General features: G+C 70.0%; 53 protein-coding genes and 5 tRNA genes (1 of these 58 cut by a window edge). 36 read left to right on the top strand and 22 right to left on the bottom strand.

Annotated features, from left to right (window positions below):
* Positions 1–163 (bottom strand): DUF397 domain-containing protein (locus ACIRB1_RS38880; protein WP_403468876.1); only part of this gene is annotated, 163 nt, incomplete at its 3' end.
* A complete protein-coding gene (locus ACIRB1_RS38885; protein WP_403468850.1) occupies positions 163–981 on the bottom strand; it encodes a helix-turn-helix domain-containing protein in 819 nt (272 codons plus the stop codon). The genes ACIRB1_RS38880 and ACIRB1_RS38885, both read right to left, overlap by 1 nt.
* Positions 982–1,093: 112 nt before the next feature.
* On the opposite strand from ACIRB1_RS38885, the gene ACIRB1_RS38890 reads away from it, so the two are divergent.
* Positions 1,094–1,516: an ATP-binding protein gene (locus tag ACIRB1_RS38890; protein ID WP_403468851.1), complete on the top strand. Its 423-nt coding sequence runs from the start codon at positions 1,094–1,096 to the stop codon at positions 1,514–1,516.
* On the opposite strand, the gene ACIRB1_RS38895 is transcribed toward ACIRB1_RS38890, so the two are convergent.
* A complete protein-coding gene (locus tag ACIRB1_RS38895; protein WP_403468852.1) occupies positions 1,507–3,621 on the bottom strand; it encodes a tetratricopeptide repeat protein in 2,115 nt (704 codons plus the stop codon). The two genes, ACIRB1_RS38890 and ACIRB1_RS38895, sit on opposite strands and share 10 nt — an antisense overlap.
* A gap of 158 nt (positions 3,622–3,779) precedes the next feature.
* Here ACIRB1_RS38895 and ACIRB1_RS38900 point away from each other — a divergent pair, with 158 nt between their 5' ends.
* On the top strand, positions 3,780–4,580 hold the full coding sequence (locus ACIRB1_RS38900; protein WP_352182308.1) for a DUF6461 domain-containing protein: 801 nt from the start codon (positions 3,780–3,782) through the stop codon (positions 4,578–4,580).
* Positions 4,573–5,643: a DNA glycosylase AlkZ-like family protein gene (locus ACIRB1_RS38905; RefSeq protein WP_352182307.1), complete on the top strand. Its 1,071-nt coding sequence runs from the start codon at positions 4,573–4,575 to the stop codon at positions 5,641–5,643. The genes ACIRB1_RS38900 and ACIRB1_RS38905 overlap by 8 nt, the downstream gene beginning before the upstream one ends.
* On the opposite strand, the gene ACIRB1_RS38910 is transcribed toward ACIRB1_RS38905, so the two are convergent.
* The gene (locus ACIRB1_RS38910) at positions 5,630–6,238 is read right to left on the bottom strand and encodes a YceI family protein (RefSeq protein WP_352182306.1); all 609 of its coding nucleotides are present in this window, start codon (positions 6,236–6,238) and stop codon (positions 5,630–5,632) included. The two genes, ACIRB1_RS38905 and ACIRB1_RS38910, sit on opposite strands and share 14 nt — an antisense overlap.
* A 390-nt stretch (positions 6,239–6,628) precedes the next feature.
* On the opposite strand from ACIRB1_RS38910, the gene ACIRB1_RS38915 reads away from it, so the two are divergent.
* The gene (locus ACIRB1_RS38915; RefSeq protein ID WP_352182305.1) at positions 6,629–8,212 is read left to right on the top strand and encodes an acyl-CoA carboxylase subunit beta; all 1,584 of its coding nucleotides are present in this window, start codon (positions 6,629–6,631) and stop codon (positions 8,210–8,212) included.
* A 57-nt stretch (positions 8,213–8,269) separates the two neighbouring features.
* Positions 8,270–8,461, top strand: a complete 192-nt coding sequence (locus ACIRB1_RS38920) for an acyl-CoA carboxylase subunit epsilon (protein WP_078652542.1) — start codon at positions 8,270–8,272, stop codon at positions 8,459–8,461.
* 400 nt (positions 8,462–8,861) lie between these two features.
* Here the strand turns inward: ACIRB1_RS38920 and ACIRB1_RS38925 are convergent, their stop codons facing one another.
* From ACIRB1_RS38925 to ACIRB1_RS38960, 8 genes are all read right to left on the bottom strand, one after another.
* A complete protein-coding gene (locus ACIRB1_RS38925) occupies positions 8,862–9,443 on the bottom strand; it encodes an ATP/GTP-binding protein (RefSeq protein ID WP_009314218.1) in 582 nt (193 codons plus the stop codon).
* On the bottom strand, positions 9,424–9,996 hold the full coding sequence (locus tag ACIRB1_RS38930; protein ID WP_266772906.1) for a DUF742 domain-containing protein: 573 nt from the start codon (positions 9,994–9,996) through the stop codon (positions 9,424–9,426). Before ACIRB1_RS38930 ends, ACIRB1_RS38925 begins: the two co-directional genes overlap by 20 nt.
* 94 nt (positions 9,997–10,090) lie before the next feature.
* Positions 10,091–10,504: a roadblock/LC7 domain-containing protein gene (locus ACIRB1_RS38935; protein WP_005479603.1), complete on the bottom strand. Its 414-nt coding sequence runs from the start codon at positions 10,502–10,504 to the stop codon at positions 10,091–10,093.
* A gap of 10 nt (positions 10,505–10,514) precedes the next feature.
* Positions 10,515–13,784, bottom strand: a complete 3,270-nt coding sequence (locus ACIRB1_RS38940) for a nitrate- and nitrite sensing domain-containing protein (protein ID WP_352182303.1) — start codon at positions 13,782–13,784, stop codon at positions 10,515–10,517.
* A gap of 398 nt (positions 13,785–14,182) precedes the next feature.
* Complete coding sequence (locus ACIRB1_RS38945; protein WP_266772908.1) at positions 14,183–14,758, bottom strand: ATP/GTP-binding protein; 576 nt, start codon at positions 14,756–14,758, stop codon at positions 14,183–14,185.
* Positions 14,739–15,137, bottom strand: a complete 399-nt coding sequence (locus ACIRB1_RS38950; protein ID WP_019058642.1) for a DUF742 domain-containing protein — start codon at positions 15,135–15,137, stop codon at positions 14,739–14,741. Before ACIRB1_RS38950 ends, ACIRB1_RS38945 begins: the two co-directional genes overlap by 20 nt.
* Before the next feature lie 111 nt (positions 15,138–15,248).
* Complete coding sequence (locus ACIRB1_RS38955; protein WP_005479910.1) at positions 15,249–15,662, bottom strand: roadblock/LC7 domain-containing protein; 414 nt, start codon at positions 15,660–15,662, stop codon at positions 15,249–15,251.
* A 9-nt stretch (positions 15,663–15,671) separates the two neighbouring features.
* Positions 15,672–19,517, bottom strand: coding sequence for a nitrate- and nitrite sensing domain-containing protein (locus ACIRB1_RS38960; protein ID WP_403468853.1), 3,846 nt, complete (start codon positions 19,515–19,517; stop codon positions 15,672–15,674).
* A 570-nt stretch (positions 19,518–20,087) separates the two neighbouring features.
* Here ACIRB1_RS38960 and ACIRB1_RS38965 point away from each other — a divergent pair.
* The 10 genes from ACIRB1_RS38965 (at position 20,088) to ACIRB1_RS39010 (ending at position 24,755) form a co-directional block, all read left to right on the top strand.
* Positions 20,088–20,273 carry a hypothetical protein gene (locus ACIRB1_RS38965; protein WP_329258262.1) on the top strand — a complete coding sequence of 62 codons (186 nt, stop codon included), beginning with the start codon at positions 20,088–20,090 and terminating at the stop codon, positions 20,271–20,273.
* Positions 20,274–20,350: 77 nt separating this feature from the next.
* Positions 20,351–21,127 (top strand): fumarylacetoacetate hydrolase family protein, encoded by a 777-nt coding sequence (locus ACIRB1_RS38970; protein ID WP_266772911.1) that lies wholly within the window; start codon positions 20,351–20,353, stop codon positions 21,125–21,127.
* A complete protein-coding gene (gene gltX / locus ACIRB1_RS38975) occupies positions 21,120–22,595 on the top strand; it encodes a glutamate--tRNA ligase (protein WP_403468854.1) in 1,476 nt (491 codons plus the stop codon). The genes ACIRB1_RS38970 and gltX overlap by 8 nt, the downstream gene beginning before the upstream one ends.
* A gap of 114 nt (positions 22,596–22,709) precedes the next feature.
* Positions 22,710–23,369: a DUF4241 domain-containing protein gene (locus ACIRB1_RS38980; protein WP_403468855.1), complete on the top strand. Its 660-nt coding sequence runs from the start codon at positions 22,710–22,712 to the stop codon at positions 23,367–23,369.
* Positions 23,370–23,419: 50 nt separating this feature from the next.
* The gene (locus ACIRB1_RS38985) at positions 23,420–24,151 is read left to right on the top strand and encodes an HAD family hydrolase (RefSeq protein ID WP_403468856.1); all 732 of its coding nucleotides are present in this window, start codon (positions 23,420–23,422) and stop codon (positions 24,149–24,151) included.
* Positions 24,152–24,241: 90 nt separating this feature from the next.
* Positions 24,242–24,313, top strand: a tRNA-Gln gene (locus tag ACIRB1_RS38990).
* 43 nt (positions 24,314–24,356) lie between these two features.
* Positions 24,357–24,429, top strand: a tRNA-Glu gene (locus ACIRB1_RS38995).
* 61 nt (positions 24,430–24,490) lie between these two features.
* A tRNA-Glu gene (locus tag ACIRB1_RS39000) sits at positions 24,491–24,563 on the top strand.
* 20 nt (positions 24,564–24,583) lie between these two features.
* Positions 24,584–24,655, top strand: a tRNA-Gln gene (locus ACIRB1_RS39005).
* Positions 24,656–24,682: 27 nt separating this feature from the next.
* A tRNA-Glu gene (locus ACIRB1_RS39010) sits at positions 24,683–24,755 on the top strand.
* A 155-nt stretch (positions 24,756–24,910) separates the two neighbouring features.
* Here ACIRB1_RS39010 and ndgR read toward each other — a convergent pair.
* Entirely contained in the window at positions 24,911–25,627 is a 717-nt protein-coding gene (gene ndgR / locus ACIRB1_RS39015) for an IclR family transcriptional regulator NdgR (protein WP_019068721.1), read from the bottom strand.
* A gap of 189 nt (positions 25,628–25,816) precedes the next feature.
* Between ndgR and leuC the strand changes: the two genes are divergently transcribed.
* From leuC to ACIRB1_RS39035, 4 genes are all read left to right on the top strand, one after another.
* On the top strand, positions 25,817–27,241 hold the full coding sequence (gene leuC, locus ACIRB1_RS39020; RefSeq protein ID WP_328828560.1) for a 3-isopropylmalate dehydratase large subunit: 1,425 nt from the start codon (positions 25,817–25,819) through the stop codon (positions 27,239–27,241).
* A gap of 5 nt (positions 27,242–27,246) precedes the next feature.
* Positions 27,247–27,840 carry a 3-isopropylmalate dehydratase small subunit gene (gene leuD, locus ACIRB1_RS39025; protein ID WP_352182298.1) on the top strand — a complete coding sequence of 198 codons (594 nt, stop codon included), beginning with the start codon at positions 27,247–27,249 and terminating at the stop codon, positions 27,838–27,840.
* A 264-nt stretch (positions 27,841–28,104) separates the two neighbouring features.
* The gene (locus ACIRB1_RS39030; protein WP_019068724.1) at positions 28,105–28,335 is read left to right on the top strand and encodes a hypothetical protein; all 231 of its coding nucleotides are present in this window, start codon (positions 28,105–28,107) and stop codon (positions 28,333–28,335) included.
* Positions 28,336–28,473: 138 nt separating this feature from the next.
* Positions 28,474–29,097 carry an HU family DNA-binding protein gene (locus tag ACIRB1_RS39035; RefSeq protein WP_352182297.1) on the top strand — a complete coding sequence of 208 codons (624 nt, stop codon included), beginning with the start codon at positions 28,474–28,476 and terminating at the stop codon, positions 29,095–29,097.
* A 119-nt stretch (positions 29,098–29,216) separates the two neighbouring features.
* Here ACIRB1_RS39035 and ACIRB1_RS39040 read toward each other — a convergent pair whose 3' ends face one another.
* Entirely contained in the window at positions 29,217–29,420 is a 204-nt protein-coding gene (locus ACIRB1_RS39040; RefSeq protein WP_403468857.1) for a hypothetical protein, read from the bottom strand.
* Between the two features lie 9 nt (positions 29,421–29,429).
* Positions 29,430–30,089 carry a 2-phospho-L-lactate guanylyltransferase gene (gene cofC / locus ACIRB1_RS39045; protein WP_403468858.1) on the bottom strand — a complete coding sequence of 220 codons (660 nt, stop codon included), beginning with the start codon at positions 30,087–30,089 and terminating at the stop codon, positions 29,430–29,432.
* A gap of 145 nt (positions 30,090–30,234) precedes the next feature.
* On the opposite strand from cofC, the gene ACIRB1_RS39050 reads away from it, so the two are divergent.
* The 3 genes from ACIRB1_RS39050 (at position 30,235) to ACIRB1_RS39060 (ending at position 33,366) form a co-directional block, all read left to right on the top strand.
* Positions 30,235–31,044, top strand: coding sequence for a lysophospholipid acyltransferase family protein (locus tag ACIRB1_RS39050; protein WP_352182294.1), 810 nt, complete (start codon positions 30,235–30,237; stop codon positions 31,042–31,044).
* Complete coding sequence (locus ACIRB1_RS39055) at positions 31,041–32,051, top strand: NAD(P)H-dependent glycerol-3-phosphate dehydrogenase (RefSeq protein ID WP_403468859.1); 1,011 nt, start codon at positions 31,041–31,043, stop codon at positions 32,049–32,051. Before ACIRB1_RS39050 ends, ACIRB1_RS39055 begins: the two co-directional genes overlap by 4 nt.
* Before the next feature lie 157 nt (positions 32,052–32,208).
* A complete protein-coding gene (locus ACIRB1_RS39060) occupies positions 32,209–33,366 on the top strand; it encodes a D-alanine--D-alanine ligase family protein (protein WP_352182292.1) in 1,158 nt (385 codons plus the stop codon).
* Positions 33,367–33,386: 20 nt separating this feature from the next.
* On the opposite strand, the gene ACIRB1_RS39065 is transcribed toward ACIRB1_RS39060, so the two are convergent.
* Positions 33,387–33,878: a DUF3515 domain-containing protein gene (locus tag ACIRB1_RS39065; protein ID WP_403468860.1), complete on the bottom strand. Its 492-nt coding sequence runs from the start codon at positions 33,876–33,878 to the stop codon at positions 33,387–33,389.
* Between the two features lie 20 nt (positions 33,879–33,898).
* Complete coding sequence (locus tag ACIRB1_RS39070) at positions 33,899–34,132, bottom strand: Lrp/AsnC family transcriptional regulator (RefSeq protein WP_003997603.1); 234 nt, start codon at positions 34,130–34,132, stop codon at positions 33,899–33,901.
* 257 nt (positions 34,133–34,389) lie between these two features.
* Between ACIRB1_RS39070 and ACIRB1_RS39075 the strand changes: the two genes are divergently transcribed.
* Both ACIRB1_RS39075 and thiD read left to right on the top strand, forming a co-directional pair.
* Complete coding sequence (locus ACIRB1_RS39075; RefSeq protein ID WP_352182290.1) at positions 34,390–35,355, top strand: thiamine-phosphate kinase; 966 nt, start codon at positions 34,390–34,392, stop codon at positions 35,353–35,355.
* Positions 35,352–36,146 (top strand): bifunctional hydroxymethylpyrimidine kinase/phosphomethylpyrimidine kinase, encoded by a 795-nt coding sequence (thiD, locus tag ACIRB1_RS39080; protein ID WP_403468861.1) that lies wholly within the window; start codon positions 35,352–35,354, stop codon positions 36,144–36,146. Before ACIRB1_RS39075 ends, thiD begins: the two co-directional genes overlap by 4 nt.
* Before the next feature lie 131 nt (positions 36,147–36,277).
* Here thiD and rpmB read toward each other — a convergent pair whose 3' ends face one another.
* Positions 36,278–36,463: a 50S ribosomal protein L28 gene (gene rpmB / locus ACIRB1_RS39085; RefSeq protein ID WP_003973430.1), complete on the bottom strand. Its 186-nt coding sequence runs from the start codon at positions 36,461–36,463 to the stop codon at positions 36,278–36,280.
* Positions 36,464–36,722: 259 nt separating this feature from the next.
* Between rpmB and ACIRB1_RS39090 the strand changes: the two genes are divergently transcribed.
* Entirely contained in the window at positions 36,723–38,459 is a 1,737-nt protein-coding gene (locus ACIRB1_RS39090; protein WP_403468877.1) for a DAK2 domain-containing protein, read from the top strand.
* A 13-nt stretch (positions 38,460–38,472) separates the two neighbouring features.
* Here the strand turns inward: ACIRB1_RS39090 and ACIRB1_RS39095 are convergent, their stop codons facing one another.
* Positions 38,473–41,403: a tetratricopeptide repeat protein gene (locus tag ACIRB1_RS39095; protein WP_403468862.1), complete on the bottom strand. Its 2,931-nt coding sequence runs from the start codon at positions 41,401–41,403 to the stop codon at positions 38,473–38,475.
* Positions 41,403–43,229: an HSP90 family protein gene (locus tag ACIRB1_RS39100; protein WP_403468863.1), complete on the bottom strand. Its 1,827-nt coding sequence runs from the start codon at positions 43,227–43,229 to the stop codon at positions 41,403–41,405. Before ACIRB1_RS39100 ends, ACIRB1_RS39095 begins: the two co-directional genes overlap by 1 nt.
* A gap of 166 nt (positions 43,230–43,395) precedes the next feature.
* Here ACIRB1_RS39100 and recG point away from each other — a divergent pair, with 166 nt between their 5' ends.
* The 8 genes from recG to mutM all read left to right on the top strand — a co-directional run bounded on the left by recG (position 43,396) and on the right by mutM (position 50,761).
* Positions 43,396–45,609 (top strand): ATP-dependent DNA helicase RecG, encoded by a 2,214-nt coding sequence (gene recG, locus ACIRB1_RS39105; RefSeq protein ID WP_403468864.1) that lies wholly within the window; start codon positions 43,396–43,398, stop codon positions 45,607–45,609.
* Positions 45,610–45,683: 74 nt separating this feature from the next.
* Positions 45,684–46,304: a 16S rRNA (guanine(966)-N(2))-methyltransferase RsmD gene (rsmD, locus tag ACIRB1_RS39110; RefSeq protein ID WP_403468878.1), complete on the top strand. Its 621-nt coding sequence runs from the start codon at positions 45,684–45,686 to the stop codon at positions 46,302–46,304.
* Positions 46,301–46,810 (top strand): pantetheine-phosphate adenylyltransferase, encoded by a 510-nt coding sequence (coaD, locus tag ACIRB1_RS39115; protein WP_352182285.1) that lies wholly within the window; start codon positions 46,301–46,303, stop codon positions 46,808–46,810. The genes rsmD and coaD overlap by 4 nt, the downstream gene beginning before the upstream one ends.
* A 99-nt stretch (positions 46,811–46,909) precedes the next feature.
* Positions 46,910–47,986: an ATP synthase F0 subunit B gene (locus tag ACIRB1_RS39120; RefSeq protein WP_403468865.1), complete on the top strand. Its 1,077-nt coding sequence runs from the start codon at positions 46,910–46,912 to the stop codon at positions 47,984–47,986.
* 155 nt (positions 47,987–48,141) lie between these two features.
* Complete coding sequence (locus tag ACIRB1_RS39125; protein ID WP_352182283.1) at positions 48,142–48,786, top strand: DUF177 domain-containing protein; 645 nt, start codon at positions 48,142–48,144, stop codon at positions 48,784–48,786.
* A gap of 2 nt (positions 48,787–48,788) precedes the next feature.
* A complete protein-coding gene (gene rpmF / locus ACIRB1_RS39130) occupies positions 48,789–48,962 on the top strand; it encodes a 50S ribosomal protein L32 (protein WP_015657589.1) in 174 nt (57 codons plus the stop codon).
* 19 nt (positions 48,963–48,981) lie between these two features.
* The gene (gene rnc, locus ACIRB1_RS39135; protein ID WP_403468866.1) at positions 48,982–49,827 is read left to right on the top strand and encodes a ribonuclease III; all 846 of its coding nucleotides are present in this window, start codon (positions 48,982–48,984) and stop codon (positions 49,825–49,827) included.
* Positions 49,828–49,906: 79 nt separating this feature from the next.
* Positions 49,907–50,761 (top strand): bifunctional DNA-formamidopyrimidine glycosylase/DNA-(apurinic or apyrimidinic site) lyase, encoded by an 855-nt coding sequence (gene mutM, locus ACIRB1_RS39140; protein ID WP_403468867.1) that lies wholly within the window; start codon positions 49,907–49,909, stop codon positions 50,759–50,761.
* A gap of 10 nt (positions 50,762–50,771) precedes the next feature.
* Here mutM and ACIRB1_RS39145 read toward each other — a convergent pair whose 3' ends face one another.
* Together ACIRB1_RS39145 and ACIRB1_RS39150 are read right to left on the bottom strand one after the other, a co-directional pair.
* Positions 50,772–51,173 (bottom strand): helix-turn-helix domain-containing protein, encoded by a 402-nt coding sequence (locus ACIRB1_RS39145; protein WP_352182280.1) that lies wholly within the window; start codon positions 51,171–51,173, stop codon positions 50,772–50,774.
* Positions 51,174–51,253: 80 nt separating this feature from the next.
* The gene (locus ACIRB1_RS39150) at positions 51,254–52,486 is read right to left on the bottom strand and encodes a CAP domain-containing protein (RefSeq protein ID WP_403468869.1); all 1,233 of its coding nucleotides are present in this window, start codon (positions 52,484–52,486) and stop codon (positions 51,254–51,256) included.
* Between the two features lie 155 nt (positions 52,487–52,641).
* Here ACIRB1_RS39150 and ACIRB1_RS39155 point away from each other — a divergent pair, with 155 nt between their 5' ends.
* The 3 genes from ACIRB1_RS39155 to smc all read left to right on the top strand — a co-directional run.
* Positions 52,642–52,923 carry an acylphosphatase gene (locus tag ACIRB1_RS39155; protein ID WP_352182278.1) on the top strand — a complete coding sequence of 94 codons (282 nt, stop codon included), beginning with the start codon at positions 52,642–52,644 and terminating at the stop codon, positions 52,921–52,923.
* A 392-nt stretch (positions 52,924–53,315) separates the two neighbouring features.
* A complete protein-coding gene (locus tag ACIRB1_RS39160) occupies positions 53,316–53,516 on the top strand; it encodes a hypothetical protein (protein ID WP_093629369.1) in 201 nt (66 codons plus the stop codon).
* 218 nt (positions 53,517–53,734) lie between these two features.
* A protein-coding gene (smc, locus tag ACIRB1_RS39165) for a chromosome segregation protein SMC (RefSeq protein WP_403468870.1) crosses the window boundary here: on the top strand, positions 53,735–56,744 show its 5' portion. It continues 596 nt past the right edge of the window; 3,010 of the gene's 3,606 nt are visible here — the first part of the coding sequence; its start codon is at positions 53,735–53,737; the stop codon falls past the right edge of the window.

Here is a 56,744-nt window from a genome sequence, read left to right on the forward strand (position 1 = left end):
AGACGGTGAGCATGGGACCGGCCGGGACCTTGGAGTCACGGACGTGGACGGCGGAGGGGTGAGCGGCAACCTCGACGCAATCGCCGCCCTCGCTGCCGCTGTAGCTGGACTTGAACCACGCCAGCTCGTCCGATCGGTTCTGCCCCCGCGCTGCGGTGTTCATCAGTCTCCTAGCAGTCCGTTCAGGAGGCGCGCACTCTCGGAGGGAGTGAGAGCCTGAGACCGCAGCATTCCATACTTGTGGTGATAGTCGCTGACCTCATCGGGATCATCGACGAGGAAGCTCGCGCGCTGTACCTCCAGCCACACCAGGCGCTCGTGGGCAGGTGTCTCCAGCAGGACCATCGGGCCGTCGAGACAGGCGTGCGGTGTCCGGTCCGTCGGCATGATCTGCATGCTCATGTGCACGGGCTCGGTGAAGTCCAGGATCTGCTGGATCTGCGCGCGCGTGATCTCCGGACTGCCGACCTGCCTCCGCAGGACGCTCTCCTCGATGATGAAGTGCCCGACCGGCGGCCGTTCGCGCTGCCAGATCAGCTGCCGCTGCATCCGGTTGTCCACCCACTGCTCAGCGGTCTCGTCCCCGAGCGCCGGATACCGGTATTCGAAGACGGCCCGGCAATAGTCCCTGGTCTGAAGGAGCCCAGGCACCACGAGGCTCTGATACGACAGGATGCTGAGCGCCTCCTGCTCGTTCTCGACGAGGTCCTGCGCGAATGACGGCATCCGCTCGCGGACGGGCAACTTGTCCACCAACGCGAACAACGCCTCACCCGTACCCAGCAGTTCATCGAACTCGATGGCCCGATTGTCCTGGAGCGCGAGCCTCCCCTGCTCGATGGACCTGATGGTGTCGATGTGCAGGTTCGCCACCTCCGCGAACCGCTCCTGTGTGAGCCCCGCCTTCTTCCGGAAGTGGGCGACCAGCCCGCCGACCGCCTGCCACGTACCGACCTTCTTGGGCCGCTTCGCCGATTGCATGCGTGTCCCTTTCCCCCGCGCACACCCGAAGTCGTCGTAGTGAGGTCGTAGAGAAAACACATACGACCTCACTCACTGACCCACGATAGTGACTGCCTGTGACAGTGGCCTCATGAATGAACAACCTCAACGCAGCCACACCCGCGAGGCGTTCTACCGAAGGGACCGCAGATCGGTCGCCCTGGCCCGCACCTTCACCCGCACCGCCCTGGCGGACTGGGAGATCACCGCCCGCACCGACGATGTGCTGCTCTGCGTAAGCGAGTTGACGACCAACGCGATCCTCCACGGCGCACCCCCGGGCCGCGGCCTCGCCCTCCGTCTCCGCATCCACCTCGACGGCGTCCTCCGCGTGGAGGTCCACGACAGCGGCACGGTCGTCGAACTCCGCGGAATCCGCACCCCGTACCGCTCACTGGACGCGGAGAACGGCCGCGGCCTGATGCTCGTCGCCGCGGTGGCGGACAAGTGGGGGGTGGGGGAGCGGGTGCCGGGGAAGGTGGTGTGGTGCGAGTTCGCGGTGGACTACGGGTGAGCGTTCCGCCGGGTCACCTCACGCAGCTCGGTGATCCTGCGCTCCTCGGAGGCGACGCGTCGACCGTCGTCGAGGGATACCCACCAGTCCCGGGCACGGGTGTGCGCCGCGAGGGCCTTGCCGTACAGCCCGAGTTCCGTCCAGGTCACCCCCAGGTCGCTCCAGGCCCCGGCCCTGCCGTACCAGTTGCCGAGTTCGGCGTTCAGTCCCAGACACCGGGTGAGGGCGGTGACGGACTCGTCGTGGCGGCCGAGTTCGCGGTAGGTGATGCCGAGCGTGTGCCGTACCGACGACTCGCCCGGCTTCTCGCCGAGTTCCAGGAACGTGGCGAGTGCCGCTTCCAGGGCGTCGCACGCCTCGTCGCGGCGACCCGACCGGGACAGAACGCGGCCGAGATTCTGGTGCGCGACGGCCACCTCGTACCGCAGGCCCAACGTGGTGTTGATACGCATGCTCCGCGTGTAGGCGTCGATCGCGTCGCCGTGCCGCTCCAGCGCCTCCAGGGCGAACCCGAGGTTGTTCCACGCCATGGCCTGTCCATCGCGGTTGCCGAGCTGCTCGAAGAGGTCCAGTGCTCGCCGCTGGACGGCCGCGGCCTCGGTGAATCGCTTCAGGCAGTGGAGAGCGCTGCCGAGAGAGAGCCGTGCCATGGCCTCACCGGTGACGTGGCGGGCTCGGAGGGCGGCGTCGCACGCGGCCGTCGCCACGGTGGCCCAGTCGTCGAAGGCCCGTAGCCGCTCAAGGTAACTGTCCAGGCAGAGGGCGAGCCACATGACGGTGTGGAGCTGTTCCGTGTCCTCGGTGTCGGTCCACCCGGCGGCGGCCAGCAGTCCGGTGCGCTCGGAATCGAGCCATTGCAGGGCGTGCTCCCGGTCCTCGAAGTAGGCCCCCTCGGACGGGCGCAGCTGGACATGTGCCTTGGCCGCCAGGGCCAGTTGGGAGTAGTAGCCCAGCAGTCGCTTCCGGCCCTCGGCCGCGTTCTCGCGCAATCCGGGACCGTCGGCGACGGAGCGGGCGTAGAGCCGTACGAGGTCATGCATCCGCCAGCGGTCGTCACCCGGGATCGCGGTGAGGAGGGAGACAGCGGTCAGCTCGTCGAGGAGCGGCATCAGGTGCTCCGGGTCCAGACCGGTCAGGTTGGCCGCCGGCCCGATCCCGATACTGTCCCCGGGGGCCTGCCCCAACAGCGCGAAGACGCGGGCGAGTTCAGGCTCCATCCGCGCGTACATCACGTCGAACACGGGCCGCAGACTCAGTTCCTTGCCGTACTGGTCGACTCCCTTGGCCCGCAGTGCCCGTACGCGATCCCCGGCCGCCCGCAACTCACCCACCAGCGTGGAGACCGGCCGCTGCCGACGCCGCCGCAGCAACGCCGAGACGATCAGCAGGGCAAGGGGCAAGTGGCCGCACAGCTCGATGAGTTGACGTACGGCCTCGGGCTCCTCCGCAACCCGACCGTCCCCGGGGTCGAAGCGCCGTAGTGACCGGTCCACCAGCTCCCGTGACGCGTCCAGCGACAGCCCGTCGACCCTGAACTGCCGTACCGGAAGGGAGTCCTGGACCTCCCGGGACGTCACCAGGACCCGATGGCCACCCCCTTCTCCCGGCAGCAGGGGAGCGATCTGTGCCGGGTCGGAGGCGTTGTCGAGGACGATCAGCACCGGGTCACGGGAACCCAACTCGCCCCGATAGCGCGCGTACTGCTCATCAGCGGTAGGCGGCAGATCCGCGTCCTCCACCCCCAGCGCCCGCAGCAGCGCCGGCACCGCCTGATCCGCGGTCACCGGAACGTCGTCGTACCCCCGCAGATCGACGAAGAGCGCACCCCCGGAGAACCAGCCCCGCCCCCGCGCCCGATGCGCGACGGACAACGCCAGCGCGGTCTTTCCGACGCCGCCGAGCCCCGAGACGGCGGAGATGACGACGGACTCGGACCCTTCACCCGCACCGGGATCGAGGGCACCCAACAGCTCGGCCACCTCGCCCTCACGGCCGGTGAAGACGGCCGGCGCGGCAGGCAACGCGGAGAGCGCGGTGGGCGACGGCGCCGCGCGCGGTGACTCGGACTTGCCGGTGACGGGGCCGTAGAACGTACTGCCCCGCATGTCGATGTGATCCCCGTCGCCCACTCGCCCCGCCCGCCGTCCGTGCCCGCGCGGCACCAGCCACTGCCGTACCCCCATAGTGCCCGGGTTGTCAGTGGTGCGTCCTAGGGTCGAGAGACACAGGCAGGGTGTCTGTGCGCAGCGGAAGGGGGCGGCACGTGGGCGACGGCCTTCAGTGGATGGTGGGTGCCACGACGAGTTCCGGGTGGATGCTGGACGTCCACTTCGCCCGCGGCATCGGCGCCGAGGAGCTCGCACGCCGCATGGGCGCCCCGCGCGGTGCGAGGGCGGAACCCATGACCGACGTCGAGGTGGCCCACCTCGACGTCGACGCCTACCCCGAGCGAGGGCCGGGCAGCGCCGTGATCCGCGTCGGCGAGGACGCGGGATGGACGTTCGCCATCACCTACGGGCCTTACCTCGACCGACTGGCGGACATCTCACGGGACGGCGTTGAAGCGGTCCACTACCACTACAACTCGGAGCACCCGCCCACCGTCGTCCTGTACGCGCGCGACGGCCGCACCATCTGCGGATACGGGCTCTGCGAGGAGAGCAACCGCTTCGGGGACGAACCGGATCTGCTCCTGCCCGACCTCGTCGCCGCCGGAATCCTGCGCCCCGGCGGAAAGACCTACCGCGCGTCCCGCATCGACGACTACCCCGACCGCAAGCGCCTCGGCCTGGCCGTCTTCGAGGACCGCTTCGGCCTGTCCCTGCCCCGCTCCGCACTCGCCGAGGACCCCCTCCCGGTGTACGCGATCATGGGTTCACCGGCCCCCGACTTCGACGAGATCTCCGTGTGGGCCGCGGCCAACGAGAAACCGTCGCCCGACCCACACCTGCGGCTGATCCCGGCCGGCCTGCGGAAGGACTACGAGCGGGCCACCGACCCCGAGTGGTGGCAGCGGAGGACACACCACCTCCCGGCACGCGTCGAGTGGAGCCCCCGTGCATGAGCTCACCCGCTCCCAGGCCCGCAGAATCGCCGTCCAGGCCCAACTCCTCGACGCCGACCGGCCCACGGAACTCCATGCCGTCGTACGACAGTTGACGCTTCTCCAGATCGACCCCACCGCCGTGATCGCCCCGAACGCCGACTTGGTCGCGTGGAGTCGCCTCGGCTCGGCGTACGCCCGGGAAGACCTCACCACCGCGCTCGCGAACCGGACCCTCCTCGAACTGCGCGCGATGATCCGTCCGAGCGAGGACCTGGCGCTGTACCGCGCCGACATGGCCGTGTGGGAGAGGGAGTCGAAGCACTACCGCGAGTGGGTCGCCGCGAACGACGCGTGCAGACGGGACATTCTGGACCGGCTCGGAAGTCAAGGGCCGCTCACCTCACGGGAGTTGCCCGACACGTGCGCGGTGCCGTGGAAGTCGTCGGGGTGGACGCACCACCGCAACGTCAGCCAGTTGCTGGAGCTGATGGTGCTGCGGGTAGAGGTCGCCGTCGCGGGGCGGGCGGGGCGGGAGCGGCTGTGGGACCTGGCCGCACGCGTCTACCCGGACGAACCCGCCGTACCGGTCGACGAAGCCCGCCGACGGCGGAACGAACGGCGGCTGCGCGCCCTCGGGATCGCCCGGGCCACCGGCACCGCACTCCCGGTCGAACCCGCTGTCGTCGGCGACGCCGGTGAAGCCGCCGTCGTAGCAGGGGTGAAGGGGGAGTGGCGGGTCGATCCGGCCTACCTCGACCGGCCGTTCAGCGGGCGGGCCGCACTGCTGTCGCCCTTCGACCGGCTGCTCCACGACCGGAAGCGCACCACCGAACTCTTCGGCTACGACTACCAGTTGGAGATGTACAAGCCGGCCGAGAAGCGCCGCTGGGGATACTTCGCACTGCCGATCCTCTACGGCGACCGGCTCGTCGGGAAGCTCGACGCCACCGCCGACCGCAAGGCCGGCGTGCTCCTGGTGAACGCCGTCCATCAGGACGTGGAGTTCAGCAGGAGCATCGCCGATGCCGTGGACGCCGAGATCGAGGATCTGGCGGTGTGGCTGGACCTCAGGCGTTCTTGATCGCCGAGATGTCGAAGTTCAGCTTGATCTTCTCGGAGACGAGGACGCCACCGGTCTCCAGCGTCGCGTTCCACGTGAGGCCGAAGTCGGAGCGCAGGATCTCGGCCTTGCCCTCGAAGCCGACGCGCTCGTTGCCGAACGGGTCCTTGGCCGCGCCGTTGAACTCCAGGTCGATGGTGAGCGGCTTGGTGGTGCCGAGGATCTCCAGGTCACCGGTGATGCGGTAGTCGTCGCCACCGAGGGACTCGGCGGAGGTGGAGCGGAAGGTCATCGACGGGAACTCGTCCGTCTTGAAGAAGTCCGAGCTCTTGAGGTGACCGTCGCGGTCCGGCGAGCCGGTGTCGATGCTGTCCATCTTGACGTCCAGCGACGCGGTGGACTTGCTCGGGTCTGAACCGTCCAGGTGCAGCGTGCCGGAGAAGTCGAGGAACTTGCCCTTGACGTTGGTGACCATCGCGTGCCGGGCGGTGAAGCCGAGCGTGGTGTGCGCCGGGTCGATCGTGTAGTCGCCGGTCAGCGCGGCCAGGTCGGGGTTGGCGACGGCGGGTGCCGAGGTGGCGTCGGTGTCGTCGCTCTTGCGGCCGAAGATGCCCATGACGTGCTCCTAAGGGGGACGGGAAGCGTGCTGGATCGAATCTGTTGAACGTTCAACGAAGTGAACAAGAAGGACCGTAGACCTATTCCATTCAATTTTCAACATCATCCGCAGGGTGTTGAGCCAACTACTACGGGCCACTTCTACGAGTACGCTCTCCCGGCGCTCCCGGCAACGCGAGAATCACTCCGGTGATGGCATCCGCCCGAGGTGAATGTGAGGTGGCTCTCAGCTGTCAGCTTTGTGTAACCCCTACAACCAGCATGCCCCGTGAGCAGTCGGAACGGCTGCATACCGGTGAGGTTCTGTTCAGGGGTGCCAGGAAAACGGGCCGGAGACTGTGCAGAGTCGACGGCGCCCTTTCGTTGGTGTCCTTCGTAGGGTCGGTACATGACCGTTTTGGATGAGGCGCCGGGTGAGCCGACGGACGCGCGAGGGCGAGTGGCCGAGCTGCACGAGATCCGTGCGCGGGCACTGGCCGGCCCGAGCGAGAAGGCGACCGAGGCGCAGCACGCCAAGGGGAAGCTGACCGGTCGGGAGCGCATCGACCTGCTCCTCGACCCCGGGTCCTTCCGTGAGGTCGAGCAGCTGCGCCGGCACCGCGCCGTGGGCTTCGGTCTGGAGGCCAAGAAGCCGTACACCGACGGTGTCATCACCGGCTGGGGCACGGTCGAGGGCCGCACGGTCTTCGTCTACGCGCACGACTTCCGTATCTTCGGCGGCGCCCTGGGCGAGGCCCACGCCACGAAGATCCACAAGATCATGGACATGGCCATCGCGGCCGGCGCGCCCCTGGTCTCCCTGAACGACGGCGCCGGCGCCCGTATCCAGGAGGGCGTCTCCGCCCTCGCCGGCTACGGCGGCATCTTCCAGCGCAACACCAAGGCCTCCGGCGTCATCCCGCAGATCAGCGTGATGCTCGGCCCGTGCGCGGGCGGCGCGGCCTACAGTCCCGCCCTCACCGACTTCGTCTTCATGGTCCGCGAGACCTCGCAGATGTTCATCACCGGCCCGGACGTCGTCAAGGCGGTCACCGGCGAGGAGATCACGCAGAACGGCCTCGGCGGTGCCGACGTGCACGCCGAGACCTCCGGCGTCTGCCACTTCGCCTACGACGACGAGGAGACCTGCCTCGCCGAGGTGCGCTACCTCCTGTCGATGCTCCCGCAGAACAACCGGGAGAACCCGCCGCGCGCCGAGTCGAGCGACGAGGCCGACCGCCGCTCGGACATCCTGCTGGACCTGGTCCCGGCCGACGGCAACCGGCCGTACGACATGGCCAAGGTCATCGAGGAGATCGTCGACGACGGCGACTACCTGGAGGTCCACGAGCGCTGGGCCCGCAACATCATCTGCGCGCTGGCCCGCCTCGACGGCCAGGTCGTCGGCATCGTCGCCAACCAGCCGCAGAGCCTCGCGGGGGTCCTGGACATCGAGGCCAGCGAAAAAGCTGCGCGCTTTGTCCAGATGTGTGACGCTTTTAACATTCCGATCGTTACGTTCCTGGACGTTCCGGGATTCCTTCCCGGCGTCGACCAGGAACACGGCGGAATCATCCGGCACGGAGCGAAGCTGCTCTACGCGTACTGCAACGCCACCGTGCCGAGGATTTCGCTCATCCTGCGCAAGGCGTACGGAGGTGCCTACATCGTCATGGACAGCCAGTCCATCGGCGCCGACCTCACCTACGCCTGGCCCACCAACGAGATCGCCGTGATGGGCGCCGAAGGCGCCGCCAACGTCATCTTCCGCCGCCAGATCGCCGACGCCGAGGACCCCGAGGCGATGCGGACGCGCATGGTCAAGGAGTACAAGTCCGAGCTGATGCACCCGTACTACGCGGCCGAGCGCGGACTCGTCGACGACGTCATCGACCCCGCCGAGACCCGCGAAGTACTCATCAGGTCGCTCGCGATGCTGCACACCAAGCACGCGGACCTGCCCTCCCGCAAGCACGGCAACCCCCCGCAGTAACCCAGCGGATCCTTCGCGGTCCTTCCGCGGAAACCTCTCTCACGGAGACTGAGACCTATGAGCACCCCTGACATTCGTGTCGAGAAGGGCCACGCCGAGCCCGAGGAAGTCGCCGCCATCACGGCCATCCTCCTGGCCCGCGCCGCGGCCGCCCCTGCCGAGGCCCCGGCCCACCGCCCGCTCCCCAAGGCCGGCTGGCGCCGGTTGGAGCGCGAGGGCGGATTCCGGGCCCCGCACAGCTGGCACTGAGGCGTTCAGCGCGTTCACGGCGACCCCGCTCTCCCTTGGGAGGGCGGGGTCGCTGGTGTTTGCGGGTGAGCCGATGAGGAGGCTCTTGCGCAGAGGTGTGGTCGTGCCGGAGTCCGCCTCGCCCCGCAGCAGGGCCCTGGACGCCCCGCCCGGTGCCGATTCCACCCGCATCCCGGGCCGGCGCCCCGGACTCCTCCCAGCCGCTCAGATCCGGCCTGAGCGGCAGCGCGCGGGCCGGCAGGGCACGGCGAAGGGTCCCTCTCGACAACAAGAGGGACCCTTCGGGAAGCGTCAGCGAAAGCGCCCCACAGGGGCGCGGGGAACTGCGCGAGGAGCCAGCCACGAACTACCCGACAGACGGTCAACTACCGTTACAGGCAACCCAGTAGCCGTCCGCGCCCTACCGCAGGCGTGCCATCAGCGCGTGCTCGACCAACGTGATCAGAGCCGACTTGGCGTCCGCGCGGTGGCGGGCATCGGTGGTGATGATCGGGGTGTCCGGGCCGATCTGAAGGGCCTCGCGGACCTCGTCCGGGTTGTACGGCTGCTGGCCGTCGAAGCCGTTGAGGGCGATGACGAAGGGCAGACCCGAGTTCTCGAAGTAGTCGACCGCGGGGAAGCAGTCGGCGAGACGACGGGTGTCCACGAGCACGATCGCGCCGATCGCGCCGCGCACCAGGTCGTCCCACATGAACCAGAAGCGGTCCTGACCGGGCGTGCCGAACAGGTACAGGATCAGGTCCTGGTCCAGGGTGATGCGTCCGAAGTCCATGGCGACCGTCGTGGTCGTCTTGTCTCCGGTGTGGGTGAGGTCGTCGATGCCCGCCGACGCGGACGTCATCACGGCCTCGGTACGCAGCGGGTTGATCTCCGAGACGGCCCCGACGAACGTGGTCTTGCCCACGCCGAAGCCACCCGCCACCACGATCTTCGCCGAGGTGGTGGAGCGGGAAGGACCGCCGCTAGAGCTTGCGAAGTCCACTGAGCACCCTTTCGAGCAGTGTCACGTCTGGCTGGCCGCCGGCGTTCTCGTCGCCGCCGGGCTGATGAATGGCGACCAGGCCCGCCTCCGCCAAGTCGGCGACGAGGATCCTGGCCACACCGAGAGGGATCGTCAGGAGGGCCGAGATCTCGGCCACCGACTTGATCTCCCGGCAGAGGTTGCAGATCCGCTGATGCTCGGGCAACTGGCCCTGCATCTGGTGCGGCTGCGCGGTGGTGTGCACCAGCGCCTCGATGGCGAGCTGGTAGCGGGGGCGCGTCCGGCCGCCGGTCATGGCGTAGGGACGCACCAGGGGATTGCTCGTCGACCCCGCGGGCGCCGACTCGGGGGAGCGTCGATGGGGCTGCACCGGCTGGATCCGCGGCGCCGGCGGCTGGTCGTACGGCGAAGGACCGGGGCCCTGCGGGTACGGCTGGCGGCGCGGGGAAGGGGAAGAGGGGAAGTTGTACCGGTTCTGGGAACCGTCGCCCTGTCCCTGGCCGGGACCGTACGACCAGTTGCCCGAAGACGAACCGCCTGGGGGTGTTGCCACTTTCTCCTCCTCCGACTGTGCCGGGCACCCATCAATGTGGAGCCGCGTCCCGAAACCTTATGGCCTCGGGACGCCAAAACGCACCGTCCGTCTGTTAGTTGAGAAGGCTCCCCTGGAGCTCAGCTCGAAGGTCTGGGGTCAGAACAGTGCCGGCGCGGTCCACCAGAAGGGCCATCTCGTACCCAATGAGGCCGATGTCCGCCTCGGGGTGCGCGAGAACCGCGAGCGAGGAACCATCGGATACGGACATGATGAACAGGAATCCCCGCTCCATCTCCACAACCGTCTGATTCACGCTGCCGCCCTCGAAGATGCGCGAGGCACCGGCGGTCAGCGAGGTAAGACCCGACGCTACGGCCGCCAACTGGTCGGCACGGTCGCGCGGGAACCCTTCGGACATCGCCAGAAGGAGTCCGTCGGCGGAGACCACCACCGTGTGGGACACCCCCGGGGTGTTGTCCACGAAGTTGGTGATCAACCAGTTCAGGTTCTGCGCCGCCTGGCTCATCGGGCTCACACTAACGCTCCTGGTTGTAGGTGCTGTCAGAGCCGAAGCCCTGACCGTTCGTTTCGCTGCCTTCGCTGCGTCCCCGCTGGACCCCGCGGCGCAGGTTGCTCAGCCTGCCCCGGATGTCCTCGGGAGCGCGGGAGACCTGGGGGCCGCCCTGGGGAGTGCTCTCGGCGGTGCCCTCGACCAGGTTGGCCTTGGGTACCCGCCGCGGCAGGCCGGAGGAGGTGACCCCGCCCGCCTTCGGCTTCTTCAGCGCCGAGGCCTGCTGCCAGCGCTCGTCGTTCGCCGACCGCCAGTCCACGGTGCCGGTGCCGCCGTTCGCGGTGCCGAAGACGTCGACCTTGCTCTCCGGCGCGGCCGACGGCCCCTGCTGCGCGGGCCCCGAGCCGTTCGTGCCGCTCGCGGCCGAACCGCGGCGCGGCAGTCCGGCGTCGGTCAGCGCGTGCACGGCGGAGGGCGCCGGTCCCGGACGCTCGAAGCCTACGTGGTCCCGCTCACTGACGTCAGCGGCCTGCGTCGACTCCGCTTCCGGAGCGTACTGGTCCGGATACCCGTTGCGGTAGCCGTCCTGCTGCGGCCAGTCGTCCTGGTAGGACGGCTCTTCGAAGCCCGGATACGTCTCCGGGGCCGCGGGGTGCGCGGACGCGTGCTCCTCCCGCGCCGGCTCCGCGTAACCCGGCTCCGGGTAACCGCCGTTCGACGGGAAGGAGTCGGGGAAGGCGTCGCCCTGCGGCAGCCCGCCGTTCGGCGCGAAGTACTGCTCGTCGTACGTGGGCTGCTGCGGCTCGTCGTACGACGTCTGCTGCTGCTCCTCGTACGCCGGCCGGCCGGTGAAGCCCGTCGGCTGGTCCTGGTAGCCCTGCTGGCCGTTGCCGTACGGCTGCTGCTGGGGCTCGTCGAACTCGGTGAACTCCGGGTAGTCGCCGGCCTCGGACTCCTGGCCCGGCTTCTGGGTCTCCAGGGCCGCGCGGCGCTCCTCGCGCATCAGCGAGCGGCCCACCGGGTCCAGCTCGCGGATGTCGTCCGGCACCTCGGAGTAGCGGGTGTCGTCGAAGCCGAGTTCGGCCGCCGTGCGCATCGGGGCGTGGTTGAAGTCCTCGCCCTGGAACTGCTGCTGCGACTGCTCCGGCATGATCTGCGAGACGGTGAACTCGTCGCGCTGGAGCTGGGATTCGCCACCGCCACCATGGGTGATCGCGTCCGGCAGCATGACCAGCGAGGTGGTGCCGGCCTGCTCGCCCGAGGGGCGGAGCTGGACGCGGATGCCGTGCCGGTCGGAGAGGCGGCCGACCACGAACAGGCCCATGCGCTGGGAGATCGCGACGTCCACGGTCGGCGGGTTGGCCAGCTTGTGGTTGATGTCCGCGAAGTCCTCGGCGGTGAGGCCGATGCCCTTGTCGTGGATCTCGATCATGACGCGGCCGTCCGGGAGCCGGGTGGCCGTCACACGAACCTTGGTCTGCGGGGAGGAGAACGTCGTCGCGTTCTCCAGCAGCTCGGCGAGCAGGTGCACGAGGTCGGTCACGGCGCGGCCGTGGATCTCGGCCTCCGGGACGCCCGACAGCTCGATGCGCTCGTACTGCTCCACCTCGGAGGAGGCGGCGCGCAGCACGTCCACCAGCGGGACCGGCTGGTCCCAGCGGCGGCCGGGCTCCTCGCCCGCGAGGACCAGGAGGTTCTCGCCGTTGCGGCGCATACGGGTCGCGAGGTGGTCCAGCCGGAAGAGGTTCTCCAGCTGGTCCGGGTCGGCCTCGTTGTTCTCCAGGTCGGTGATCAGGGTCAGCTGGCCCTCGATCAACGACTGGTTGCGGCGCGACAGGTTGGTGAAGATCGCGTTGATGTTGCCGCGCAGGAGGGCCTGCTCGGCGGCCAGTCGTACGGCCTCGCGGTGGACCTGGTCGAAGGCGCGGGCGACTTCGCCGATCTCGTCCGTGGTGGTGATGGGGATCGGCTGGACGCGGGTGTCCACGCGGCCGGGGTCGGTGCGCGAGAGCTGGTCGACCAGCATCGGCAGGCGCTGCTCGGCGATCCCGAAGGCGGCGTTGCGCAGCTGGCGCATCGCGCGGCTCATCTGGCGGGCGACCATGCCGGCCAGGATGAACGCGGCGAGCAGCGCGACCACGACGGCGGCACCGGTGATGATCGCCGACTGCTTGGCATCGTCCGCGATGTTGGCGGCCTCGCTCACCGCGGTGTCGGCGAGGTCGGACTCGATCTTGTGATACGCGTTGTACTGGAGGGTCGTGACCGCCCACCAGTTCTGCGCGGTGATGCCCTTCGTGGCGAGCGCCTCGCGGTAGGAGGCGTCGGTGCCGCCGAGGGTCGCGAGCGCGGTGACCATCGTGGTCGGATCGGCGGGCGGGGCCACGTAGTTCGGGTCCTTGGCCTTGGCCTGCTGGACCATGGCCGCGCCGTCGGTCGTCATCTTCTTCTGGGCCGCCGCGAGCTTGTCGGCGTCGGCCTGGGTGCCACCACCGGTGTACTCCTCGATGGCGATGCGCTCGAGATAGGCGTACGACGAGAGGGCGACCCGCTGGCTGGCCAGGTTCCCGGCGTCGGGACCCGGCTTGACCAGCATGTGCATGCCGATCGAGCGGTCCAGCGACAGCGCGGCCTTGGTGAGCGAGATCGCGTAGACGGTACGGCCGTAGCTGGTGATGTTGCCGGTGCCCAGACCGAGTTCGTTGGCGAACTCCATCAGGGGGTGGGCGATCTCCGTGTAGCCCTCTTCGGTCTGCACACCGGTGAGCTTGGTGGTGTACGCGGCCGCGCGCAGCGACTGGAGGGTGGGCTCCTCGGCGCGGAAGAGTTTCAGACGGCGCTTCAGACCGGCGGTCTGGGGCATGTTCTGGGCGGCGGCGTCGAAGGCGTCGGCGGCCTGGTCGGTGTTCTTGCGGACCGCGGTGACCGTCGCCTTGTCGTTGCCCAGGAGCAGGGGGGCGGCGCTGCTGTCGCGCTCGACGTACAGCGCGTCGCCGTAGTTGAGGGCGGCCTGCACCAGGCGGGCGGTCTTCTCCGCGTCCTCGGCGTTCTGCCAGGTGTCGATCGAGCTCCGCACCTGGAAGCCGCCCATGACGAGGCCGACCACCACGGGTATGAGCAGGATCGCGTTCAGCCGGGTCGGTACCCGCCAGTTCCGCGGGGAGAGCCGGCTGCCGCTCGGAGGGGGCGGTGCCGAGGGCTCCGAGCCTGGCACAGGGGCGGGCGCCGCTCCGCGCGGCGGCGGGGTGAAGTTGCCCCGGGCCGACGGCTCGGGACCGTTCTTGCTTCGCCTCACTCGACCAACAACCTTCCGGCGGTCGGCACCTATCCTCGTGCCGCAGTGTCTCAAGCCCGTCAACGACCTCTGCCTATCAGTACGTCGTTGACTATTGGGCAGTTCACGCATTCCAGCACGTCGGCATCCGCGATTCCAAACAGTCGGAACCGCGGATTCCGAGTGATGTAAGCCCCAGATAAAACGGTCATAAAGAGCGAGCCCCGTCAAAAGACGGGGCTTTGTTAGCGCAGCGACACCGGATGACCGCGACGCGTTGCGATACCACCCGATTCCTCTGCCGAAACGTTATGAACACCGGGGCCGACCGTGTCAAAGGCCACAGTCGGCTCCGGAGTGTCTACGACAACTGCCGTACATCGCTATCGACTTGAGCAGTGCGTCAGGGTCGGCCGAAGCTAGCGCAGCCGGGCCATGAGTGCGTGCTCGACCAGCGTGATCAGCGCACTCTTCGCGTCCGAGCGGTGCCGGGCGTCCGTCGTGATGATCGGCGCGTCCGGACCGATCTGTAGCGCCTCGCGCACCTCCTCCGGAGAGTACGGCTGGTGCCCGTCGAAGCCGTTGAGGGCGATGACGAAGGGCAGACCCGAGTTCTCGAAGTAGTCGACCGCGGGGAAGCAGTCGGCGAGACGACGGGTGTCGACCAGGACCACGGCGCCGATCGCGCCGCGCACCAGGTCGTCCCACATGAACCAGAAGCGGTCCTGACCCGGCGTACCGAAGAGGTACAGGATCAGGTCCTGGTCCAGGGTGATGCGTCCGAAGTCCATGGCCACCGTGGTGGTGGTCTTGTCCCCGGTGTGGGTGAGGTCGTCGATGCCCGCGCTGGCGGACGTCATGACGGCCTCCGTGCGCAGCGGGTTGATCTCCGAGACGGCACCCACGAACGTGGTCTTGCCGACGCCGAAGCCACCCGCCACCACGATCTTCGCGGAGGTGGTCGCCCGCCCTCCGTCAGAGCTTGCGAAGTCCACTGAGCACCCTTTCGAGCAGCGTCACGTCCGGTGCGCCGCCGTTGTTCTCGTCGCCGCCCGGCTGGTGGATGGCCACCAGTCCGGCCTCGGCGAGGTCCGCGACGAGGATCCTGGCCACACCGAGGGGCATGGCGAGGAGTGCCGACACCTCCGCGACCGACTTGACCTCGCGGCACAGGTGGCAGATGCGCTGGTGCTCAGGGAGCAGTCCCATCAGCGCTGCCGGATCGGCCGTGGTGCTGATCAGGGCCTCTATGGCGAGCTGGTAGCGCGGCCGGGTCCGGCCGCCGGTCATCGCATACGGACGTACCAGCGGCTGGTCGCCCTCGTCCCCGTACGGCTCGGCGTACGGATCATGAGAGGCGGTGGGCGGGGTCATGAATCCTCCGGGCGGGACAGCAAGTCGGTCGGGCTAGCCGTCTGACAGGGCCGGTGGGGGGATTGTGGCGGCCGGACGGTGATTTGGTGAGACGGGTGGTACCGGGGCCGGTCAGTGAAGCAGACTGCCCTGGAGTTCGGCGCGCAGATCCGGTGTGAGGACCGCCCCTGCACGGTCGACGAGGAGTGCCATCTCGTAGCCCACGAGGCCGATGTCGCACTCGGGGTGTGCGAGCACGGCCAGGGACGAGCCGTCCGAGACGGACATGAGGAAGAGGAATCCCCGCTCCATCTCTACGACCGTCTGTGCCACGTCGCCGCCCTCGAAGATCCGGGACGCCCCGGCCGTCAGCGAGGTGAGCCCGGAGGCCACGGCCGCGAGCTGGTCTGCGCGGTCGCGCGGGAACCCTTCCGACATGGCCAGAAGGAGTCCGTCGGCCGACACGACGACGGTGTGGGACACACCCGGGGTGTTGTCCACGAAGTTGGTTATCAACCAGTTGAGGTTCTGTGCCGCCTGGCTCATCTGGCTCAACTAACGCTCCTGCTGGTGAGTGGGGCTGGGGAAGCTGCCGGTCTGGCCGGTACCCGTACCGGCCTGTCGACCCTGTGCGATGCCCCGACGGAGATTGGTCAGCCGGCCGCGTACGTCATCAGGCGCACGGGAGACCTGCGGACCGGTTTGGTGCTGTTGCTGCTGAGCCGTACCCGGGACGAGGTTCGCCCTGGGCACCCGGCGCGGCAGGCCGGAGGTGGTGACGCCGCCCGCGGCCGGTTGCCGTACGCGCTCCGCCTGCCGAACGAGATCGTCGTTCGGCGAGCTGCGCCAGGTACCGCCCGTGGGACGTTGAGGGGGTGTCGCCGGAGCCTGGTGTGCCTGCGGCTGCGGGGCGGGCGCGGAGCCGTTGCTGCTCTGGCTCTGCTGCTGTTCCGCCTGCTGGCCGTGGAACCAGTTGGTCTCCAGCGTGTCGTACAGCGGCGTCCTGCCGTCGCCGGGACCCGTGGCAGGCGGCAACGCCTCGGGCTCCTGGCGGGTGGGACGCTGCGGGGCGGGCGGTCGCTGGGCGCCGTAGTCGGCACCGTTGCGGTTCCCGTTGACCTGCGGACGCTCGAACTGCCCGGTGTTCGCGGGGTTCTGACGGTTCGGCAGATTGTGCTGACCGGTGGACCCGTTGTCAAAGCCGGGGTTCGCGAACTGCCCGTTGGAGCCGGTGTCGTAGGCCTGCGGGACGGCGAACTGTCCCGTGTTGGCCGGGTTCGACGGGTTGTTGGCCGGGCTGTTCGGGGCGCCGAAGACGTCCGAGCGGACGAACTGGCCGCCGTTCTGCGGGGAGTTCACGCCGGGACGCGGGGCGTCGAAGTCCGGCCGCGGGAACGAGCCCGTGTCCTGGGGGCCGTTCGCACCCTGCTGGGGGAACTGCCCGGGGTTGTGCTGGCCGTTGGCGCCGGGACGCGGGAACTGGCCGCTGTCCTGTGCGTCGAAGCGGGGTATCGCCGGCATCTCCGTCGTGGCCGCGGGGCCCTGGCGGTCGTCGATGCGCGGCATCCGGGAGGTCTGCTCGGCCTCGCGCTCGTCGTGACCACGCGGGGCGTCGAGATTGCCGCGGCCCAGCGGGGGCTGCGCGTTCTCGTCGCTCCAACTCGGGCGCTGCTGGCCGTTGTTGCCACCCGGCAGCTCGGCGCGGGCACCACCGCGGGGCGGCAGCTGAGGCTGTCGTCCACGGCGTCGGCCACCACCGCGGGGCGGCTCGGGCTCGTCGTTGCCCGTGCGCTGCGGCGGAACCGGGTTGCTGTTCTGCGGCGGGGGACCGCCGAAGGCGTCCTGGCGTCCGTCACCGAAGCCCTGGCCGCCGCCCGCACCCGTGGCCTGGAGGCCCTGCGGGGCAGCGGGCGCCTGGCCGAAGAGACCGCCGCCGGTGTTCTGCCGGCCCTGCGGCGCCGAGGGACCCTGCGGTCCACGCGCACCGCCCGGGCCACCGGGACCGCCGGGACCACCCGGACGTCCACCGCCCGCACCGGGCAGCGCGGCCCGCGGGCCCTGACCGGCACCGACCTGGCCGCGCGGAGCGGCCCCGGCACCGAGAAGTCCTCCGTTGCCACCGCCCGGCGCACCGGCGCCGAGGGCGGAGCCGCCCTGGCCGTTGCCCCGGCGGGCCGCACCGGCACCGGCCGTGGCGGCCGCGGCGGCGGCGCCGACGGCGGCCTGACCGGGCTTGCCCGGAGCGGGCTTCTTGCCGCCCTGGGCGACATCGACGGGGAGCATGACCAGCGCGGTCGTACCACCGGAGTCGGAGGGGCGCAGCTGGATGCGGATGCCGTGGCGCTGCGACAGGCGGCCGACCACGAACAGACCCATGCGGCGGGAGACCGAGACGTCCACGGTGGGCGGCGACGCCAGCCGCTCGTTGATCGCGGCGAGGTCCTCGGGGGAGAGGCCGATGCCGGTGTCGTGAATCTCGATCAGCACCCGGCCGTCGGGCAGCGCGTGACCGGTGACCTTGACCTTCGTCTGCGGGGAGGAGAACGAGGTCGCGTTCTCCAGCAGCTCGGCGAGGAGGTGCACGAGGTCGTTGACCACGCGGCCGGCGACCTCGGTGGTCGGCACGGAGGCCAGCTCGATGCGCTCGTACTGCTCCACCTCGGAGGCGGCGGCGCGGAGCACGTCGACCAGCGGGACCGGACGGGTCCAGCGGCGGCCGGGCTCTTCACCGGCGAGGACCAGGAGGTTCTCACCGTTACGGCGCATGCGGGTCGCGAGGTGGTCGAGCTTGAAGAGCGAGGACAGCTGGTCCGGGTCGGCCTCGCGGGACTCCAGCTCGGAGATGAGCGAGAGCTGACGCTGGATGAGGCCCTGGGAACGGCGCGAGAGGTTGGTGAACATCGCGTTGACGTTGCCTCGCAGGAGGGCCTGCTCGGCGGCGAGGCGGACGGCCTCGCGGTGCACGTCGTCGAAGGCCGCGGCCACCTGGCCGATCTCGTCCCGGGAGTGCACACCGACCGACTCCACGGACGTGTCGACGTCCTGCGGGTCGGACTCGGAGAGCTGCTTGACCAGCTCGGGCAGCCGGTCCTGGGCGACCTTGTTGGCGGTCTCCTGGAGGCGGCGCAGCGAGCGGATCATGGACCGGGCGATGACGAAGGCGCCGACGAGGGAGACACCGAGCACGAGCAGGATCAGCGCACCGGAGATGATCGCCTCGCGCTCCGAGGCGGAGCGCAGCTCGCGGGCCTTCTGCTCCATGTCCTCGAGCAGCGTGTGCTCGATCTTCTTCATCTGCTCGATCTTCGTCGAGCTGTCGTCCACCCAGTCCTTGTAGGACCGCTTGTCCAGCGAGGCCAGACCGTTTGAGTTGTCGAGGACGCGCTGCGCGTAGGTGTCGGCCGACTCGATGGTCGGGTTGCCGTCCTCGATGGGCGCGATGAGTTCCTCGGCGCCCTGGGTGCCGTAGATGTTGCGGAAGATGCTCAGCTGCGACTTCTCGCTCTCCAGGGCGGAGTCGGCGTAGAGCCGGTCGTTGTCGGAGAGCTTGCCCTGCTCGGTGTTGTTGTTCGGCAGGGCCGCCGCGATCACCGCGCGCTGGACGGAGGAGAACTCCTTGGCGGCGGAGAAGGCCGCCAGGGCGCGCGTGCGCTGGATCATCTCCGGGTTGCTGGTGGCCTCCGCCATGTCCTGCGAGAGGTCGAGCAGCTGGGTGATCAGCCGGTGGTAGGCGTCGACCGTCTGGGTCGAGTTCTGCTTCGACTGGTACGCCGTCTTGCGGATCTTGTCGAGGTTGTCCAGCTCGGTCGCGAGTCCGACCAGGCTCTCCCGGACGCCCTGGAGGTTGCCGCTCTTGCTGGCGCTGTCGACCTCTTCCGAGGCGTTGATGAAGTTGTCGCGGGCGCGGTCGGTCTTCTGCTCGTAGCCCTTGACCTGGTAGTCGGTGGCCTTGCCGCCGTGCGAGAGGGGACCGGCCGACTGGTCGCGCTCCTCCTGGAGCGCGGTGGCCAGCTCGGTCGCCTGCTTGGTCATGTCCGTCAGCAGCTTCATGTTGTCGAGCTGCTGGATCTCGGTCATGGAGTCGCTGATGCGCAGCGCGCCGAGCGAGGTGGCCGCGACCACCGGGAGCGCGAGCAGCGACACCAGGCGCGTGGAGATGCGCCAGTTGCGCAGAGCGACGCGCGAGCCGGGTCCGGGCGAGCCGGTCGGCGGCTTCACCGGGGGTAGGGGGGTCTGGGCTGCGGACGCACCGGGACGACCGGCGCCTCCACCGTCTCCTGACGGCGCCGGGCCCGGGTTCTGGGCGTGCTGGGGCGAGGAGCTGCCGGTCTTGGGGCCAGCCCCGCCATGCGGCTCCGGCTCCGCCGAAGCACTGCCATCCCTCTTGAAACGTCCCTGCACTAGCGTCGCAACCTCTGGACCAGGCGCCCCTCCGCGAACGGAAGGACGGTGTCGGCGTCTTAGGGAGCGCCCTGAACGCGCACCCCAGTGTGTGGTCGTGAGTGACCGGCGCTGCTCCCCCTTCCGCCGCCCTCGGCGCTGCGTTGCGCGCTCTGAGCGCCGGGCTGATTCTGCGGCGGTCCGTGGAATTCCAGCACAGTGCAGGATCTCCAACAAGGCCCGTAGGCCAGGCTGTGACCTGTGTGACACCGCGTGAGGACTGCGTCACGAGACGTAGAAAGCTATTCACTCCAAAGGGGGCAAATCCCTACGGCCTTCAGGGGCATGTCATGTGCCCAAGTCGCCATGATCAGGAGCGGAATGACAGCTTCAGGGGGTCAATGTCCGTTTCGTAGAGGTGAGTTGGCCGTCCGAATTGGTCGGTATGCCCAGCGCGTGGTGAGCAAACTCACACCCCGATCACGGCCTCTTCACGTCTTCGGCCGGGAATTGAATGTTTAGCCTGACGCTTTACATGAGGGCAGAAACTGCCAACCACCCACCCACGGACGACGAGGGTCGAGTACAACAGTGAAGACGACGATGATGTTCCGCAACATTGCCAACCCGCGACGCACGACGCTGGCGCACCTCGCGGACGCCGAGGCGTTGCAGACGCCGGAGCTGCAGGAACACTCGCTCGACCTGCCGGCCCAGACGGCCAACCCGCGCCGCACCATCCTCATGGAGATCCCGGTCACCGCCGCCGCGGAGTAGTCGCGCGAGCAGGCGCCCCGCACCGCGTTAGCCTGGAGCGTCAGACTCCAGCCAGCTCAGTGAGGGGCGCCCATCCCGTGCGCATCGCCAGATTCTCCATCGACGGGAACGTCGCCTTCGGCGCGGTAGAGGGCGACAAGCCGGACGAGCTCGTCCTCGACATCATCAAGGGCATCCCGTTCGCGGACTTCGAACTCTCCGGTACGAAGGTCCCCTTGAGCAAGGTCAGGCTGCTGCCGCCGGTGCTCCCGAACAAGGTCGTCGCCTACGGCCGCAACTACGCCGAGCACGCCAGGGAACTGGGCAACGAGGTGCCGGACGCCCCCTTCGCCTTCTTCAAGCCGTCCACCTCGGTGATCGGCCCCGGCGACGCGATCCAGTACCCCTCCTTCACCGAGGACCTCCACCACGAGGCCGAACTGGCCGTCGTCATCGGCCGGATGTGCCGCGAGGTCCCGCGCGAGCGCGTCAAGGACGTCATCCTCGGCTATACCTGCGCCAACGACATCACCGCGCGGGACGTCCAGAAGCGCGAGAAGCAGTGGGCCCGGGCCAAGGGCTTCGACACCTCCTGCCCGCTCGGCCCCTGGGTGGAGACGGACCTCGACCCGAGCGACCTCACCATCCAGCTCACCGTCAACGGCCAGCAACGCCAGCTCGGCCGCACGAGCGAGATGATCCACTCGATCGAGGATCTGATCGTCAACATCACCGAGGCCATGACGCTGCTCCCCGGCGACGTGATCCTCACGGGCACCCCGGCAGGCGTCGGACCGCTCACCGTCGGCGACGAGGTCGCCGTCACCATCGAAGGCATCGGCACTCTCACCAACAAGGTTGTCAAGCGTGGCTAGCGCACCCGTACGCGTCCGTTTCTGCCCCTCGCCGACCGGTAACCCGCACGTGGGCCTGGTCCGCACCGCCCTGTTCAACTGGGCGTTCGCCAAGCACCACCAGGGCACCCTGGTCTTCCGCATCGAGGACACCGACGCGGCCCGCGACTCCGAGGAGTCCTACGACCAGCTGCTCGACTCCCTGCGCTGGCTGGGCTTCGACTGGGACGAGGGTCCCGAGGTCGGCGGCCCGCACGCGCCCTACCGCCAGTCGCAGCGCATGGACATCTACCAGGACGTCGCCCGCAAGCTCCAGGACGCCGGCCGTGCCTACCCCTGCTACTGCTCCACGGCGGAGCTGGACGCCCGCCGCGACGCCGCCCGCGCCGCCGGCCGCCCGTCCGGCTACGACGGCCACTGCCGCGACCTCACCGCCGAGCAGAAGGCGGCCTACGAGGCCGAGGGCCGCACGCCGATCATCCGCTTCCGGATGCCCGACGAGACGATCACCTTCACGGACCTGGTCCGCGGCGAGCTGACCTTCACCGCGGAGAACGTGCCGGACTACGGCATCGTCCGGGCCAACGGCGCCCCCCTGTACACGCTCGTCAACCCGGTCGACGACGCCCTGATGGAGATCACCCACGTCCTGCGCGGCGAGGACCTGCTCTCCTCCACCCCGCGCCAGATCGCCCTCTACAAGGCGCTGATCGACCTGGGCATCGCCAAGGAGATCCCCTCCTTCGGGCACCTGCCGTACGTGATGGGCGAGGGCAACAAGAAGCTCTCCAAGCGCGACCCGGAGTCCTCGCTCAACCTGTACAGGGAGCGCGGTTTCCTCCCCGAGGGACTGCTCAACTACCTTTCCCTGCTGGGCTGGTCGCTCGCGCCCGACCGGGACGTCTTCTCCATGGACGAGATGGTCGCGGCCTTCGAGATCTCCGACGTGAACCCCAACCCGGCGCGCTTCGACCTCAAGAAGTGCGAGGCGATCAACGCCGACCACATCCGCCTGCTCGACGTGAAGGACTTCACCGAGCGCTGCGCCCCCTGGCTGAGGGCGCCGTTCGCCCCCTGGGCGCCGGAGGACTTCGACGAGGCCAAGTGGCAGGCCGTCGCGCCGCACGCGCAGACCCGCCTGAAGGTCCTCTCCGAGATCACGGACAACGTGGACTTCCTGTTCCTCCCCGAGCCGGTCCGGGACGAGGCGTCCTGGGCGAAGGCCATGAAGGAGGGCTCCGACGCCCTTCTCCGCACGGCCCGCGAGAAGCTGGAGTCCGCGGACTGGACCTCGGCCGAGTCCCTCAAGGAGGCCGTCCTGGCCGCCGGTGAGGTCCACGGCCTCAAGCTCGGCAAGGCGCAGGCCCCGGTCCGCGTCGCCGTCACCGGCCGCACCATCGGCCTGCCGCTCTTCGAGTCCCTGGAGATCCTCGGCAAGGAGAAGACCCTCGCCCGGATCGACGCGGCCCTCGCCAGGCTGGCCGCGTAACGCACGCACGCGTGAAGGGGCGGCGGCCGTCGACCGGCCGCCGCCCCTTCGGCGTTGTCAGTACGGGGCGTTAGGGTTCCGGTGCATCGAAGATCGTCCCCGAGAGGCACCCGCATGCCGATGACCGCACGTGACTACGGCTGGATGTTCACGCCCGGCAGCACGTTCACGCAGGACGAGACCGGCACAGTCGGCGTGATCCACCTCGCGGACGCCGGCCGGCTCTGGCTCCCCACCGGCCAGGTGGTGGCCTGCGACCCCTTCGTCTGCCTCGGCGGCGGCGAGGTCGAACCCTTCACGGTCACGGTCGAGCCCGGCCGCTACCGCGTCGAGGCGGCGGTCGCGACCCTCACCCAGCCCGACGAACCCCCGTCCGACAAGCCCCACCTGCGCATCGCCGCCGCCCGCCTGGTCATACGCGACGAACCCACCGCCACCTGGGAACTCGCCCTCCAGTCCGGCCAGGACCTCGCCGAACTCACCGAGGACGAGTTCTACGGCTACGGAGTGGACGCCGGCACGGGCGCCTTCTACGACGCCTCCGTCGACGGCTCCTTCCCCGAGTGCGAGGGCGACGAGGGCCCGCTGTGGGACGCATTCGAGGAACACGGCCACGCCCCGGGCCCGTACCTGGTCACGTCCCCCTCCACCGGCCACACCCTGGCGGCCTTCGGCTCCGGCTGGGGCGACGGCGCCTACCCCACCTGGGTCGGCCGTACGGCCTCCGGTGACGTCACCTGCTTCGTCACGGACTTCTTCGTCGTCCCCGTGTGACGGCCGGCCGGGGGCAGACGCGCCCCCGGACCCCGGGTTACCGTCGGATCATGACCATTCGGGCCGTCGTATGGGACGTCGACGACACCTTGTTCGACTACACCGGTGCCGACCGCGCGGCGATGCGCGAGCACCTGCTGGCCGAGGGCCTGGCCGACGGGCCCGCGAGCCTGACGGAGGCCCTGGAGCGCTGGCGGGAGGCCACCGAGCTCCACTGGGCGCGCTTCTCGGCGGGCGAGGTCTCCTTCGAGGGACAGCGCCTGGACCGCGTACGGCTGTTCCTGGGGCGGGAGTTGACCGACCCCGAGGCCGAGGACTGGTTCCGGCGCTACAAGACCCACTACGAGACCGCCTGGGCCCTCTTCCCGGACGTCCTGCCCGTCCTGGACGCCCTCGCGGCCACCCACCGGCACGCGGTCCTCTCCAACTCCAGCCTCACCGTCCAGGACCGCAAACTGCGCGCCCTCGGGGTGTACGACCGCTTCGAGGCCGTCCTGTGCGCGGCCGAACTGGGCGTCTCCAAGCCCGAGGCCGGGGCCTTCCTCGCGGCCTGCGAGGCGCTGGAACTGCCGCCGCACGAGGTGGCGTATGTCGGAGATCACCCCGAGATCGACTGGCGGGGTGCCGCGGACGCCGGCCTGCTGTCCGTGTGGATCGACCGTCACGGCGGACCCACTCCTGGTGAGGCCTTCGTGGGGCGGCACCGGATCGCCTCGCTCGCCGAACTCCCCGCGCTCCTCGGCGCTGATACCCGTTTTGGAGCCCCGTCCACCTTCAGGTAATGTTCTTCCTGCGCCGCCGGAGAGCGGGCCGAAAGGCCGGGAACCGGAGGCGCAGACTAGAACAAGATCCCGCAGGGGATTGAGTTTCAGTGGCCTATGGTGTAATTGGCAGCACGACGGTTTCTGGTTCCGTTAGTCTAGGTTCGAGTCCTGGTAGGCCAGCTCGCAGAGCTCATCTGCAACCGCAGAGACCCAGCTCTGCAAAGCCCCCGTTGTGTAGCGGCCTAGCACGCTGCCCTCTCACGGCAGTAGCGCCGGTTCGAATCCGGTCGGGGGTACAGATCCTTCCCAGGAAGGTGGTCGGGTCGCACCCGCCGCCTCTCATGCAGGATCGCTAGGGCCCCCGTTGTGTAGCGGCCTAGCACGCTGCCCTCTCACGGCAGTAGCGCCGGTTCGAATCCGGTCGGGGGTACGCTTTACCTTGAATCACCTTGGTCTATGGTGTAATTGGCAACACTACGGTTTCTGGTACCGTCATTCTAGGTTCGAGTCCTGGTAGACCAGCTTTGATCTGCGGAAACGCATGATCTGGCCCCCGTTGTGTAGCGGCCTAGCACGCTGCCCTCTCACGGCAGTAGCGCCGGTTCGAATCCGGTCGGGGGTACATACAGCAGAGCCCCTCCACCTCGGTGGAGGGGCTTTCGCGTTGTCCGCCCGGTGCGTCAACTCGGCGTGGGGCGCGAGGAGTTCGGGGTCCGGACATGACGAAGGGCCTGCCGCGGCGTTGAGGCAGGCCCTCCTTGAGATCTTCCCGGCGGATCAGCCGGTGCGGCGCAGGGCCTCGGAGAGACGGGCGGCGGCGTCGATGACCGCCTGGGCGTGCATACGGCCCGGGTGGCGCGTCAGGCGCTCGATCGGGCCGGAGACGGACACGGCGGCCACCACGCGGTTCGACGGGCCGCGCACGGGCGCCGAGACGGAGGCGACGCCCGGCTCGCGCTCGCCGATCGACTGGGCCCAGCCCCGGCGCCGTACGCCCGAGAGGGCGGTGGCCGTGAAGCGGGCGCCCTGGAGGCCGCGGTGCAGGCGCTCCGGCTCCTCCCAGGCCATCAGGATCTGGGCCGAGGAACCGGCTTTCATCGTGAGGGTCGAGCCGACCGGGACCGTGTCCCGGAGTCCGGACAGGCGTTCCGCCGCGGCCACGCAGATGCGCATGTCGCCCTGGCGGCGGTAGAGCTGAGCACTCTCGCCGGTGATGTCCCGCAGATGCGTGAGCACCGGGCCCGCCGTGGCGAGCAGACGGTCCTCGCCGGCGGCCGCGGCCAGCTCGGCGAGCCGGGGGCCGAGGATGAAACGGCCCTGCATGTCGCGCGCCACCATGCGGTGGTGTTCCAAGGCCACGGCCAGCCGGTGTGCCGTGGGTCGTGCCAGCCCGGTCGCCGCGACCAGACCCGCGAGGGTGGCCGGACCGGACTCCAGGGCGCCCAGGACAAGGGCTGCCTTGTCCAGGACGCCGACGCCGCTACTGTTGTCCATGAAACGATACTCGCGTCTCACTCTGTGAAACGCAAGTTCCTTTTTTCGTGAGACGCGCAACTCTTGTAGGCACAGCGGCCCGCGTACCAAACGGGCCAGGCGGCGGCTGCCCGTGAACCAGGGGTGCGAGCGCCGTCTCCTCAGGATCTCTAGTTGGGCCGGCGCGTTCTGCCGGCCGGAGGGAAAGCGATGGGTAGGACACTCGCGGAGAAGGTCTGGGACGACCATGTCGTCCGGCGCGCCGAGGGCGAGCCCGACCTCCTCTTCATCGATCTGCACCTGCTGCACGAGGTGACCAGCCCGCAGGCCTTCGACGGTCTCCGTCAGGCGGGCCGTCCGGTGCGGCGCCTCGACCTCACCATCGCCACCGAGGATCACAACACCCCGACCCTCGACATCGACAAGCCCATCGCGGACCCGGTCTCCCGGGCCCAGCTGGAGACGCTGCGCAAGAACTGCGCCGAGTTCGGCGTCCGCCTGCACTCCCTGGGCGACGTCGAGCAGGGCGTCGTCCACGTCGTGGGACCGCAGCTGGGGCTGACCCAGCCCGGTACGACGGTCGTGTGCGGTGACTCCCACACCTCCACCCACGGCGCCTTCGGCGCGCTGGCGTTCGGCATCGGCACCTCCCAGGTGGAGCACGTGCTGGCCACCCAGACGCTGCCGCTGGCCCGCCCGAAGACCATGGCCATCACGGTCGACGGGGAACTGCCCGACGGCGTCACCGCCAAGGACCTGATCCTCGCGATCATCGCGAAGATCGGCACCGGCGGCGGCCAGGGCTACATCCTGGAATATCGCGGCCCGGCCATCGAGAAACTCTCGATGGAGGCTCGCATGACCATCTGCAACATGTCGATCGAGGCCGGTGCCCGCGCGGGCATGATCGCCCCCGACGAGACCACCTTCGAGTACATCAAGGGCCGCGCCCACGCTCCCGAGGGCGAGGACTGGGACGCCGCCGTCGCGTACTGGAAGACCCTGAAGACCGACGCGGACGCGGAATTCGACGCCGAGGTCGTCATCGACGGTCCCTCGCTGGCGCCGTTCGTCACCTGGGGCACCAACCCCGGTCAGGGCGCGCCGCTTTCGGCGTCCGTCCCCGACCCGGCATCGTACGAAGACGCTTCGGAGCGCGTCGCCGCCGAAAAGGCCCTGGAATACATGGGGTTGGCGGCCGGACAGCCGCTGCGCGACATCAAGGTCGACACCGTCTTCGTAGGTTCATGCACCAACGGCCGTATCGAGGACCTGCGCGCGGCCGCCGCGATCGTCGAGGGCCGCAAAGTCGCCGACGGCGTACGGATGCTGGTCGTTCCCGGCTCCGCGCGGGTCGGTCTCCAGGCCGTCTCCGAGGGCCTGGACGTCGTCTTCAAGGAGGCCGGCGCCGAATGGCGGCACGCGGGCTGCTCGATGTGTCTGGGCATGAACCCGGACCAGCTGGCGCCCGGTGAGCGCTCCGCGTCCACCTCCAACCGCAACTTCGAGGGCAGGCAGGGCAAGGGCGGCCGTACGCACCTCGTCTCGCCGCAGGTCGCCGCCGCGACCGCCGTGCTGGGCCACCTGGCCTCGCCCGCCGATCTGTCCGACGCCCCTGTGCCCGCTGGAGTCTGAGAGTCATGGAAGCATTCACCACGCACACCGGCCGGGCCGTCCCGCTGCGCCGCAGCAACGTGGACACCGACCAGATCATCCCCGCCCACTGGCTCAAGAAGGTGACCAGGGACGGCTTCGAGGACGGACTCTTCGAGGCCTGGCGCAAGGACGAGAACTTCATCCTCAACCGCCCCGAGCGCAAGGGCGCGACGGTCCTGGTGGCCGGCCCCGACTTCGGTACGGGCTCCTCGCGCGAGCACGCCGTGTGGGCGCTGCAGAACTACGGCTTCAAGGCCGTCATCTCCTCCCGGTTCGCCGACATCTTCCGCGGCAACTCGCTGAAGAACGGCCTGCTCACGGTGGTTCTGGAGCAGAAGATCGTGGACGCGCTCCAGGACCTCGCCGAGAAGGACCCGCAGGCCGAGATCACGGTCGACCTGGAGGCCCGCGAGGTGCGCGCCGAAGGCATCACCGCGGCCTTCGAACTCGACGAGAACGCCCGCTGGCGGCTGCTGAACGGGCTGGACGACATCTCCATCACCCTCCAGAACGAGGGCGACATCGCCACGTACGAGGCCAAGCGCCCCTCGTACAAGCCGCGGACGGTCCAGGTCTGACCCGAACCGCCGTACCGGGTCGAGAATCGGCCACGCGACACCCCGTCTGTACCCCCGATCGCCACGATTGGGGGTACAGCCATGTCTGCACCCGAACGGCCCTGCGCGCCTGCAACGCTTTGCTCAACTCCCTGTGTTAGACAGGGTGTTGACTGGGTAAGCGCAGCTTTGAGCCAAGGCTGTCGCCGGGCTCCGGAACGCTGTTTGAGGCACCAGTTGCTACCCCCGCAGGCGACAACTCGCCCCAGATGGCACAATCTGTGCATGGAACACGACGGCCAACTCAAGCTCTATGCGGCAGTCGCGGACCAACTCAAGGAAGCGCACACAAGGGTGCGCGCACTGCAAGTCCCGGAGGGCGTACGGATGGCGCTGGCCCGGAAGCTGCTGGTCATTACGGCCGCGGCCAAGCACGATCTCGCCGACGCGACAAGGCGGCTGGACCGGTTCACGGCGGACCTCGACGCGGGTCGATTCCCGGAAGAGGAACGCTGAAACAAGTCCAGGGCAGCCGAGTTCGTTGCGGCGCACGGGTGATTAGCCCGTTTCGTGTTTGATTTGCGGTATATATCTGCCTAACGTGCGAAAAAGCCGGTGCAGTTTCGTTCCGGCAATGTCTCCGAAGGGGAAGACGTGAACAAGGCGCAGCTCGTAGAAGCGATTGCGGACAAGGTCGGTGGCCGTCAGCAGGCCGCCGAGGCGGTCGACGCGGTTCTGGACGCGGTCGTCCGTGCCGTCGTCAATGGTGACCGTGTTTCGGTCACCGGCTTCGGTTCGTTCGAGAAGGTCGACCGCCCGGCCCGTTACGCCCGCAACCCCCAGACGGGCGAGCGGGTTCGGGTCAAGAAGACCTCCGTGCCGCGCTTCCGCGCGGGCCAGGGTTTCAAGGACCTGGTGAGCGGCTCGAAGAAGCTCCCGCGCGGCGGCGAGGTCGCCGTCAAGAAGGCGCCCAAGGGCAGCCTGAGCGGCACCGCTTCGGCGACGGTCAAGAAGGCCGCGGCCAAGAAGACCACCGCCAAGAAGGCGACGGCCAAGAAGACCGTGGCGAAGAAGACGGTCGCCAAGAAGACCACCGCCACGGCCAAGAAGACCACGGCCAAGAAGGCGACCGCCAAGAAGACGGCGGGCGCGGCCAAGAAGACCACGGCCAAGACCGCCACCGCCAAGACCGCGGCGAAGAAGGCCCCGGCGAAGAAGTCGACGGCTCGCAAGACGACGACGCGCAAGACCACCGCGCGCAAGTCGACCGCCAAGTAGGCCACCACGCGCCGGCAACAAGGGCGCAAGGTACTCACGCGCCGGGCCGGACCCCTTCCGGGGGTCCGGCCCGCGGCGTCTCCAGGGGCCCGCGGTGAAAGCCGTACGGAAAAGGGTGGTCAGAAGGTCTGTAGCGTCACCAGGGTGACTCTGAGGTCCTCCTTGGGTCCCTCGGTCTCGATCCGCACCCGCTGGCCCGGCCTGAGCAGCCGCAGGCCGCCCGCGTCGAACGCGGGGGCGTCGAAGGACACCGGGGTGCCGTCGTCGAGCAGCACACTGCCGGTGCGGGTCTCGGCGTCGTAGGTGTAAGCGGTCGCCTGCATGGCCGCAGCCTACTGCCGGCCCGCCCCCCACGGCTGTCCCGGGATCAGCAGCCCCGCCGCCGCTGCCGCCGTGCGCGGTCCCACCCCCAGCTCCAGCGCCGCCCGCAGATCCTCGCCGGTGTCCACGTCCTGGCGTACGGAATCCACCGCGTCCAGGGTGAGTTCGCGCGCCCCCGAGGCACGATGGCGGGCGCGGGAATCCGTGCCGAATGCGGGGCGCAATTCGCGGCCCTCTCTCGCCGTGAGCAAGGTGGTCCCGATTGCGGCCGCATCCGGGAGAAAAGCGCGCGGGAATTCAGCGGCCGCGTCCAGGACCCGGGCCAATTCGGCGGGGCGCAACGCCGGCAGATCGGCGTTCAGGGCCGCGACGGCGCTTTCGGGACGGGAAACCCGTACGGCCGCCGCGCCGTGCCGCAGAGCGGCGTTCAGGCCGCCTCCCGGCTCGTCCGCGACGATCCGGGCGCCCAGCGCGGCCAGTTCGCGGCCGGCTAGGGCGTCGTCCGTGACGACCGCCACATCGCGGACCCGCGGGCAGGCCAGCGCGGCTGCCACGGTGTCCTGGGCGAAGGCGAGGGCGAGGCCGGGGCGCAGCCCGTCGCCGGCGGTGTCCGAAAGCCTGCTCTTGGCTCGCGCCAGAGGCTTCAGGGGGATGACCAAGGTCCACTGCACGGGCGTTCCGTCCCTCTCTTGTCGCGGCCATTGTCACCCGGCGCCCCTGGCGGTGTCGGTGGCGGGGCGTACGGTGTTCCTCGACAGACCGGCGGCCTGGGGCGACACTTGTGCGGCCCCCCAGGTCCTAGAGGAAGGTGTTCGCGTGCCCCGCCGCAGAATCGGGTTCTGGTACCGCTTCGCAGCGGTCCTCTGCAAACCGCCGCTGGTGGTTCTGATCAAGCGGGACTGGCGCGGAATGAAGCACATTCCGGCCGAGGGCGGATTTATCACCGCGGTGAACCACAATTCGCATGTTGACCCCCTTGCTTACGCTCACTTTCAGTACAACACCGGACGCGTTCCGCGATTCCTCGCGAAGAGCGGCCTTTTCAAGAAGGGATTCGTCGGCGCCGCGATGCGCGGTACCGGACAGATCCCCGTCTATCGCGAGACCACGGACGCGTTGAGTGCCTTCCGCGCCGCGATCGACGCCGTGGAGCGCGGTGAGTGCGTCGCGTTCTATCCCGAGGGGACCATCACCCGGGACCCCGACCAATGGCCGATGACCGGCAAGACCGGTGCCGCGCGGGTCGCCCTTCAGACCAGGTGCCCGGTCATTCCCGTGGCGCAGTGGGGCGCGAATGAATTGCTCCCGCCCTACGCCAAGAAGCTGCACGTCTTTCCCCGCAAGACCAGCCATGTGCTCGCGGGCCCGCCGGTGGACCTCACCCGGTTCTACGGCAAGGAGATGAGCCCGGACCTCCTCAAGGAGGCGACCGAGGTCATCATGGCCGACATCACCCGCCTGTTGGAGCAGATCCGCGGCGCCAAGGCACCCGAGACGCCCTACGACCCGCGCCGCGAGCGGATCGAGCAGCGGCGCCGGACGGCCGCGGAAACACAGGAGTTGGAGTCTCGGGCCGAGTCGGCGGCCGAGCCGAAGGTCGAGCAGGAAGAGGGGCAGGGCACGTGAGCAAGCCGGTCAAGGCGGCTGTCTTCAGCGCCGGTTCATGGGGCACGGCTTTCGGCATGGTGCTCGCCGACGCGGGCTGCGAGGTCACGCTGTGGGGGCGTCGCGCGGAAGTCGTCGAGGCCATCAACTCCTCGCGTACGAACCCCGATTACCTCCCCGGTGTCGAACTCCCGGCGAACCTGCGGGCCACCACCGACGCCGCCGAGGCCGCCGCCGACGCCGACTTCACCGTCCTGTCGGTCCCTTCGCAGACACTGCGCGCCAACTTGGCCGACTGGACACCCCTGTTGGCGCCCGACACGGTCCTCGTCTCGCTCATGAAGGGCGTCGAACTCGGCTCCGTCATGCGGATGAGCGAGGTCATCGAGGACGTCGCGAAGGTCGGCCGGGACCGTATCGCCGTGGTCTCCGGGCCCAACCTCGCGCGGGAGATCGCCTCCCGGATGCCGGCCGCCGCGGTGGTCGCGTGCACCGACGAAGCGGTGGCCCGCCGGCTCCAAGCGGCTTGCCACACGCCGTACTTCAGGCCGTACACCATCACCGACGTGGTGGGCTGCGAGCTGGGTGGCGCGGTGAAGAACGTGATCGGGCTCGCCGTCGGTATCGCGGACGGGATGGGGCTCGGGGACAACGCGAAGGGTTCGCTCATCACGCGCGGGCTCGTCGAGACGACACGGCTCGGGCTGGCGATGGGCGCGGACCCGCTGACGTTCTCCGGACTCGCGGGCCTGGGCGACCTGGTGGCGACCTGCTCGTCGCCGCTGTCGCGCAACCACACCTTCGGCACGAACCTCGGCAAGGGTATGACCCTCCAGGAGACGATCGCGGTCACCAAGCAGACCGCGGAGGGCGTCAAGTCCTGTGAGTCCGTACTGGACTTGGCGCGGCGGCACGATGTGGACATGCCGATCACGGAGACCGTCTTCGAGATCGTGCACAAGGGGAAGTCACCGGTGGTCGCGGTGAAGGAGCTGATGTCGCGCAGCGCCAAGCCGGAACGTCGTTGAGCGCTGCCCCAGGGGGTGCCGCCGCTGTCGTCGCGCGGCTGCCGCGCCGGCGTGGCCTGTCGCGCGGTTCCCCGCGCCTCTCCGGGGCACCGATCGAACCGCCGCTCGTCAACGGACGCTGACTCAAGGCCGTACCACCGGGTACTCTCATCGCGATATGAGCACCGAGAACCTCTCCCAGAGCCCTGAGCAGCCGCCTCGCAAGCCGCGTGTGGCCGTCGTGTTCGGCGGTCGCAGCTCCGAACACGGGATCTCCGTGGTCACCGCCGGCGCCGTCCTCGCGGCCATCGACCGGGACAAGTACGACGTCCTGCCGATCGGCATCACCCGCGAAGGCCGCTGGGCCCTCACCGCCGACGCCCCGGAGCGGATGGCGATCACCGACCGCCGTACGCCGGACGTCGACGAACTCGCCGAGTCGAGCGAGGGCGGAGTGGTGCTCCCGCTCGACCCCGGGAACCGTGAAGTCGTCGTCAGCGAGCCGGGGTCCGTGCCCAAGGCCCTCGGCGAGGTCGACGTCGTCTTCCCCGTCCTGCACGGCCCCTACGGCGAGGACGGCACCCTTCAGGGACTCCTGGAGCTGTCCGGTGTGCCGTACGTGGGCGCCGGTGTGCTCGCCTCGGCCGTTGGCCAGGACAAGGAGTACATGAAGCGGGTGTTCACCTCGTTCGGCCTCAAGGTCGGCCCCTACGTGGTGATCCGGCCGCGAGAGTGGGAGCGGGACGAGTCCGCCGCGCGCAAGAAGATCGTCGATTTCGCGGGTGAGCACGGCTGGCCGCTCTTCGTGAAGCCCGCGCGCGCGGGTTCGTCGATCGGCATCACCAAGGTCGACGACCTCTCCGGCCTCGACGAGGCGATCGCGGAGGCGCAGCGGCACGACCCGAAGATCCTCGTGGAGGCCGCGCTGCGCGGGCGCGAGATCGAGTGCGGGGTGCTGGAGTTCGAGGACGGCCCGCGCGCGAGCGTGCCCGCCGAGATCCCGCCGCCCCAGGAGCACGCGTACTACGACTTCGAGGCGAAGTACATCGACTCGACCCCCGGCATCGTGCCCGCCCCCCTGACCCCGGACGAGACCGCCGAGGTCCAGCGGCTCGCGGTGGACGCCTTCGACGCGGCCTCCTGCGAGGGGCTCGTACGGGCGGACTTCTTCCTCACCGAAGACGGCGATTTCGTCATCAACGAGATCAACACGATGCCCGGCTTCACGCCGATCTCGATGTACCCGCAGATGTGGCAGGCCAGCGGGGTCGACTACCCCGAGCTGGTGGAGCGCCTGGTCCAGGCCGCGCTGCGCCGGTCCACGGGACTCCGCTGAGCCGGTCGGACCTCGGTGACCTAGTCGGCGATCCCCGCGGGGATCGCCTTCTTCACGGACTTCGCCAGGTCGACCAGGGGCGCCAGGCCGTCCCCGGTGCGGTCCTTCGGGATGGTCACCTCGACGTAGGCCTTCCGCAGGGTCGTGGTGAAGCGGAAGGAGCCGTCGTTCTCTTTCACCAGCAGCCAGCCGACGCCGTTCACCTCGACGCCGTCGGCCTCCGGGTCGTTCATCTTGGTCGGCCTGACGACACCGCAGCGCAGTATGATCGCCGGGTTCCCCCAGCCCGCGGTCAGCACTGACGCGGGCTCGGGATCCCGGCGGCCTTGGCCGTCGACCTTTGACGGCAGGGCCTCGTCCAGATTCCGGCACAGCCCGGTGACCTTCGCGCCCGGCGAGGGAACCGCCGCCGACGCGCTGTCGTCTGCCGAGGAGCAGCCCGCAACGGTGATCAGCAGGGCGAGCACGGACAGCCCGATGACGGAACGGTGCCGGTGACGGAGAGAGTTCACCGGCCAAGGGTAGACGGGGGCTACAGATGCACCACCGGGCAGGTCAGGGTGCGGGTGATGCCGTCCACTTGCTGGACTTTGGCGACCACCATGCGGCCGAGGTCGTCGACCGTGTCGGCCTGGGCCCGCACGATCACGTCGTACGGTCCTGTCACGTCCTCGGCCTGGATCACTCCAGGGATCTTGCTGATCGTTTCGGCGACGGTCGACGCCTTGCCGACCTCCGTCTGGATCAGGATGTACGCCTGTACCACGGAACCTCCAGGGCGGCCACGAGGATCATGTGGGGAAAAGGAACGCCACGGTATCGCGTCGCCGCTCGCCGCGGGGAGACCCGCGGAGGCCCGAGGCCGTGTCCGCGCGGTGCCGCCTGCCCCGACGGGACCGCGCGGACCCGACCCGTCCACCGTGCCGGGGTGCGGGCCCGACCGAACTCGACGGTCACCTCGACCGTACCCAGCACACCGACGGCTCGCGACCGGGCGCTGCCGTCACGAGAAGAGGACGAACGATGAAGGGCACCGTGGGTGAGTTGGGAGAGTTCGGGCTCATCAGAGAGCTGACTTCCCGCCTCACCACCACCCCGGCGGTCCGGGTCGGCCCCGGCGACGACGCCGCGGTCGTCGCCGCGCCCGACCGCAGGGTCGTGGCAAGCACCGACATCCTGCTGGAGGGCCGCCACTTCCGCCGCGACTGGTCAACCGCCTACGACGTCGGACGCAAGGCCGCCGCGCAGAACCTCGCGGACATCGCCGCGATGGGCGCCGTACCGACCGCGCTGCTGCTGGGCCTGGTCGTACCGGCCGAACTCCCGGTCACCTGGCCCATGGAGCTGATGGACGGCCTGCGCGACGAATGCCAGGTCGCGGGCGCCTCGGTGGTCGGCGGCGATGTCGTACGAGGCGACACGATCATGGTGTCGATCACCGCGCTCGGTGATCTGCGCGGCCGGGAGCCGGTCACCCGGGCCGGCGCACAGCCCGGTGACGTGGTCGCCGTGACGGGGTGGCTGGGCTGGTCCGCGGCCGGATTCGCGGTGCTGTCGCGGGGCTTCCGCTCGCCGCGCGCGTTCGTGGAGGCGCACCGGCGCCCCGAGCCGCCGTACCACGCGGGTCCCGCGGCGGCCGGGCTCGGGGCGACCTCGATGTGCGACGTCAGCGACGGGCTGATCGCCGACCTCGGGCACATCGCGGAGGCCAGCAAGGTCCGGATCGACATCCGGTCGGGCGCGATCGACGTCCCGACGCAGATGAACGACATCGGGCAGGCCGTCGGCGTCGACCCCATCCAGTGGGTACTCACCGGGGGAGAGGACCACGCGATCGTGGCGACCTTCGCGCCGGACGTGAAGCTGCCGGCCCGCTGGAAGGTGATCGGCGAGGTCCTCAACCCCTCCGCGCTGCCCCAGGTGACCGTCGACGGGGCGCCCTGGACCAGCAAGGGTGGCTGGGACCACTTCGGGGACATCGAGTCGTGAAGCCCCGGGTACTGACGGTGGCCGGCTCCGACTCCGGCGGAGGGGCGGGAATCCAGGCCGACTTGAAGACGATGCTCGCGCTCGGCGTGCACGGCATGAGCGTCGTCACGGCGGTCACCGCGCAGAACTCCCTCGGCGTGCAGGGCGCCTGGGAACTTCCGGCGGAGGCGGTGCGCGCCCAGTACCGCAGCGTCGTCGACGACATCGGCGTCCAGGCCGTGAAGACCGGGATGCTCGCTTCGGCCGAACTCGTCGAGACCGTCGCCGGGTTGATCGGCGGCACGGACGTGCCCGCGGTCGTCGACCCGGTCGGCATCTCGAAGCACGGGGACTCGCTGCTGGCGGACTCCGCGCTGGACGCCGTACGGACGATGCTGCTGCCGGTGGCGACCGTGGCCACGCCGAATCTGGACGAAGTGGCGCAACTCACCGGCGTACGGGTCGAGTCGGAGCGGCAGGTACGGCAGGCCGCGGCGGCCGTGCTGTCGTACGGGCCGCGCTGGGTGTTGATCAAGGGCGGTCATCTGCCGGGTGACGCCGTGGACTTCCTCACCGACGGCTCCGAGGAGCACTGGCTGCGCGCGCCCCGGCACGACAACCGGCACACCCACGGGACCGGCTGCACGCTCGCCTCGGCGATCGCGTCACGGCTCGCCCTGGGGGATGCGGTGCCGGACGCGGTGACGGCGGCGAAGGCGTATGTCACGGGGGCGATCGCGGCGGGGTTCGCGCTGGGGAGCGGGATCGGGCCGGTGGATCATGGATGGGCGCTGCGGAGCGGGCTCTCCTGAGGCGCGGACTTTCTCTAGCTCGGGCTTCCTGGAGCCCGGGTTCTCTGAGAAGGCACGGCAAAAAGCCGGCCCACACGAGGTGGACCGGCTCGATGCAGCGAACCAGCAGTGGCCGCGCGCTCAGCAGTGCGTCAGCGCGAGACCTTGCCGGCCTTGATGCACGAGGTGCAAGCGTTCACGCGCTTCGGCGTCCCACTGACCACGGTACGGACGCGCTGGATGTTCGGGTTCCAGCGACGGGACGTACGGCGGTGCGAGTGCGAGATGTTGTTGCCGAAGCCCGGCCCCTTGCCGCAGACGTCGCAGTTGGCAGCCACGGGTCACTCCAAAGACTTCAGATGCACAGATGCACTTACGGATGATCCCGGCATGCCGGGATCGAGATCGTAGGATCTGGAAGTGGCACTGCCAGGGGGGATGGCCCGATCGGATCGGGCAACCGGAGCAGCATACAACGACTGCGCCAGTACAACGAAACTACCATGCCTGGTCGGGGGCCCGCTCCGGCCCTCCCCGGGCCCGGGCCGCTCCCGCGGTCTACGCTGCGTGCCAGTCCAGCAGCTCAAGGAGGCGCAGGTGCCGCAGGTGCCGCAGACATTCTTCGATGCTCTCGCGGTGCGCACCTGGTGCGGCCTCGCGCTGCGGGCCCTGGGGCGTGCGCGCGAGGAGATCGACGCGATCAACGTGTACCCGGTGGCCGACGGGGACACCGGCACCAACCTGTACCTGACCATGGAGTCCGCCGCCGCCGCGGTCGAGGCGGTCTTCGCCGGGCACGGCACCCTCACCGAGCAGAAACCGCCCCTGGCCGACGCGGCCGGCGCGATGGCGCACGGCGCCCTCATAGGCGCGCGCGGCAACTCCGGGACGATCCTCGCGCAGCTGCTCCGGGGCATGGCCCAGGTCCTCGCCGCCGACGGTGAGACGGCTCACACGGACGGGGAGGGCCTACGGCACGCCCTGCGCCGCGCGGCCGACTCCGCCCGGCACGCGGTGGCCCACCCGGTCGAGGGGACGGTCCTCTCGGTCGCCTCGGCGGCGGCTGACGCGGCCGACGCCACCGAGGGTGACTGCGGGACCGTCGCACGGGCCGCCTACGAGGGGGCGTGCGCGGCGCTGGCCGCGACCCCGGGGCAGCTGGCCGTCCTGGAGCGCGCGGGAGTCGTCGACGCGGGCGGGCGGGGGCTGGTGGCGGTGCTGGGCGCGCTGGTGGCGACGTTCACCGGGGAGTCGCCGGTTTTCGGGGCGCACGCACGCGTGGCTGTCGACGTGACGCACGCACGCGTGGAGGCCGATTTCGACGCCGGTCCCCTTGATGCTCCTTCCGGTGTTCTCGATCCCGCCGACGTCACTCTCTGTGAGGACGATCCGGAAGCCGTCCCGGGAGGCGGCCCCGCCTTCGAGGTGATCTACCTCCTGGAGGCCGACGACTCCGCCGTGGCGCGGCTCCGGCAGCGGCTGGACGCCCTCGGGGACTCTCTCGTCGTGGTCGGCGGGGACGGCCTGTGGAACGTCCATGTGCACGTGGACGACGCGGGCGCTGCCGTCGAGGCGGGCGTCGAGGCCGGGCGGCCGTACCGGATCCGGATCACGCACTTCGCGCTCGGTGACGTGCACACCACCGGTGCCGAACGGCCCCCCAGGGAGCGCGCTCAGCGGGCCGTCGTCGCCGTGGTGCCGGGGGAGGGTCTCGCGGGGCTCTACGGCGAGGCCGGCGCGACCACCGTGCTCGCGCGTCCCGGGGAGCCGCCCGCCAGCGGGGAGCTGGTGGCGGCCGTACGACGGGCCCACGCGCGTGAGGTGGTGCTGCTGCCCAACGACGCGGACCTGCGGCACACCGCCGCCGCTGCCGCCGAGCAGGCCCGGGCCGAGGGCATCCGGGTCGCGCTGATCCCGACGCGCTCCGCGGTGCAGGGGATCGCGGCGCTCGCCGTGCACGAACCGGAACGGCGCTTCGACGAGGACGTCGTCTCGATGACCTCGGCGGCGGGCGCGACCCGGTACGCCGAGGTAGCCGTCGCCGAACGCCAGTCCTGGACCACGGCCGGGATCTGCCAGGCCGGTGACGTCCTGGGGCTCGTCGACGGCGACGTGGCGGTGATCGGCGCCGAAGTCACCGTCACCGCCCGGGCCGTCCTCGACCGCATGCTCGCCGCCGGCGGCGAACTCGTCACCCTGGTCCTCGGCGACGAGGCACCCGTGAGCGTCGCCGACATCCTGGAGAACCACGTCCGGGAGTCCTACCTCGCCGTCGACACGGTGGTGTACCGGGGCGGCCGGCAAGGTGCCCTGCTGCTCATCGGCGTGGAGTAGGCGCCAACTCCCCTTACTTGTCCGTCTGTTCCTCCATCAACTGGAGAAGCTGCTCGGCCTCGGCGCGACGGGACCGTACCGTCTCGTCGCCGTCGTCGGCACCCTCGTAGGCCTTCAGCACGCCACGCGCGCGTGCGGCGGCGTCGGCGGGGCGGCTGAGGTCGGCCTCCAGCCAGCCCGCGGCCAGTTCGGCGGCGGTACGGGTGTGCACGGCGCCCTCCCCGAGGGCGGCGAAGACGGTGACCGACTCGGCGGTCTCGGCCAGGGCGTCCTCGAACGCGGCCTGGATCGCGGTGTCCTCGGCCTCCTCGGCGACGGAACGGGCCAGCAGTTCACCGAACTGCCGGTGCGTGTGGCCGAGTTCACCGGTGAGCCGCTGCCGCGCCTCCTGGTCGTCGGTCACCAGGAGCGCGGCCTCGCACTCCTGGATCGCGCCCGCCATCAGCTCCCGCGCCCGGTCCAGACCCCGGTCCGCGCGCAGCGCCAGCCACGCGCGGGCGCGCAGCGAGCGGACCAGCCCGTGCACGTTGCCCAGGGTCCGCCACAGGTCGCCCGCGCGCTCGTACGCCCGGTCCGCCTCGGCGGGCAGGTCCGCGTGGCCCAGGGACTCGGCCGCGAGGTGGGCGAGGGTCGCGTGGTCGTTCTGCTCCGGCCAGTGCCGGGCGATCTCGGCCGCCTGCAACCGCCGTTCGGCCGCCGCGCGGTGCTCGCCCAGTTCGCTCAGACAGTCGCCGAGCCACCACTGCGTCTGGACGATCGCGCCGTCGCCGTGTGTCTCGGCGCTCAGGTCGGGCAGCGCCGACTCCAGCACCTCGGCGGCCTCGGCCCAGCGGCCCTGGCGCAGCAGGAAGCCGCCGAGCTGATGCCGTGCCCAGGCGCCCAGCGTCTGTCCCTCGCCGGCCTCGTCGGACCAGTGCGCGGCCTCCAGAGCGTGCTCGGCGGCCTCCTCGGACCGGCCCCGGCCTCCGAGCACCTCGGCGAGCTGGAGATGCAGCTGAGCCCGTCCAGGCGCCTCCAGATACGGTCCGCCGTGCTCCAGGGCCGCCCGCAGCGCCCGCTCCGCCTCCGTGACGTCACCGAGGTGATGGGCGAGCCCGGCGAGCCGTGCCTCGTACTCCACCGCGAACCACGGCAGCCCCGCGGCCGCGAACGCCGTCGACGCCGTGGAGAACAACCGCACGGCCGTCTCCAGGTCCCCGGCCCGCACCGCGAGTTCGGCCAGCATCGCCTGCCCCTCGGCACCCCGCGCGGCCAGCCGCACATCGTCCCCGGTGTGCCCCTCGACCAGCGCCAGCACCTCCCGTACGGCGGCCTCGGCGGCGGCCAGGGCCTCGGGGCCGGGGGTGTCGTCCGGGGACTCACCATGGACCCTGCGCATCAGGATGCGCGCCCGGCTCATCAGCACGGCAGCCGCCTGCCGGACGCCGGTGCGGTCCTCGGAGTACAGGGCGAGCACCCCGTCGTACGGGGCGTCGATCGCCGCCACAGCCTCGTCGATCTCGCCCGTGAGAGCGCGCACGTACGCTCCACGCGCGCGTGCCGCCAGTGCCTCCCCGGGGTCGCCCGCCTCGGCGAACAGCTCGGCCGCGCGTTCGAAGAGGGCGATGCCCTCGGGACCTTGGTCCATCGCCTGGTGGTCCGCGATCTCGGCACGGTCGCGGGCGGACAGCTCGGCGCCCTCAGCGGCCCGCGACACGGCCAACCAGGCCTCCACGGCGTGCGGTTGGAGGGTGTCCGACAGCCGCCGCGCCTCCGCGAGGAGCGCGCCGAGGTCCTTCTCCTGGATGACCTCGGGTGCAGCCGCCGGCACCGGTGCCGCGACCGGCCTGGCCGCCGAACGCACTCCCAGGGGGAGCCGTTCCGCCAGGGGACGCTGGTCCATGCGCGCGCGTGCCCGGTCGCCGATGTGCGTCGTGCCGTTGCGCCCGTCGAAGCGGGCGGCCAGGGAGAGGGCCTCCGCGCGCGCGTGGACGGCGAGTTCACGTGCCGTCCAGGTACGCCCGGCCGGCCCCGGCACCTCCTGGTCGCCGAGGCCCAGCTCGGTCAGCCGGTCCATCAGCAGCGTCACCACGGACAGGAAGTCCAGTCCGCTGCGCGGGTTCCCGGAGTCCGTGAAGTACGCCGGACGCTCCGCGAGCAGCTCAAGACCGCGCGCCTCGTTGCCGCTCAGCGCGCAGAACTCCACATGGTCCGCGTACGCGCCCCGCATGCTCTCCATGGGCCGTACGAGACGGAAACCGCGCAGGTGGTGCGCGCGGGCCTCCTCGGCCCGGCCCAGGCGCAGCAGCGGGGCCAGGGAGGACGCGAGGACGGTGTGCGGCTCGTGGGCGCAGGTGAACTCGCCCTCCAGGACCGGCCCCCACAGCTCAAGGGCCTCGGCGTCCCGCTCCCGCTGCACCTGCCACTCTCCCTGGGTGTGCAGCTCGCACGCGTGGCAGTCGGCCATGGTGTCCCGGTCCGCGGCCAGCCACGCCGCGTACGCCCGCTCGGCCCGCGCCAGGTCACCGACGTGCGAGGCGACGCTGAACTCGGCGCTGCGCACGGCCCGTTCGGAGTGCCCGGCCAGCCGGTAGCGGTGCTCCATCTCGCCGAGCCACTTCTCGATCGACGCGAGCGGTATGTGCGGCTGGCCCAGCATCCCGGACGACACCCACTTGAAGACCCAGTGCAGCGAGTGGACCTCGTACTCGTCGAAGTCCTCGGGCCGCTCGTCCCACATGCGCAGCAGGCGCGCGAAGGGGACGAACATCTTGTCCTTCTCGGAGCTGTAGTTGTAGACCTTCAGCTGGTGCCCGAGCGCCTCGATCACCGCCAGCGGGACGTCCAGCTTCTCGGCCTCGGCGAGCAGCTGCTCCGCGCGCGCGTTGCGCGCCGGCCCCTCCGGCTCCTCGGAGTTCTCCGCCATCGCCCGGCGCAGCTCGCCGAGGTCGGTGATCCCTGTCATCAGTGGTCGCCCTCCCCGTGTGTGGCCCACTCCAGGAGGCCGATGAACGCCCGGTTCAGCAGAGCCGAATCGGCGGGGCGCAGGGGTCGCTGCGCCATCAGGAGTGCCTGTCCGTAGAGCGACTCGGTGGCCGTCCCGATCAGGTCCCGGTCCCCGAGCGAACTGATGCGCCGGATCAGCGGGTTGAGATGGTTGAGCACGAGACGCGCGCGGGGAGCGCTGCCCCGCAGCGAACCCAGGATGCCCGCCCACAGGTCGTCGGCCTGCTCCTCGGCCTCCGCGCGGGCCTGCTCGTGCCGGGCGGAGCGGTCGTCCAGGTGCAGCGCGGGCACCGACAGCGGATGGAACGCCCGGAGGACCACATCGCAGCCCAGGGGGTCCAGCTTGGCCCGCGCGGCGGCCAGGAAGTCCGCGAGCGCCAGCTCCTCGGCCGGGTCCACCGAGTCCAGGTGCGCGGTCACGGTGTCCGAGTCCAGCTCGGCGACCACCGTCCCCGGGCGCACCGACGGCAGCGCCTCGACCAGCTCGCCGTCGTAGGTGTAACCGCCGTTGATCACCCCGATGCCCTGCGCGGAGGCGATCGGGGCGACCTGCCGGTACTCCTCCACGGTCCGCGTGAAGTGCACCACCGGGTGGCGCTGCGCGAACTCCTCCAGGGACACCCGTCCGTCGGTGGTCTCGAACGGGAGCCACGGCAGCATCGTGCGCAGCATCTCCTTGTCGTGCCGCGCCAGGGACTTCACTCCCAGGTGGTGCACCGACAGGAACGCGGCGAGCCGCTCCGGGTCGCCCGCGGCGAGCCCGGTCAGCCAGCCCCGGATCCGCTCCCCGAGCGCCTCCCGTACGGCGGCCAGCGTCTCGTCCTCGTACAGCGACTCGCGTGAGGCCGTCGGGCGCAGGCTGTCCGTGTCCAGCACACAGCGCACGAAGAACGCCCAGTCGGGCAGCAGCTGCTCGGCCCGCTCGGTCAGCAGCATGCCCTTGAGATGCACCCGGTGACCCGCCCGCTGCGCCGGACTCACGGCACCGGGAAGGACGTAGGCCACTCCCCGGATGCCCGCGAGCGGCACGGACAGGTCGATCGAGTCCAGCGGTGTGAACCCGAACAGCTCGTGACAGTGCCGCGCCAGCGCCACCCTCCGGGTGCCGGGACTCGGGTACGGCCGGTCCCAGGGCGCGGGCAGGTCGGTGACCGCCTCGCCGTCCACCTGGACGTCGTACGGCAGCAGCGCCCCGAAGTCCCGGGCCAGCGCGAGGACCCGCTCCTTGGTGAGCCACTCGGAGGCGCCCGCGCGGGCCACCAGGTGCACGGTGGTGCCCGGTTCGGGGCGTTCGGCGTCGGGCAGGGTCCGTACGGTGTACGAGCCGTCGTCGGTCGCCGTCCACTCCACGGGCGGCGCGTCCGGCGTACGGGCGCTGCGGCTGACGACCCGGATCCGCTCGGCGACCACGAAACAGGCGAGCAGCCCGATGCCGAACTGCCCGAGGAAGTCGGAACGGGCCTCCTGGAGCCCGTCGGCGCGCTTGGAGCTACGGCCGATGGTGGCGAGGAGGTTGTGCACGTCCGCCTCGGTGAGGCCGACGCCGGAGTCCTCGACGCGCAGGGTGCCGCCGTCGGCGTGGAGCCGTACGCGGGCAGGCGAGTCGGGCTGCTCGGCCCGGCGGGCGGTGATCGCGTCCACGGCGTTCTGCAGCAGTTCGCGCAGATAGACCTTGGGGCTCGAGTAGAGGTGATGGGAGAGCAGGTCCACCAGACCGCGCAGGTCGACCTGGAACGTGTGAGGTGACTGGGATGCCTGGGATGACTGTGAGGTCTGGGAGTCCATCGTCGCAGCGCCGAGGTGGGGGAGGTGCGATCGGCGCGGGGGTCGGGCGGTCCCGGTGAGGCGGTGACCGCGGGATGGCCGGAGCGCGCCATCCTAGGCCCCGAACGACCCGCCTGACCAGGGGTTTCACAAGACGTATACGGCATTGTCAGTGGCGTGGTGTGCAATGGATCTCGTGCCCGCACTGGAAGAACCACTGAAAAAGGTGCTCGGCCCCGCCACCGCGAAGGTGATGGCCGAGCATCTCGGCCTGCACACGGTGGGCGACCTCCTGCACCACTACCCGCGCAGATACGAGGAGCGGGGCCAGCTCACACACCTCGCCGAGCTGCCGATGGACGAGCACGTCACCGTGGTCGCCCAGGTCGCCGACGCCCGTCTGCACTCCTTCGCGTCCAGCAAGGCCCCCCGGGGCAAGGGCCAGCGCCTCGAAGTCACCATCACCGACGGCAGCGGCCGGCTTCAACTCGTCTTCTTCGGCTCGGGAGTTCACAAACCCCACAAGGAACTCCTGCCGGGCACGCGCGCGATGTTCGCCGGCAAGGTCTCCGTCTTCAACCGCCGGCTTCAACTCGCTCATCCGGCGTACGAGTTGCTGAAGGGCGACGCCGAGGAAACGGTGGAGACCTGGGCGGGCACCCTGATCCCCATCTACCCCGCCACCGCCAAGCTGGAGTCCTGGAAGATCGGCAAGGCCCTCCAGACGGCACTCCCCAGCGCCCAGGAAGCCGTCGACCCCCTCCCCGACTCCCTTCGCGAGGGCCGCGGCCTGGTCTCCCTCCCGGAAGCCCTCCTCAAGATCCACCGCCCGCACACCAAGGCGGACATCGCCGCAGCCCGCGACCGCCTGAAGTGGGACGAGGCCTTCGTCCTCCAGGTCGCCCTGGCCCGCCGCCGCCACGCGGACGCCCAACTCCCGGCGGTGGCCCGCAAACCGACCCCGGACGGCCTCCTCGCCGCCTTCGACGACCGACTCCCCTTCACCCTCACGGACGGGCAGGTGAAGGTCTCCAAGGAGATCTTCGACGACCTGGCCACGGAGCATCCGATGCACCGGCTGCTCCAGGGGGAGGTCGGCAGCGGAAAGACGATGGTGGCCCTCCGGGCCATGCTCGCCGTCGTCGACGCGGGCGGGCAGGCCGCGATGCTGGCGCCCACCGAAGTGCTCGCTCAGCAGCACCACCGCTCGATCACTGAGATGATGGGGGAGCTGGCCGAGGGCGGAATGCTGGGCGGGGCCGAGCGGGCGACCAAGGTCACGCTGCTCACCGGCTCCATGGGGACGGCCGGCCGGCGTCAGGCACTCCTGGACCTCGTCACCGGTGAGGCCGGGATCGTGATCGGCACGCACGCGTTGATCGAGGACAAGGTCCAGTTCCACGACCTGGGCCTGGTCGTGGTCGACGAACAGCACCGCTTCGGCGTCGAGCAGCGCGACGCCCTGCGCGGCAAGGGCAAACAGCCCCCGCATCTCCTCGTCATGACCGCCACCCCCATCCCGCGCACGGTCGCGATGACGGTCTTCGGCGACCTGGAGACCTCGGTCCTCGACCAGCTCCCGGCCGGCCGTTCGCCCATCGCCAGCCATGTCGTTCCCGCCGCGGACAAACCCCACTTCCTGGCCCGCGCCTGGGAGCGGGTGCGGGAAGAGGTCTCCAACGGCCATCAGGCGTACGTCGTCTGCCCCCGCATCGGCGACGAGGAGGACGACCCCAAGAAGGCGGGCAAGGCCAAGAAGAAGTCCCCCGAGGACGAGGCGGAGAAGCGCCCGCCGCTCGCCGTCCTGGACATCGCCTCGCAGCTCGCCGAGGGGCCGCTCCAGGGGCTGAGGATCGAGGTGCTGCACGGCCGTATGCACCCCGACGACAAGGACGCCGTGATGCGCCGGTTCGCCGCCGGGGACACCGACGTCCTGGTCGCCACCACGGTCATCGAGGTCGGCGTCAACGTGCCCAACGCCACAGCCATGGTCATCATGGACGCCGACCGCTTCGGCGTCTCCCAGCTCCACCAGCTCCGCGGCCGAGTGGGCCGGGGCTCCGCGGCCGGCCTCTGCCTCCTGGTCAGCGAGATGCCGGAGGCCAGCCCCGCCCGCCAGCGCCTCAACGCCGTCGCCTCCACCCTCGACGGCTTCGAACTCTCCCGTATCGACCTCGAACAGCGCCGTGAGGGCGATGTGCTGGGCCAGGCCCAGTCCGGCGCCCGTACGTCCCTGCGCGTCCTGTCGGTCATCGAGGACGAGGAGGTCATCGCGGAGGCGCGGGAGGAGGCGACGAAGGTGGTCGAGGCCGATCCCGAACTGGAGCGCCTCCCGGGCCTGCGCACGGCCCTGGACGCGCTGCTGGACGAGGAGAGGGAGCAGTACTTGGAAAAGGGCTAGAGGCCACCCGCCCAGGGGCGCGGGGCCGCATCGGACATGCGGCTACCGCCGCGCGTGCGCGACCAGCCACACTGATACCTGAAGACGCCCACAAGCAAGGACTCAAGATGACCCGCGTGATCGCCGGCCAAGCCGGCGGACGTCGACTCGCCGTCCCGCCAGGGACCGGCACCCGCCCGACCTCCGACCGCGCACGCGAGGGCCTCTTCTCCACCTGGCAGTCCCTCCTGGGCGCCCCCCTGAGCGGCGAACGGGTCCTCGACCTCTACGCGGGCTCGGGCGCCATCGGCCTGGAGGCGCTCTCCCGCGGCGCCGGCCACGCCCTCCTCGTGGAGGCCGACCCGAAGGCCACCCGCGTGATCAGGGAGAACGTCAAGAACATCGGCCTCCCCGGCGCCGAGGTCAGGGCGGGCAAAGCGGAACAGATCGTCCAGACACCGGCGCCGACGGACCCGTACGACATCGTCTTCCTCGACCCGCCGTACGTTGTCGCAGATCACGATCTTCGGGAGATTCTCCTCACACTCCGGTCGGGGGGCTGGCTCGCGCCGGACGCGCTCGTCACCGTGGAGCGCAGCACCAGAGGCGGCGAATTCGGGTGGCCGGACGGCTTCGACGCGATCCGGGCCCGTCGCTACGGCGAGGGGACCTTTTGGTACGGTCGCGCCGCCTCTACGTGCGAAGACGCACGATGACCGGACCGCAGAGCGAGGGGACCCAGTTGCGCCGCGCCGTATGTCCGGGGTCGTTCGACCCCATCACCAATGGACACCTCGACATCATCGCCCGTGCCTCCCGGCTGTACGACGTCGTGCACGTCGTGGTGATGATCAACCAGTCGAAGAAGGGCATGTTCACCGTCGACGAGCGGATCGAGCTGATCCGTGAGGTGACCTCGGAGTTCGGCAACATCCAGGTCGAGGCGTACCACGGACTGCTCGTCGACTTCTGCAAGCAGCGCGACATCCCGGCCATCGTCAAGGGCCTGCGCGCGGTCAGCGACTTCGACTACGAACTCCAGATGGCCCAGATGAACAACGGCCTTTCGGGCGTCGAAACCCTGTTCATCCCCACCAGCCCTACCTACAGCTTCCTGTCGTCCTCGCTGGTCAAGGAGGTCGCGCAGTGGGGCGGCGACATCTCCCACCTGGTGCCGGGCGTCGTCCTCGAAGCGCTCACCGAGCGGCTCGGCAAAAGCTGACGCACTGACAGTGCGTCACCCGGTGTCGGGCGGGGCGGGAGTGGTCGTACAGTCGACCCGTCCGTCTCCAACACGTCGGTAGAGAGTGGCGAGCACACGGTGGACGTGCAGAAGAAGCTCGACGAGATCGTCTCCTCGGTCTCCAGCGCCCGGTCCATGCCCATGTCGGCCTCGTGCGTGGTCAACCGCGCCGAGCTGCTCGCGCTGCTCGAAGAGGTGCGCGCGGCGCTGCCCGACTCGCTGGCCGAGGCGCAGGAGCTGATCGGCGGCCGGCACGAGATGGTCGAGCAGGCCCGCCAGGAGGCCGAGCGGATCATCCAGACCGCGCACGCCGAGCGCGGCTCGCTGATCTCCGACACCGAGGTCGCCCGCCGCTCGCAGAACGAGGCGGACCGCATCCTCGCCGAGGCCCGCCAGGAGGCCGAGGAGATCCGCGCGGAGGCCGACGACTACGTCGACTCCAAGCTCGCCAACTTCGAGGTCGTCCTCACCAAGACCCTCGGCTCGGTCGGCCGCGGCCGCGAGAAGCTGCTCGGCACCGGCCCAGGCATCGACGACCAGGGGTACGAGGACGAGGACGCCCCCGAGCGCAGCCACGACCCGGAGACCCTGCGCCGCGACGCCGACGCGTACGTGGACGTCAAGCTCGGCGCCTTCGAGGCGGTCCTCGCCAAGACCCTGGAGGCCGTGGGCAAGGGCCGGCAGAAGCTGCACGGACGGATCGCCAGCGACGACCTCGGCGCCCTCTCCCTCGACGAGGACGGCAACCAGGTCCAGCACACCAGCGACGCCGACTACCTCGCCGACCTCGCGGCCGTCACGGACACCCCGGCCTCGGCGGCCCCGCTCCAGCCCGAGCAGCAGGACTACGCCCCGCAGGCGGCCTACGACTACCAGCAGACCGCCCAGCAGCAGGACCCGTACGGCTACCAGCAGCAGGGCTACGTCCAGCAGCAGGACCCCTACGGGTACCAGCAGGCCGACCCCTATGCCTACCAGGGCTACGACACCGGCCAGCAGCCCGTGTACGACCCGAACCAGATGCAGCAGGCCCAGGCCGACCCGCAGCAGAACCAGGGGCAGCAGGGGTACGCGCTCGACGAGACCAGCCTCTTCGACACCGGCATGATCAGCGCGGAGCAGCTGCGGGCGTACGAGCAGGGCCGCGGGCTGTAGCGATCCGGGCCGGTGGCCGGGTGCGGGCACCGGATTGGGCCGAGAGCGAAAGGTCCAGTATCCTGGCTCTTCGGTCGCGTGTACGTCCGCGATCACCGCTGCCCGGAAGCACCGAAGGGCAGCGCCCCATGAGCTCAGCAGACCGAAAGACAGGGATGGCTCTGAACGCCCGCCTCGACCACCGCAACCCACTCGTGTTCGACACTCACGAGCTGGGTCGGCGTCCTGGTGCGCTCCAGCGCCTGAACCGTTCGATCGACGCTCCCAAGGATCTCGGGATCCAGGGTGTCATCGGAGTGCCGGAAGGCGCCCCGGTGGAGCTCGACCTCCGTCTTGAGTCGGTCATGGAAGGGGTGCTCGTCACAGGCACCGCCCGTGCACTGGCGAAGGGGGAGTGCGTAAGGTGTCTGGAGCCGGTCGAGCTGTCGCTCGAAGCGGACTTCCAGGAGATGTTCTCGTACCCTGACGCCGACGACCGTGGCCGTGTGAAAGCGGAACCGGTCGACGACGCCGAGGAAGACGAGGACAGGCTCTTCATCGAGGACGGCCTGTTCGACCTCGAACCCGTGCTGCGCGATGCGGTGGTGCTCGCACTGCCGATGCAGCCGGTGTGCCAGGACGACTGTCTGGGCCTGTGCTCCGAGTGCGGAGTACGGCTCACGGACGACCCGGACCACCACCATGACGCCGTCGACATCCGTTGGGCGGCACTGCAGGGACTCGCCGGTTCACTCGAAGACGGCGAGAAGGACGAGATGAGCGGCGCCGAACCGGGCGTCGACGAGAAGCAGGAGAAGTAGCCGTGGCTGTTCCGAAGCGGAAGATGTCGCGCAGCAACACGCGCCACCGCCGGTCGCAGTGGAAGGCTGCGGTCACCCCTCTGGTTGCGTGCGAGCGCTGCCACGAGCCCAAGCAGCAGCACATCGCGTGCCCGTCTTGCGGCACGTACAACAAGCGCCAGGTCCTCGAGGTCTGAGCGGCTGGTGAGAGGCTCCATGTCTGACGTCAAGGCGGACTCAGTCGCCAAGAAACCGACGGACACGGCCTCGTCCCACACGCTGTTGGAAGGGCGGCTCGGGTATCACCTCGAGTCCGCCCTTCTGGTGCGTGCGCTGACCCACCGTTCGTACGCGTACGAGAACGGCGGTCTGCCGACGAACGAGCGGCTGGAGTTCCTCGGGGACTCCGTGCTCGGCCTCGTCGTCACGGACACGCTGTACACCACCCACCCCGACCTGCCCGAAGGCCAACTGGCCAAGCTGCGGGCCGCGGTGGTTAACTCTCGTGCGCTGGCGGAGGTCGGTCGCGGTCTGGAACTCGGCTCCTTCATCCGGCTCGGCCGGGGCGAAGAGGGCACGGGAGGCCGGGACAAGGCGTCCATCCTCGCCGACACCCTGGAAGCGGTGATCGGCGCGGTCTATCTCGACCAGGGCCTCGATGCGGCCTCCGAACTGGTGCACCGCCTGTTCGACCCGCTCATCGAGAAGTCCTCGAACCTCGGTGCCGGCCTGGACTGGAAGACCAGTCTCCAGGAGCTCACCGCGACCGAGGGGCTCGGTGTCCCCGAGTACCTGGTCACGGAGACCGGCCCCGATCACGAGAAGACCTTCACTGCTGCCGCCCGCGTCGGAGGCGTCTCGTACGGCACCGGCACCGGCCGCAGCAAGAAGGAGGCGGAGCAGCAGGCCGCCGAGTCCGCCTGGCGGTCCATCCGGGCCGACGCGGACGAGCGCGCGGCGAAGGCGAAGGAGGCGGCCGAACAGCAGACCGCCGAGGTCGCCGTCGAGGCCGCCGAGCAGCCTGCCGAGGGAAGCGCCGACACGTCGTCGGCGTCCGCCTGACCGAACAGCGCGACCTGAGCGCCCGTCCCCGCAGCGGGGCGGGCGCTCGGTTCATTCACCCGTCGTCACAGGGGATGTCATGCCCGAGTTGCCCGAGGTCGAGGTCGTCCGGCGGGGTCTGGAGCGGTGGGTCGCCCAGCGGACCGTCGCCGACGTTGAGGTGCTGCATCCGCGTGCGGTACGACGCCATGTCGCCGGCGCCGACGACTTCGCGCACCGGCTCAAGGGCCATCGGATCGGCATCCCGAGCAGGCGCGGCAAGTATCTGTGGCTGCCGCTGGAGGACACCCGGCAGGCGGTGCTCGCGCATCTCGGGATGAGCGGGCAACTCCTCGTTCAGCCGCGCGCGTTGCCCCACGAGAAGCATCTGCGCATCCGGGTCGGGTTCGCCGACGACGTGGACACGGAACTCCGCTTCGTCGACCAACGCACCTTCGGCGGGCTGTCGTTGCACGACACGACCCCGGACGGGCTGCCGGACGTCATCGCGCACATCGCGCGTGACCCCCTGGACCCGTTGTTCGACGACGAGTTGTTCCACCAGTCGCTGCGCCGCAAGCGGACGACGATCAAACGGGCCCTGCTCGACCAGTCGTTGATCAGCGGAGTCGGCAACATCTACGCGGACGAGGCCCTGTGGCGGGCCCGCGTCCACTACGAACGTCCGACCGCGACCTTCACGCGCCCGCGCACCGCCGAACTCCTGGGCCACGTACGGGATGTGATGAACGCGGCGCTCGCGGTGGGCGGCACCAGCTTCGACAGCCTGTACGTCAACGTCAACGGGGAGTCGGGCTACTTCGACCGCTCGCTCGACGCGTACGGTCGCGAGGGTCTGCCGTGCCGGCGCTGCGGTACGCCGATGAGCAGGCGGGCGTGGATGAACCGGTCGAGCTACTTCTGCCCCAAGTGCCAACGGGCGCCGCGGAGTTGACCCTTCGGGTCTAGACGGCGCCGCGCGTCTCGTCGTAGCGCGTGCGGGCGGCGAGGACGTCGTCCATGCGGGACTCCACGAAGTCGACGAGGCCCTTCAGGCGTTCGGCGACGCCACGGCCCAGCGGGGTCAACTCGTAGTCCACGCGCGGTGGGTTGGTCGGCTGGGCGTCGCGGTGGACCAGGCCGTCGCGCTCCAGGGCGTGCAGGGTCTGCGAGAGCATCTTCTCGCTGACGCCGTCGACGCGGCGCCGCAGTTCGTTGAAGCGCAGCGAGCCCTCGTACAGCGCGCACAGGGTGAGTCCGCCCCAGCGGCCCGTGACGTGCTCCAGGGTGCCTCGGGAGGGGCAGGCCTTCGCGAAGACGTTGTACGGGAAGCTCTGCTCCTCCGTACGCTCCTGGGTCGTGTCCATGGCACAAGGGTACGCGAACACAGCGCTAACCGACAGGGAGCACTAACCACTGGTTAGTGCTCCCTGTCGGTTGCTCGTTCCTAGTACCCGAAGTCCTGCGTCCACCAGGGGCCGCCGGTGCCGAAGTGCACGCCGACGCCCAGGGTCTTGAAGTCGCAGTTCAGGATGTTGGCCTTGTGGCCGGGGCTGTTCATCCACGCGTCCATGACCGCGGCCGCGTCGGCCTGGCCGCGGGCGATGTTCTCGCCGCCGAGGTTGGTGATGCCGAGCTTCTCCGCCCGGTCCCACGGGGTGGCCCCGCTGGGGTCGGTGTGGTCGAAGAAGTCCTCGTCGGCCATCTGCGTGCTGAAGTTCTCGGCGAGCGTGGTCAGCGAACTGTTGGCGGCGACCGGGCTGCAACCGACGAGCGCGCGCTGTTCGTTGACGAGCTTGAGGACCTCGGCCTCGGCCGCGGCCTCCGTGGAGACCGTCACCGGCGGAGCGGCGGACTGCGTGGGCGTCGGGGTGGGCTTCGCCGAGGGGGCCTTGGTCGTGGGCTCCGCGGTCGGGGCGGTGGCCACCGGCTTCTTCGCCGGTGCCTTGGTGGCCGGCGCGGTGGCGGACTTGGTCGGAGCCGCCGACGGGGAGGCCGCGCGGTTCGCGTCGCGGCTCGTGGAGGAGCCGTCGTCGCGGGACTCCGCGCTGCCGGAGGTACCGCCCTGCTCGGTCGCCGAGTTGGTCGGCGAACCGGCGGCCTGCACCTTGTCCGAGCTGTTGCCGCCGCCGAGCTTGTAGTTGTCCAGCCCCGGCACGGCACCCGTGGCGACCGCGACCGTACCGATGGCGACCGCCGCGGAGACCCCGAGCAGTCCGGACTTCACCGGCGTCACGCTCTTGCGCTTGCGGCGGCGACCGCGGCCCGCGCGCGAACCCTCGCCCCGGGCGGAGGAACCCGCCGCCTCGGGGAAGACCACGGCGTAGTCCTCCTCGGTGGCGAAGAGATACGCCTCGCTCTTGCGGCGGGAGTCGGCCTTGAGGCGCGTCTCGGCCCTCAGCCGGGCCTCGCTCTTCGGCGGGACCTCGCCGCCGTGGGCGTGGACCTCGCGGACCCGGTGGTCCACGGGGGTCTGGTGGAACTCGGAGGGGCCCTCCGGGTGAAGGTAGGGCGCCATGCCGATCGTCGAGCCGTCGGCCGGGGTCCAGTCGGACCGGTCGTTCCAGTCGTACGAGTCATGCGGGTCGTAGCCGCTCGTGTATGAGCCGTGCGTCTCTGTGACCCCCGTGGCGCGGCTCGTGGCGGCGCGGCCGGCGGCGGAGCGTCGGTGGCGTCCCATGTCCTTGCCTTTCGTCCTTGCGGTCAACTCGTCCGTGCGGTGACCCAGCTCACTCGATCGAGTGAGTTTCATATGAGATTCATTGGGGCGGACGGTACCGCATGCCGCGTGGGGAGCAAGTGTCCGGAGAGACATTGGCCGGTTAGGTTGCAGCCATGAGCGAGGATGTTCGGATGGTCGCCTGGGTGCGAGGACGTGTGCAAGGTGTGGGTTTTCGGTGGTTTACCCGTGCCAAGGCCCTGGAGATCGGCGGCCTGAGTGGTTTTGCTCTCAATTTGGGCGACGGGCGGGTGCAAGTGGTCGCCGAGGGAGCGCGTGAGGGCTGCGAGGGACTCCTCGATTGGCTCCGGGGAGGCGACACGCCCGGGCGCGTGGTCGGCGTCACCGAGATCTGGGACACACCTCGCGGCGGCTACGACGGCTTCGCGATCCGCTGAGCGCACTCCGCGAAACGGTGTGCAGCGGCCCCGACGGAAGCGGAGGGACATGCCACCGGCAGCTGCCCACAGCAGAAATGGCCTGGTGGTTGCCAATATCGGCTCGCTCTGGCAGGCTCCGCACCTAAGGATGATCGCCACACTTGGAAAGGCCCCGCAGGAGTCGCAGCGCCGCCCACTCAGGGCCGCGTGCCCCCGGGTTGCCGCCAATACGGGGTGTGATCGTGTTGACCGTCAAACTTTTTGGTGAGACTCTGAAAGCCCCGCGCACCTTAGCTGTTTGGCATGGAAGAACAGCAGAGCAACACTTAAGTCTGTCAAGCACCGCGGGTGCGATTCCCTCACGACCCACACCGCTTCGGTCGGTCACTCAGTGTGGAGGACCATCCATCATGGCAAAGGCGCTTCTCGGTTACGTCGGCGGCTCCGACCCGCGACTCCTCGCCGAGATGCGACGGCTCCAGCAGCGCGTCCAGGACCTGGAATCCGAGCTCGTTCGGATCCAGGAAGAGAACGACGCGCTGACGGCTGCCGCAACTCACGATTCGCTGATCGAGCTCGACGCACGCCAGGCAGAGCCCGCGCTCACCTGATCACTGCGACGCACCACATGGCACGCAGTGGTCGGGCGGCCTGCTTCAACCACTAAGTTGTCAGAGTTTGCAAGGGACGCTTCGGCGTCCCTTCTTTCTTTCCCCCGTATGCCTCCACCTTCTTTAACGTTTGATGTGCCCTGCACGTTCACGGGCGAAACCGCGGGGGACCGGACGTTCATGGAGAGAGCGAGCGGCGGAAGGTAGAGTCCAGCGGCGTGCACCTCAAGGCCCTGACCCTGCGGGGGTTCAAGTCGTTCGCCTCGGCGACCACGCTCCGGTTCGAGCCGGGCATCACGTGCGTCGTCGGTCCGAACGGCTCGGGCAAGTCCAATGTCGTGGACGCGCTCAGCTGGGTCATGGGTGAACAGGGCGCCAAGTCGCTGCGCGGCGGCAAGATGGAGGACGTCATCTTCGCCGGCACCACCGGCCGCCCCCCGCTGGGCCGCGCCGAGGTGTCCCTGACCATCGACAACTCCGACGGGGCGCTGCCCATCGAGTACGCCGAGGTCACCATCACGCGGATCATGTTCCGCAATGGCGGCAGCGAGTACCAGATCAACGGCGACACGTGTCGCCTCCTCGACATCCAGGAACTCCTCTCCGACTCCGGCATCGGCCGCGAGATGCACGTCATCGTCGGCCAGGGCCAGCTCGACTCCGTGCTGCACGCCGACCCCATGGGCCGCCGCGCCTTCATCGAGGAGGCGGCCGGGGTCCTCAAGCACCGCAAGCGCAAGGAGAAGGCGCTCCGCAAGCTGGACGCGATGCAGGCCAACCTCGCGCGCGTGCAGGACCTCACGGACGAACTCCGCCGCCAGCTCAAGCCCCTGGGCCGCCAGGCCGCCGTGGCCAGACGCGCCGCCGTCATCCAGGCCGATCTGCGCGACGCCCGCCTCCGCCTGCTCGCCGACGATCTCGTACGCCTGCGCCAGGCGCTGAACACCGAGATCGCCGACGAGGCCGCGCTGAAGGAACGCAAGGAGGCCGCCGAGCTGGAGCTGCGCAAGGCAATCCAGCGCGAGGGGCTCCTGGAGGACGAGGTACGGCAGCTCACACCGCGTCTCCAGCGCGCCCAGCAGACCTGGTACGAGCTGTCCCAGCTGGCCGAGCGGGTGCGCGGCACGATCTCGCTGGCCGAGGCGCGGGTGAAGAGCGCGACCTCGGCGCCCCCCGAGGAGCGGCGGGGGCGTGATCCCGAGGACATGGAGCGCGAGGCCGCCCGCATCCGCGAGCAGGAGGCCGAACTCGAAGCGGCCCTTGAGGCGGCCGAGCACGCGCTGGAGGACACGGTCGCCCACCGCTCCGAACTGGAGCGCGAGCTGACGGCCGAGGAACGGCGCCTGAAGGACGTGGCCCGTTCCATCGCCGACCGCCGTGAGGGCCTCGCCCGGCTCAACGGCCAGGTCAACGCGGCCCGTTCGCGCGCCGCCTCCGCCCAGGCCGAGATCGACCGCCTCGCCGCCGCCCGTGACGAGGCACAGGAACGAGCGGCCATCGCCCAGGAGGAGTACGAGGCACTCCAGTCCGAGGTCGACGGCCTCGATGCCGGCGACGCCGAACTGGCCGAGCGGCACGAGGAGACCAAGCGCCGGCTGTCCGAGGCGGAAGCCGCGTTGACGGCGGCCCGGGAAGCGGCCACGGCCGCGGAACGCAAGCGGGCCGCCACCCAGGCCCGCCACGAGGCACTGGCACTGGGCCTCCGCCGCAAGGACGGCACCGGGATACTGCTCGGCGCACGGGACAGGCTCACCGGTGTGCTGGGTCCGGCGGCGGAGCTGCTGACGGTGGCCCCGGGCCACGAGACAGCCCTCGCGGCGGCCTTCGGCGCGGCGGCGGATGCGATCGCCGTGACAACACCGGCATCGGCGGCCGACGCGATCCGGCTGCTGCGCAAGCAGGACGGCGGCAGGGCGGCGCTACTGCTGGCAGGCGGCCCGGACGACCGAACCCGGGACACGGGCACCCTCCAAAGGGGCGCGGGGAACGGCGCGCCCAGCCACGACGCACCTACAGGCGCCACACTACGTTTCGCCGCGGATCTGGTCCGTGCCCCCTCCGACCTCATGCCCGCGGTCCGCCGCCTCCTCCACAACTACGTCGTGGTCGAAACCCTCGAAGACGCCGAGCGACTCGTATACACCCAGCCCGAGTTGACCGCGGTCACCGCCGAAGGCGACCTCCTCGGCGCGCACTTCGCCCACGGCGGCTCCGCTGGCGCCCCCAGCCTCCTCGAAGTCCAGGCATCGGTGGACGAAGCCGCGGCCGAACTCGAAGAACTGGCCGTCCGCTGCGAGGAGTTGGCCACCGCTCAGCAGACCGCGGCCGAGCGCCGCAAGGAACGCGCCGCGCAGGTGGAGGAGTTGGGGGAGCGCCGCAGGGCCGCCGAGCGCGAGAAGTCGGCCGTGGCGCAGCAGTTGGGACGCCTCGCGGGACAGGCGCGGGGCGCTGCGGGCGAGGCTGAACGATCCGCCGCTGCCGCCGCACGGGCACAGGACGCCCTCGACAAGGCCGTGGAAGAGGCTGAGATTCTCGCTGAACGGCTTGCTGTGGCCGAGGAGATGCCGGTCGAGGAGGAGCCCGATACCTCCGTGCGGGATCGGCTTGCCGCTGACGGGGCCAATGCTCGGCAGACCGAGATGGAGGCGCGGCTTCAGGTCCGTACCCATGAGGAGCGGGTCAAGGGGCTGGCCGGGCGCGCCGATTCGCTGGACCGGGGGGCCCGGGCCGAGCGGGAGGCACGGGCGCGGGCGGAACAGCGGCTCGCGCGATTGCGGCACGAGGCCGGGGTCGCGGAGGCCGTCGCCTTCGGGGCGCGGCAGTTGCTCGCGCACGTCGAGGTGTCCCTGCGCCGCGCCGACGAGGAGCGCACCGCCGCCGATGCCGCGAAGGCGCGCCGTGAGCAGGAGCTGACCGCCGCCCGCAACCAGGGCCGCGACCTCAAGGGCGAGCTCGACAAGCTGACCGACTCCGTGCACCGGGGGGAAGTGCTCGGTGCCGAGAAGCGGATGCGGATCGAGCAGCTGGAGACCAAGGCGCTGGAGGAGCTGGGTGTCGAGCCGTCGGGGCTGATCGAGGAGTACGGGCCGCATCAGCTCGTGCCGCCCTCGCTCGCCGCCGAGGGCGAGGTGCTGCCGGAGGACCCGGAGGACCCGCGCAACCAGCCCCGGACCTTCCACCGCGCCGAGCAGGAGAAGCGGCTCAAGTCAGCCGAACGGGCGTACCAGC

The sequence above is a fragment of the Streptomyces sp. NPDC096013 genome (assembly GCF_044763565.1).
Taxonomy (GTDB): domain Bacteria; phylum Actinomycetota; class Actinomycetes; order Streptomycetales; family Streptomycetaceae; genus Streptomyces.

Excerpts from the sequence above, each read along its gene's own strand:
- ACIRB1_RS38885 (WP_403468850.1), bottom strand. The coding sequence starts at position 981 with ATGCAATCGGCGAAGCGGCCCAAGAAGGTCGGTACGTGGCAGGCGGTC.
- ACIRB1_RS38890 (WP_403468851.1), top strand. The coding sequence starts at position 1,094 with ATGAATGAACAACCTCAACGCAGCCACACCCGCGAGGCGTTCTACCGA.
- ACIRB1_RS38895 (WP_403468852.1), bottom strand. The coding sequence starts at position 3,621 with ATGCGGGGCAGTACGTTCTACGGCCCCGTCACCGGCAAGTCCGAGTCA.
- ACIRB1_RS38910 (WP_352182306.1), bottom strand. The coding sequence starts at position 6,238 with ATGGGCATCTTCGGCCGCAAGAGCGACGACACCGACGCCACCTCGGCA.
- ACIRB1_RS38915 (WP_352182305.1), top strand. The coding sequence starts at position 6,629 with ATGACCGTTTTGGATGAGGCGCCGGGTGAGCCGACGGACGCGCGAGGG.
- ACIRB1_RS38920 (WP_078652542.1), top strand. The coding sequence starts at position 8,270 with ATGAGCACCCCTGACATTCGTGTCGAGAAGGGCCACGCCGAGCCCGAG.
- ACIRB1_RS38935 (WP_005479603.1), bottom strand. The coding sequence starts at position 10,504 with ATGAGCCAGGCGGCGCAGAACCTGAACTGGTTGATCACCAACTTCGTG.
- ACIRB1_RS38950 (WP_019058642.1), bottom strand. The coding sequence starts at position 15,137 with ATGACCCCGCCCACCGCCTCTCATGATCCGTACGCCGAGCCGTACGGG.
- ACIRB1_RS38955 (WP_005479910.1), bottom strand. The coding sequence starts at position 15,662 with ATGAGCCAGGCGGCACAGAACCTCAACTGGTTGATAACCAACTTCGTG.
- ACIRB1_RS38980 (WP_403468855.1), top strand. The coding sequence starts at position 22,710 with ATGCCGATGACCGCACGTGACTACGGCTGGATGTTCACGCCCGGCAGC.
- ACIRB1_RS38985 (WP_403468856.1), top strand. The coding sequence starts at position 23,420 with ATGACCATTCGGGCCGTCGTATGGGACGTCGACGACACCTTGTTCGAC.
- ndgR (WP_019068721.1), bottom strand. The coding sequence starts at position 25,627 with ATGGACAACAGTAGCGGCGTCGGCGTCCTGGACAAGGCAGCCCTTGTC.
- leuC (WP_328828560.1), top strand. The coding sequence starts at position 25,817 with ATGGGTAGGACACTCGCGGAGAAGGTCTGGGACGACCATGTCGTCCGG.
- leuD (WP_352182298.1), top strand. The coding sequence starts at position 27,247 with ATGGAAGCATTCACCACGCACACCGGCCGGGCCGTCCCGCTGCGCCGC.
- ACIRB1_RS39030 (WP_019068724.1), top strand. The coding sequence starts at position 28,105 with ATGGAACACGACGGCCAACTCAAGCTCTATGCGGCAGTCGCGGACCAA.
- ACIRB1_RS39040 (WP_403468857.1), bottom strand. The coding sequence starts at position 29,420 with ATGCAGGCGACCGCTTACACCTACGACGCCGAGACCCGCACCGGCAGT.
- ACIRB1_RS39060 (WP_352182292.1), top strand. The coding sequence starts at position 32,209 with ATGAGCACCGAGAACCTCTCCCAGAGCCCTGAGCAGCCGCCTCGCAAG.
- ACIRB1_RS39075 (WP_352182290.1), top strand. The coding sequence starts at position 34,390 with ATGAAGGGCACCGTGGGTGAGTTGGGAGAGTTCGGGCTCATCAGAGAG.
- ACIRB1_RS39095 (WP_403468862.1), bottom strand. The coding sequence starts at position 41,403 with ATGACAGGGATCACCGACCTCGGCGAGCTGCGCCGGGCGATGGCGGAG.
- ACIRB1_RS39100 (WP_403468863.1), bottom strand. The coding sequence starts at position 43,229 with ATGGACTCCCAGACCTCACAGTCATCCCAGGCATCCCAGTCACCTCAC.
- recG (WP_403468864.1), top strand. The coding sequence starts at position 43,396 with ATGGATCTCGTGCCCGCACTGGAAGAACCACTGAAAAAGGTGCTCGGC.
- coaD (WP_352182285.1), top strand. The coding sequence starts at position 46,301 with ATGACCGGACCGCAGAGCGAGGGGACCCAGTTGCGCCGCGCCGTATGT.
- ACIRB1_RS39125 (WP_352182283.1), top strand. The coding sequence starts at position 48,142 with ATGGCTCTGAACGCCCGCCTCGACCACCGCAACCCACTCGTGTTCGAC.
- rnc (WP_403468866.1), top strand. The coding sequence starts at position 48,982 with ATGTCTGACGTCAAGGCGGACTCAGTCGCCAAGAAACCGACGGACACG.
- mutM (WP_403468867.1), top strand. The coding sequence starts at position 49,907 with ATGCCCGAGTTGCCCGAGGTCGAGGTCGTCCGGCGGGGTCTGGAGCGG.
- ACIRB1_RS39145 (WP_352182280.1), bottom strand. The coding sequence starts at position 51,173 with ATGGACACGACCCAGGAGCGTACGGAGGAGCAGAGCTTCCCGTACAAC.
- ACIRB1_RS39150 (WP_403468869.1), bottom strand. The coding sequence starts at position 52,486 with ATGGGACGCCACCGACGCTCCGCCGCCGGCCGCGCCGCCACGAGCCGC.
- ACIRB1_RS39155 (WP_352182278.1), top strand. The coding sequence starts at position 52,642 with ATGAGCGAGGATGTTCGGATGGTCGCCTGGGTGCGAGGACGTGTGCAA.
- ACIRB1_RS39160 (WP_093629369.1), top strand. The coding sequence starts at position 53,316 with ATGGCAAAGGCGCTTCTCGGTTACGTCGGCGGCTCCGACCCGCGACTC.